The sequence below is a fragment of the Alcanivorax sp. REN37 genome, from assembly GCF_041102775.1.
In the GTDB taxonomy this organism is placed as follows: domain Bacteria; phylum Pseudomonadota; class Gammaproteobacteria; order Pseudomonadales; family Alcanivoracaceae; genus Isoalcanivorax; species Isoalcanivorax beigongshangi.
Genome location: NZ_JBGCUO010000003.1, coordinates 1 through 57026, shown reverse-complemented (window position 1 = coordinate 57026; position 57026 = coordinate 1). Strand labels below are relative to the sequence as shown.

The window sequence follows — 57026 nt, the reverse complement described above, 5'->3', positions numbered from 1 at the left end:
GCCCAGGCGGTCTGCTCGGCATCTTGGGCAGCCAGCACGGCGCCGGTTTGGGCGGCCGACTCGAACATTTTTGCGGTCTTGTGATGGATCACCCGCATGTAGCGCTCTTCGGTGGTATCCGGATCGCGGCAGTTGATCAGTTGCAGCACTTCGCCTTCGGAAATCACGTTGGTGCTCAGCGACAGAATGTCCAGCAGGATCGGGTGGCCGACCTGCACCAGCAGCTGGAACGCACGGGAGATCAGGAAATCGCCCACCAGCACACTGGCCGCATTGCCCCATACCGCGTTCACGGTGGGCCGCCCGCGCCGCATGTTGGATTCGTCCACCACATCGTCGTGCAACAGGGTGGCGGTGTGCAGGAATTCGATCACCGCGGCGATGTCGATGTGACGCTCGGCCTGGTATCCGTTGGCACGGGCGCTTAGCAGGCACATCAACGGTCGCAGCCGCTTGCCGCCGCCTTCCACGATGTAGTGACCGATCTCACGGATCAGAGGGACATCGGAGTCCAAGTGATGGGTGATGAACCGGTTGACGGCGGTGAAGTCGTCCGCCACGGGAGCGGCGATGGCTTTGAAATCCATGGATACTTCTCTGTGGGGTCAATCCAGCGCGAGCGACCACGACCGCAGAGGCAGCGCAAGTAGCGGGCAATGCTAGCAGTGGCGCACGGTGAGTCAAGAAAACCGGCGGCGGCTGGTAGATGGGGGCGGGCGGTTGCCGAAACCCTGTTGTTCAGCGTAGAATTCGCGCCCCTTGCCCCCGGTGCGTCCGGCGGCCAGATACAATGTTTTTCGAAATCAGTTGCCGTGGCCGCCAAGTGACCTGAATCGTCCGCCACCGGGAACCCATTCTGGAGTACATCCATGTACGCAGTGATCAAAACCGGTGGCAAGCAGTACCGGGTAGAGGAAGGCGACGTTCTGCGCATCGAGAAAATCGAAGCCGGCGAAGGCGACACCCTGACCTTCGAAGACGTGCTGCTGATTGCCAGCGGTGAAAGTGTCACCATTGGTCAGCCGCTGGTTGCAGGCGCCAAGGTAACCGCTGAAGTGGTTTCCCAGGGTCGCCACGACAAGGTGAAGATCATCAAATTCCGTCGCCGCAAGCACTCCCGCAAGCAGCAGGGCCACCGTCAGTGGTTTACGGAAGTGAAAATCACCGGGATCGCAGGCTGATCCGGGTACAGCGAGAGGTATTGGAACATGGCACACAAAAAAGCAGGCGGTAGTACCCGTAACGGTCGCGACTCGCAAAGTAAGCGCCTTGGCGTGAAGCGTTTTGGCGGCCAACTGGTGCAAGCCGGTGAGATCATCGTGCGTCAGCGCGGCACCCACTTCCATTCCGGCGTTAACACCGGTCTGGGTCGTGACCACACCATCTTCGCCACCGTCACCGGTCGTGTGAAGTTTGAGGTTAAGGGTCCGGCTAACCGCAAGTTCGTCACCATCGAGCCGGTTGCCTGATTTCAGACAGCCGTGACTCGCCGCCGGCGGGCCCCGCGCTCGGCGGGCGGCAAGGGCCCCGCAGGGAAACCAGCGGGGCCTTTTTGCTTTTCAGGGCAGGGCTTACACTGCTCTGCGGGCTAGGGCCCGGCAACGACGTTCAGGAACCCCGTTCGGGGGAATCACCATGAAATTTGTAGATGAAGCCGTCATTGACGTGCATGCCGGTAAGGGTGGCAATGGCTGCCTGAGTTTCCGGCGCGAGAAATACATCGAGTTCGGTGGCCCCGACGGCGGCGACGGCGGTTCCGGTGGCAGTGTGTGGGTGGAATCTGACAGCAACCTCAATACGCTGATCGATTACCGCTACGAGCGGCTATTCCGAGCTCAGAGTGGTGAGCCCGGCCGGGGTCGCCAGTGCACCGGCAAGTCGGCTGAGGATATCGTGCTGCGGGTGCCGGTGGGCACCACGGTGCTGGACACCGACACCGACGAGGTGCTGGCTGATTTAGTCAAAGATGGCGAGCGCGTGAAAGTGGCCCAGGGCGGTCGCGGCGGGCTCGGCAATATCCACTTCAAGAGCAGCATTAACCGCGCGCCGCGTCGTACTACGCCGGGCACTCCCGGCGAGTCGCGCAAGCTGCGTCTGGAATTGAAAGTGCTCGCCGATGTGGGGCTGCTCGGGCTGCCCAATGCGGGCAAGAGTACGCTGATCCGCGCGGTCTCGGCGGCCAAGCCGAAAGTGGCGGATTATCCGTTCACCACCTTGGTGCCCAACCTTGGCGTGGTGAAAGTGGACCGTTACCGCAGCTTTGTAATGGCAGATATTCCTGGCTTGATCGAGGGGGCGGCAGAGGGTGCTGGCCTTGGCATCCGCTTCCTCAAGCATTTGGCGCGTACCCGCTTGCTGCTGCATGTGCTGGATGTGGAGCCGGTGGACGGCAGCGACCCGGTGCAGAGCGCTGAAGCCATCACCGCCGAGCTGGAGAAGTTCTCGCCGGCGTTGTTTGAGCAGGAGCGCTGGCTGGTGCTCAACAAGATGGATCTGGTGCCGTCGGAGATGCGCGACGAGTTCTGCGACGACATCGTCAAACGGCTGGGCTGGCAAGGTCCGGTGTATCGTATTTCGGCGGCCAGCTGCGAGGGCACTCAGGAGCTGGTGTATGCGCTGATGAACGCCATTGAAGAGCGGCGTTTGCGCGAGAAAGAAGACGACGATTTTGCTGCCGCCGAAGAGGCGCGCCGCAACCGTCTGGAAGCCGAGGCGCGTGAGAAAGTGCAGGAGCTCAAGGCGCAGGCGCGCTTGGCACGTCTGGCCGCGGCAGAGCTGAGCGACGATGACGACGATTTTGACGACGACGATTACGACGTCGAAATCATCTATAAACCCTGACAACAAGACGGATCATGGCGAGCGATCAGCACAAGCCCACCCGCTGGGTGATCAAGATCGGCAGTGCGTTGTTGACCAACAACGGAGCAGGACTCGACTTGGCGCTGATGCAGGCCTGGGTCGATCAGATGGTGCTGCTGCAGCAGCGCGGCATCGAGGTGGTAGTGGTGTCCTCCGGCGCCGTGGCGGAGGGTATCCAGCGACTGGGCTGGACCCAGCGGCCGTCCTCGGTGCATGCGCTGCAAGCCGCCGCTGCGGTCGGCCAGATGGGGCTAGTGCAGGCGTGGGAGAGCTGCTTCAAGCGTCACGGTCGCATTACGGCTCAGGTGCTGCTGACCCACGATGATCTGTCCGACCGGCTGCGTTACCTCAATGCGCGCTCTACGCTCACCACCTTGCTGGAGCTGGACGTGGTGCCGGTAATCAATGAGAACGACACCGTGGTCACTGACGAAATCCGCTTCGGTGACAACGACACCCTGGCTGCGTTGGTGGCGAATCTGGTGGTGGCGGATCACCTGGTGATCCTCACCGATCAGGACGGTCTCTACGAACGTGACCCGCGCCAAGATCCCGGTGCGCCGATGATCCGTGAGGCGTGTGCCTCGGATCCGCACATTGCTGAAGTGGCGGGTGACTCCGGTTCCGGTCTTGGTCGTGGCGGCATGATCACCAAGGTGCGGGCAGCGCGCTTGGCGGCACGCAGTGGAGCCATCACCCATATCTGTACTGGCCGCACGCCGACGGTACTAGCGCAATTGGCTGACGGCGAAAGCCCCGGCACCACCTTGCTGCCGGATACCACCGTCTACAACGCCCGCAAGCAATGGTTGGCCGGGCACCTGCAAATGCGTGGCCGTTTGGTACTGGATGATGGCGCTGTGGAGCGCTTGCGTTCATCGGGCTCGAGTCTGCTGCCGGTGGGCGTGGTGGCGGTGCATGGCCGCTTCAGTCGCGGCGAGATGGTGGCCTGCGAAGATCAACAAGGCCAGCGCGTGGCCTGCGGGCTGGTGAACTACAGCCATGACGAAGTGGAGCGCATCAAGCGCCACCGCAGCGCCGACATCGATGCGGTGCTGGGCTACCACTATGAAGAAGAGCTGATCCACCGCGATAACTTGGTGGTATTCGGCTGATTTACGGTGCGTCGCCGTGCCCCGGTATCTGCGGGTGCGGGCGGCGCCGTCCTGTCCTTGATTGTTCCCCGTAGCGGCGCAGTGTGCGCCGCTGTGCGTTATTTTCTGCTCATAAAATGATCGGTTTCTTTGAGTCGTCGGCGTGTCCTGTGGCAGTATCCGGAGCTGTTGTTTCGATATCTATAAAAACAGGAGAACAACGATGTCATCTGGAAACCGTGCGGCTCGGGCCGCTGGCTGGGCGTTTGCGGGGCTGCTCGCATGGGGGCTTGCGGGGTGCGGCAGCTCCTCGTCATCCTCGCCGCGTCCGTTGTACCAAGCTACCTTGGAGCGAACCGAGCAGGGTATTCCCCATATCACAGCCAAAGATTATCGCGGGCTAGGTTTTGGCCATGGCTACGCGATTGCCGAGGACAACCTGTGTGTGCTGGCGGACGGTTACGTCACTTTCCGCGGTGAGCGCTCGCAGTACTTTCCAGCCACCGACCGGGTGCCGCATCAGGCCACCTTTGGTCAGCCGCCGAATCTAGAGGCGGATTTCTTCTTCCGTTTCGTGCTCAACGACGCGGAAATTGCGTCCTTCATGGCGGCCCAAGACACCGATTTGCGTCATTTGTCACAAGGGTTTGCGGTCGGCTATAACCGCTACTTGGGCGAATTCCAACGTGGCGAGCACGCTGGGCGACATCAGGATTGCGTCGGTGCGCCGTGGTTGGGCGAGATCTCCGAGCAAGACGTGTTCCGTCGTTTGCTGGCTCTGAACCTGGCAGGCAGCGCGGCCAACTGGGTGGAGGCGGTGTCCTCGGCGCTGCCACCGTCGGCGCCATCAGGCGCAGTGGCGGCCGTTACCGCGCTGCCGGAGATTGATCCGGGCCGCTTCAAGGTTGGCCAAGAGGAGGGGATCGGTAGCAATACGCTGTCGTTCGGGGCCGATGCCACGGCGGATGGCAGTGCCATCAACTTTGCCAATCCGCACTGGTATCTGCAGGGCATCGACAAGTTCTACCAGTTGCACCTGCGGGTGCCTGGCAAGCTCGATATCGCTGGCGCTTCCATTCTCGGCGCGCCGATGGTGTTGATGGGTTTCAACAACGATGTGGCATGGGGGCATACGGTTTCCACGGCAACCCGGTTCACCCTGTATCGCTTGCCGCTGAAGCCGGGGGAACCCACGGTCTACTTGCAGGATGGCAAGGAAAAGTCGTTGGTGCCGGAACAGGTGTCAGTGCTGGTGCGGCGGCCGGATGGGTCGGTGGAGACCGCTACCCGGACACTTTATCGCTCCGAATACGGGCCGATGTTGAACCTGTCTAGCTTCGGTCTGGGATGGAATGACCAGCAAGCGTTCACCTTGCGTGATGTGAATCTGGAAAATACCCGCTCATTCCGCAACTTCTTCGAGTTTGGCCAAGCTGATTCGCTGGATCGTTTCATCGGCACCATCAAGTCGCTGGTGGGCATCCCGTGGGTGAATACGTCGGCCGCATCGCGGGAAAGTGGGGAGGTGTTGTATTCCGATGTGACCGCAGTTCCGAACGTATCCGATGCACATAAAGACAACTGCTTGGTGCCAGTAATTGGGCCGCTAGTGATGCAGCGAGTGCCTGGGGTGCTGGTGCTGGATGGCTCTCGTAGTGAGTGTGATTGGGCAACCGATCAGGACTCTGCTGTTCCGGGTACCTTTGGTCCCAGCAATCTGCCGCTGCTAAAAACCCGTGATTACGTTGGCAACATGAACGACAGCTATTGGCTCAGCAATCCTGATCAGCCGCTGGAGGGCTACGCCTACATCATTGGCCAAGAGGGTACTGCACAGAGCCTGCGCACTCGGCTTGGGCACCTGATGGCAGCGCAGCGCAAGCGCGGTGAGGATAGCCATGGGCCGTCCTTAGCATCCAGTGAGACGCTGCGCAGCATGGTGCTCGACAGCCGCAATTACAGCGCCGAACTAATGAAGGATGAAATCCTAGCGGCGGTCTGCGGTGATGCGGCGCTAGCAGATGCCTGTGCGGCGTTGGCTGCCTGGGACAATACCGGTGAGCTGGATGCGCGCGGTGCGCGCCTTTGGAGTGCCTTCTGGGTGCGTATGGTGAAAGATGCAGAGCTGTATCGGGTGCCGTTCGATGCTGCCGATCCGCTCAATACTCCGCGTGGCTTCAACCCAGATCGCGCCGCAGCTGCGGCGACGCATCTGCAAGCAGCGGTCGCAGAGCTAACAGACCGAGGAGAGCCCTTGGACAGTGCGCTGGGTGAGCACCAGTTTATGGACATGCCGGGTATGCAGGTGCCGCAGTACGGTGGTGAAGGTGTTGAGGGCTACTTCACGGTGCTGCGTAACACCTATCTGCACGTAGTGGAGTTTCCCGCTGGGGCGCCGGTGCAGGCGTATACCATGCTCACCAATGGCGTCAGCTCGGATCCTGCCAGTCCCTATTATGGGGAGGCGACGCAGGCCTATTCCGACAAGCAGTGGTTGAGCTTCCCCTATACCGAAGACGAGATCCGTAACCGACGGGTGTCGATCCAGGAGCTGTCGCAGTGATGCTCGTGCCCGGGACCGGTGGTCCCGGGCAACACTGCCGGGAAGCGCTACCGATCAGCCGCAGTTGATGCGCTCGATCTTGTTCTGCTCATCAATCACCACGTTCATGCGGTTGCTGCGGTAATCCAGTGTGGCAGGCATGTTCGGGCGCAGGATGCGCACTCCGGTGGGAAGTGTGACGTTGTTGAGTGCGTCCGCGGACTTGCCCACTAATTGCTGGAACTGCTCGGCTTGGCAGTTCGGCGTCAGGTCCGCGTTAGTGGCTGGTTCCGGCGTGTTTTGGCAGGCGGCTAAGGCCGCGATGGGGGCGAGCATCAGCAAGCGACGCATGGTTACTCCTCGATTAAATGTCAGGTGCAGACTGCTCTAGACCGCAATGGGTCGTGACAGTTGCGTCAAATTCCTTTCAATAGCTTCTCTGCTGCTTTGCGTGCAGCGCGCGCGGCGTTGCGGTCACCCAGTACATGGGCGGCCACGGTGGCGCCATCCTTCAGCTGGGCCAATTGCCTGGCCAGCCGCTCCTGCTTGCCTGGCAGCACACTGGCCTGGCCGAGCTGGCTGCGGAACAGGCGCTGTAAGTTGGCTTTGTGGTCCTGGCAGCGAAGGTGCACCGGATGCTGGCCGTCGCCGTATTCGGCGCAGGCATTAGTGAAGTAGCAGCCACGGAATGGCAGCCAGTCATCAATGCGATCGTTGAACCAGTCATCCAGAGCAGTGAATACGCCCACTAGCGCTTCACGCCCGGACGGTTGCAGGGCCATGCGTGCTTGCAGCCAATGGCTGAACTGCTGGTCGTGGTGCAGCACTGTCGCCTCGATCAGCGCGTCCTTGGAGGGAAAATGGTTGTAGAGGGTTTTCTTGGCGATGCCGGTATCGGCAAGAATGGTATTGATGCCCACCGCGTGGATTCCGTGCTGGTAAAACAATCGGAACGCAGCTTCTACCAAGTGTTGGCGCTTATCCATGGGACGGTCCTGTGTCCGGTCTGGGCGGAATACTGCCCAGCCGCCGTCCGTGTTGTCTACCGCAGTTCTGTGACAGGAGACCGGATGGTGGATGCTGGCCGGAAGATGGTGAAGTCAGGAATGCCCGAAGGCCAGGCACAAAAAAGCCGGCAGGTTGCCGGCTTTTTTGATTGAGGCGAGTGCCTCAGGCGGCCATTGCCTTCACGCGCGCGTTCAGACGGCTCTTCAGGCGAGCTGCCTTGTTGGCGTGGAATTTGCCCTTGCGGGTGGCTTTGTCCAGTACCGAAACCGCTTTCTGGTAGGCCGCTTGAGCGGACGGCTGATCACCGGAAGCAACGGCAGCGATAACCTTTTTCAGATAGGTCCGCACCATGGAGCGCATCGCTGCATTGTGCTGACGACTCGTTTCCGCCTGACGAGCACGCTTACGCGCTTGCGGTGAGTTAGCCAAGGTCCTGCTCCTGTTGAATAAGTTGTAATTTCAGCTGACCGGCATCGGCTAGTGAGCCGGCTAGCGGGCGAGCGTACAGCAGACGCAGCGCCACGAAAGACGCGCAACTATGCCCATCCCGCCGGGCGATGTCAATCCTGCAACCCGCATCGCCGCCGCTGGTCAGCGTCAGGGCGAGCCGTTACGCTTGCGCGGTTTGCCGGAGAAACCATGAGCGACACCCCCACAGCCGCCCCGCGCCGCCGCAGCGGACTCTTTGCTTCCACCATGGTGGTCAGCGTGATGACGCTGCTGTCACGGGTGCTGGGGTTGGTGCGTGACGTGGTGGTGGCGCGCATGTTGGGGGTGTCCGCCGGTACCGATGCCTTTTTTGTGGCATTCCGCATCCCTAACTTCCTGCGCCGACTGTTTGCCGAAGGGGCGTTCAATCAGGCCTTTGTGCCGGTGCTCAGTGAATACAAGGAGCGCGGCAGCCAGGCCGCGGTGCGGCATCTAATTGACCGAGTTGCCGGCACGCTCGGCAGTGCGTTGCTGCTGGTGACGGTGCTGGGTGTGGTCGGGGCGCCGCTGCTGATTGGCCTGTTTGCTCCGGGTTTTGGTGACGATCCTCTCCAGCGCGCGCTGGCGGTGGAGATGCTGCGGCTGACGTTCCCGTATCTGTTCTTCATCTCGTTAACCGCCTTTGCCGGCGCCATCCTGAATGCGTGGGGGCGTTTCGCGGTGCCGGCATTCACGCCGGTGCTGCTTAACCTGTGCATGATCGGCGCCGCGCTACTGCTGGCGCCGTTGTTCGCGCCAGAGCGGATGGCGGTGGCACTGGCGTGGGGCGTGTTGGCGGCGGGGGTGGCGCAATTGCTGTTCCAGCTGCCGTTCTTGGCGCGGCTGTCACTGGTGCCACGGCCGAAGATCGATACCCGTGATGAAGGCGTGGTGAAGATCATGAAGCTGATGGCACCGGCGCTGTTCGGGGTGTCGGTCAGCCAGATCAACTTGCTGCTCGATACGGTGCTGGCAACGTTGCTGGAAACCGGTAGCCCGACCTGGCTCTACTATTCTGACCGGCTGGTGGAGCTGCCGCTGGGTATTTTCGGCATCGCCATCGCCACCGTGATTTTGCCCAATTTGTCGCGCCTGCATGCCGGTGATACGCCGGAGGCGTTCGCCCGCACCCTCGACTGGGGCATTCGGCTGGTGGTGCTGGTCGGTTTGCCGGCAGCGGCGGCGCTGGCGGTGATCAGCACACCGCTGCTGGCAACACTGTTCCATTACGGTGAGTTCAGCGTCAGTGATGTGGCGCACTCGGCGGCATCGCTGCAGGCCTACGCGTTCGGATTGTTGGCGTTCATGCTGATCAAAGTGCTGGCGCCGGGGTTCTTTGCCCGCCAAGACACCCGCACGCCGGTGCGTATCGGCGTGATCGCGCTGGTGGCCAATATGGTCTTTAACCTGATTTTGGTCTGGCATTTGCGCCATGTGGGATTGGCGCTGGCTACGGCGTTGTCGGCCTGGCTGAATGCGGGGCTGCTGTGGCGCGGGCTGCAGCGCGACGGCGTTTACCAGGCCGCCGCCGGTTGGTGGGCGTTCTTGGTGCGGGTGCTCGTGGCCACACTGGCGATGGGGCTCGGCATTCATTACCTGGCATCGTTGACCGGGGTTTGGTTCGACGGCAGTGCGTTGGTGCGGGCCGGTTGGCTGGCGCTGGTGGTGATCGCCGGCATGGCAATCTATCTGCTGGTATTGCTGGTGATGGGCTTCAAGCCTCGTCACTTGCGCCGCAGCCCCCTATAATCTCGCGTCTTTATTCATCAGGGTAACAAGGGCCGTCATGGAGCTTCTCCGCGGTGTGCATAACCTGCGATCAGCGGCGGGTGCCGGATGCGTGGCCACTATCGGTAACTTCGATGGGGTCCATCGCGGCCATCAGCAGATCTTGCAGCGGGTCCAGCAGCAGGCGACGACGTTGGGTCTGCGCAGCCTGGTGATGCTGTTCGAGCCGCAGCCGGCCGAGTTTTTTCGGCCGGACCAGGCGCCGCCTCGGCTGATGTCGCTGCGCGATAAAGCACGCACCCTGGCCGCGCAGGGGGTGGATCAGCTTTATTGTGCCGGCTTCGATGAAGCGTTCCGTTCCCAGAGCGCGGCGGCGTTCGTCGCTGATTTGCTGGTGGACGGCCTCGGCTGCCGCTATTTGGTGGTGGGCGATGACTTCCGATTCGGTGCTGGCCGCGAAGGTGATTTTGCCTATTTGCAGCGCGCCGGTGAGCAGTGGGGCTTCGGCGTCGAAGACACCCCGACCTGCGAGTTGGATGGCCGCCGCGTTTCCAGCACCTGGGTGCGTGAGGCGCTGGCCGCCGGTGACTTGGCACTGGCAGAGCGGCTGTTAGGTCGCCGTTATGCGATCAGCGGCCGGGTGCGCCACGGCGACAAGATCGGCCGCACGCTGGGCGTGCCCACGGCCAACCTGCTGTTGCGGCGACCGCCGGCACTGACCGGGGTTTACGCGGTCACTGTCAATGGGCCGGGCTTGAAACAGCACCCTGGCGTCGCCAGTGTCGGTACTCGGCCCACCGTGGATGGCCGGGACTGGCGCTTGGAAGTGCACCTGCTGGATTACCAAGGCGACCTTTATGGCCGCCATCTTGACGTGACGTTTTGCCATTATTTGCGGCCAGAGTTGAAATTCGACACGCTGCCCGCCCTGACCGCTGCCATGCAGCAGGACTTTGTCCACGCCCGGGCATGGTTCGCTGCAGCAGGGTTGAGTTCATAGCGCTTTTCCTGTCCCGAGAGAAACCATGACCGATTACAAAGCAACGCTGAATCTTCCGGAAACCGCTTTCCCCATGAAGGCGGGCCTGGCGCAGCGGGAACCCGAGCAACTGGCCGCATGGACCCGCGATGGGCTGTACGAGGCCATTCGCGCACGCTTTGCCGATCGGCCCAAGTACATTCTCCACGACGGCCCTCCGTACGCGAACGGGGCCATCCATATCGGCCATGCGCTGAACAAGATCATCAAGGACATCATTCTCAAGTCGCGCACCCTGAGCGGCTTCGACACGCCTTATACGCCGGGTTGGGACTGCCACGGCCTGCCGATTGAGCACAAGGTCGAGCAGTTGGTCGGCAAGCCTGGCCAGAAGGTGGATGCCGCTGCGTTCCGCGCCAAGTGCCGTGAATACGCCGCCGGCCAGATTGATGCCCAGCGCGACGGCTTCATCCGTCTCGGTGTGTTTGGTGACTGGCAGCGCCCGTACCTGACCATGAACTTCGATACCGAAGCCAACATCATTCGGGCGTTCGGCAAGATCGTTGAAAACGGCTACCTGCAGAAAGGCTTCAAGCCGGTGCAATGGTGCCTGGACTGCGGTTCGGCATTGGCGGAAGCCGAGGTGGAGTACCAAGACAAACGCTCCCACTCCATTGACGTCGCGTTCGCGGTGGCCGATGTGGCGGACTTCAATGCCCGCACCGGCCTCGCAGCTACCGCCCCCCAAGTAGTGATCTGGACCACTACGCCGTGGACGCTGCCGGCCAACCGCGCGGTGGCGCTGCACCCAGAGCTGGAATATGTGCTGCTGAGCGGTCGCAACGCCGGCGGCTTGCAGCAACTGGTGGTGGCGGAAGCCTTGGCCGAGTCGGTGGCGGTGCGCTTGGGTCTGGAACAGGTGGAACGCTCCGACGTGTTCCTTGGCCAGGCGCTGGAAAATCTGGTACTGCGCCATCCGTTCATGGGCACTGAGGTGCCGGTGATTCTCGGCGACCACGTTACGACTGATGCTGGTACCGGCTGTGTACACACCGCCCCGGGGCATGGTCTGGAAGACTTCATCGCCGGCCAACAGTACGGCCTCGAAACTGATTCCCCGCTGCTGGATTCCGGGCTGTTCGCTGAGGGCACGCCGGTGGTCGGTGGCATGCACGTCACCAAGGCCAACGAGCCGGTAATCGAAGCGCTGCGTGCCAGTGGTCAACTGATGGCGGCCGGTCACATCGACCACAGCTACCCGCACTGCTGGCGCCATAAGACGCCGCTGATTTACCGCGCCACCGCGCAGTGGTTCATCAGCATGGAGCGCCACAATCTGCAGCAGCGTGCCAGCGAGGCGGTGGAGCAGGTGCAGTGGCTGCCGGAGTGGGGCAAAGCGCGCATCGGCAGCATGGTCAAGGACCGTCCGGATTGGTGCATCTCGCGCCAGCGTACTTGGGGCGTGCCGATTGCGCTGTTCGTGGATCGTGAAACCAGCGAACCGCATCCGCACACCCCGGCGCTGATCGAAGCGGTGGCCGCCATCGTCGAGCGCGAAGGGGTGGAAGGCTGGTTCTCGCTGGATGGCGCCCAATTCCTCGCCGAACAGGGTTTTGCCGCCGATGCCGAGCGCTATCAGAAAGTAGTGGATACGCTGGACGTGTGGTTTGACTCCGGTGTCACCCACTTTGCCGTGCTGCAGAAGCAGCTGGGTTTGGCGCTGCCGGCCGATATGTATCTGGAAGGTTCGGACCAGCATCGCGGTTGGTTCCAGTCCTCGTTGCTGACCAGCCTGTGCATCAATGATGCGCCGCCGTACCGTTCGGTGCTGACTCACGGCTTCACCGTCGATGAGTCCGGCCGCAAGATGTCGAAATCGCTCGGCAACACCATCGAGCCGCACGAAGTGGTTAATACCCTTGGCGCCGACATCCTGCGGCTGTGGGTGTCGTCCACCGATTACCGCGGTGAGATGAGCGTCTCGCACAACATCCTCAAACAGATGGGCGATGCCTACCGCCGTATCCGCAACACCGCGCGCTTCTTGCTCGCCAACCTGAGCGGTTTTGACCCCGCCACCAATGCCCTGGCACCGGAGCAAATGCTGGCGCTGGACCGCTGGGCGGTGGACCGTGCGGCGGCGGTGCAGGAGGAAATCCTCACAGCGTTCGATGACTTCCAGTTCCATCAGGTGTACCAACGCATCCACCACTTCTGCTCGGTGGATCTGGGCAGCTTCTATCTGGACATCATCAAGGATCGCCAATACACCACCCAGGCGGACTCCATTGCCCGCCGCAGCTGCCAGACCGCGCTGTACCACATCAGTGAGGCACTGGTGCGCTGGATGGCGCCGATTCTGAGTTTCACCGCTGAGGAAATCTGGCGCTATCTGCCCGGCGAGCGTGGCTCGTCGGTGTTCTTGGAAACCTGGTATGCCGGCCTGTTCCGGCTGCCGCAGGACGCCGAGCTGGATGCCGACTTCTGGTCCGAGGTGCAGGACATCAAGCAGGCAGTGAACAAAGCCATCGAAGATGCGCGCAACGCCAAGGTGGTACGCGCTAACTTGGCCGCTGACGTCACGCTCTATGTGAGCCCGGAACGTGAAGCCACGCTGGCCCGCCTCGGTGATGAGCTGCGCTTTGTCACCATCACCTCCACTGCGGTGCTGGCGCCGTTGGCGCAGGCCCCGGCCGAGGTGGCGCCCTGCGCGCTGACCGGCCTGACGGTGGCGGTGGCGGCGTCGCCGCACGCCAAATGCGCGCGCTGCTGGCATCACCGTGAAGACGTTGGTCAGCACAGTGAGTACCCGGAGCTGTGCGGCCGCTGCATCGATAACATCGAAGGCTCAGGCGAGGAGCGCCGCTATGCGTGACGGCTCCCGTTGGCATTGGCGACAGCTGCATTGGTTATGGCTGACGTTGCTGGTGGTCGGTTTCGATCAGTGGACCAAGGCGTTGATTCAAGCCGCGTTCCAGTTCCACGAAACGCGGCCGGTGCTGCCATTCTTCAACCTGGTGCTGACCTACAACGAGGGCGCGGCGTTCAGCTTCCTCGCCGGTGCTGGTGGTTGGCAGCGTTGGTTCTTCGCGGGCATTGCGGCGCTGGCCTCGGTGGTGATTCTCGGCTGGCTACTGCGCGGGCGTGAAACCCGCATCACCAGTTGCGGCCTCGCGCTGATCCTCGGTGGCGCGCTGGGCAACCTGTGGGACCGGCTGGTACTGGGCCACGTGGTGGATTTCCTCGACTTCTATTGGCAGGCGCGGCACTTCCCGGCGTTTAACCTCGCTGATGCGGCGATCACCGTCGGTGCGGCGCTGCTGATTCTGGATATGCTGCGTGGAGGACGACGCGAGCATGAATAACGCATTGCGGATCGGGCCGCAGCGGCGCATTACGCTGCACTTTGCTGTGCGCTTAATGGATGGCACCGAGATCGACAGTACTTTTGGCGGCGAACCCGCCAGTTTCAGCTGGGGCGACGAATCGTTGCTGCCGGGGTTCGAGCGTGCGTTGCTGGGACTGAAAACCGGCGACCGCCGCAGTGTGGTGCTGGACCCAGAAAACGCATTCGGGCCCTATAACGACGACAACATCCAGCACTTCCGCCGCGACACTTTCGCCGCAGACGACGAGTTGGAGATCGGCACCGTGATGCAGTTTGCCGATGCGGCTCGGGCAGAGTTGCCTGGGGTCATCACGGCGCTGGACGACGACTGGGTCACGGTGGATTTCAACCACCCGCTGGCCGGTCGCGAGCTGACGTTCGAGGTCAAGATCATCGAGGTGGCGCTGGACGCCCCGGCACAGCCGGTGTCCCTGCGTTGAGCCCGCCGGCGACGCCGGCCTGAGCAGGAGTCAGTCATGGAAATCCGTCTTGCCAATCCGCGCGGCTTCTGTGCCGGCGTGGACCGTGCCATCGCCATCGTCAACCGGGCGCTGGAAGTGTTCGGCCCGCCGGTCTATGTACGTCACGAAGTGGTGCATAACCGCTTCGTGGTGGAAGACCTGCGTGCCCGCGGTGCCGTGTTTGTCGAAGAGCTGGACGAAGTGCCGGACGACTGCATCGTTATCTTCTCTGCCCACGGGGTGGCGAAAGTGGTGCAGGACGAAGCCTCTCGGCGCCAGCTAAAAGTATTTGATGCTACCTGCCCGCTGGTGACCAAAGTGCACATGGAAGTCATCCGCTACAGCCGCGAGGGGCGCGAAAGCGTGCTGATCGGCCATGCTGGCCACCCGGAGGTGGAGGGCACTATGGGCCAGTACGACCTGCGCCATGGTGGCGACATCTATTTGGTGGAAGACGAGCAGGACGTGGCCACCTTGGCCGTGCGTGATCCGTCCAAGCTGGCGTTTGTCACCCAGACCACCTTGTCGGTGGATGACACTGCTCGGGTCATCGAGGCGCTCCGCGCGCGCTTCCCCGAGATCGTCGGCCCCAAGCGTGAAGATATTTGCTACGCCACCACCAATCGGCAGGACGCGGTGCGCCAGTTGGCGTTGGAATGCCAATTGGTGGTGGTGGTGGGCAGTCCCAACAGCTCCAACTCCAACCGTCTGCGCGAGCTGGCCGAACGCTGCGGCACGCCAGCCTATCTGGTGGACGATCCTGCGGAAATTGAAGCCGACTGGCTTCAGGGCAAACAGGTAGTCGGTGTCACTGCTGGTGCCAGTGCGCCGGAAGAGCTGGTGCGGCAAGTGGTCGAGCGCTTGCAGGCGCTTGGCGAAAGCGGTGCTTTGGTGGAAGTGGCTGGGCGTGAAGAAACCATCCAATTCACCATGCCTAAAGAGCTGCGCTAATCATGTCTGGAGTGGGGGTTTTGGCTTATACGCCAATGTGACCCGCGTCAAATACCACCTTTCTTTACATGCCAACACCTGTCACTGCGGCGCCCTCCGGCGCCGCTGATGCCTTTGCTTCTCCCGCCTGTCTCCCGTCGCTGCCGGGGCCATTCTTCGGCTGATAGCCTAGTTTTCAACGTCCGTTTTACGGGGGCCGCTGATGGCATCGCCGGGTGCGCGCAACGAGCGCGGTTTCACATTGATTGAGCTGATGGTGACCATTGTGGTGCTGGCCATTGTGCTGGCGCTGGCGGTGCCTAGCTTCCAGTCGGTGGTGGATGGTAGCCGAGTGCGCGGTACCACCAGCGAGCTGATCACGGCACTGAACACCGCCCGTGCTCACGCCATTAACTTCCGCTCCAGCGTCACGCTGGCGCCGCAGAGCGGCAGCGATTGGAACTCCGGTTGGCGGCTCAGCTTCCCGACCGGTTCAAGCCGCGAGAATGAAGACTTTCACGCCCCTGAATACACCACTGTGACCTTGACCCAGGGCGCCAGCAATCTGGTATTCACCGCCCGTGGCGTGATTCCAGGTGGCCGCCAGTTCCGCGTCTGCAGTGCCAAGGGTGGTGATGGACGCATCGTTTCAATCAGCCCATTCGGACAGGTGACCAATGAAAAAACGACCTGCTCCTGAGTGCTTCCCGCGCTTGCAACAGGGCGCCGGACTGATCGAAGTGTTGGTGGCCTTGATGGTGTTGGCAATCGGCATCCTCGGTTATGCCGGTATGCAGCTGGCGGCCATGAAGAGCGCGGAAGTGGCTCACGAGCGCTCGCTCGCCACCGGCCTTGCGCAAGATGTGTTGGAACGCATGCAGGCCAACCCGCGCGCTAACCATCTTGCCAATGGCTTGTGGCCAGATGAGGGGGTCGATCCCGGTTCGTTTTCCGAATGGAACCGCTGCACAGCGCAGAGCTGCAACCCAGACCAAATGGCGCGCTGGGAAGCTGACTCCGCCCGTTGGTTAGCCGGGCAGCTGTTACCGGAAGGGCGGGTGGTGGTGAGGGAGTGCCTCTACGCTACCGGACTCACTTGCGTAGTGGTGTCGTGGAAAGGCCAGGCGGCAGACGACTGCCTGACCAACAGCGGCATCAAGGCAACCTTGGATGCAGCGTGCTTGGTACTGGAGGTGGCGCGATGACAGTCAGCCATGCCAAGGGGTTCAGTTTGATCGAGCTGATGGTGGCGCTGTTGCTGGGCGTGGTCATCACGCTGGCCGCCACGCAGATGTTCGCGGGCAATAGCCGCGCTTTCAACTTGCAGCAGGCGCAGTCGCAGGTGCAGGAAGAAGGCACTTTATTGATGCGCTTCCTTGCCGATGACATCCGTATGGCAGGCCTGTTCGGCGATGACATTGCGGCCCAGCCCGGTGTGGTGTTCGCGCCGATCACCGTGGGCGGTAAAACACTGCTCGGCTCCGGCGAAGGGGGCAGCGCCGGCGACAGCCTCACATTCACCTTCGTCGGCGACCAGGACTGTCTCGGCAATGGCGCCTCCAGCACCCTGATTGCACAGCGTTATTTCCTCAATAACGGTGGTCTGTACTGCGATAGCAGTTTGGCAGCGGCGGCGATCGAGTTGCTGCCTAACGTTGAGGCATTCGAGGTGCTGTATGGCATCCGCGAAGGCGATGAAACGCCGCCAGTAATTTCCCGTTATGTCACCGCTAACCAAGTTGGCGACCGGCCGGTGATGGCGGTGAAGCTCGCTGTGCTGCTGAGCAAAGAGGCGGGGCTGCCGGCATCGGTGGGCGAAACGGTGACCTACCGCTTGCTGGATCAGAGCGTAACGCGGGCAGTGGATAGCCGCTTGCGGCGTGCGTTCCAGCGCACTGTTGCACTGCGCAATTTCCCTTGGGAGGCATGATGACAATGGCAGTGGATGGCCAGCGTGGAGCAGCTTTGCTGGTGGCACTGATGATTCTGGTGCTGACCGCTATTTTGGGCGTGGTGGCGATGAAAAGCAGTGTGTTCAGCTCGCGTTTGGCGGTGGGCACACAGCTTGATGCGCTGGCGTTCGAAGGCGCGGAGTCGGCGTTGGCGGAGTCTTTTCAGGAGCTCGGTCGAGACACCGGAATCGGTGAGTTGGCACGGGTGCTGGACGGCAATCAATACCAGCGCTGTGTCACCAAGGACGATCGCCGCGCCGAGCGCCTTTGTGCCAGTGGCGACCACCTTGATTCGCGTGGGCTGGTGCGCAGCCAGGTTCGTGCCGGCCTCAGCGGCCGGCGTCCAGTTGCGGGCGGACAGGTGAGTGTCACCGGTTCCGGCGCCATCTTGGTGGATTACGAGGTAAGCATGTTGGGGGAAGCTGACATCGACGCGTACGACGTCTCCAACCACCACGTGCAGGAGACCCTCAAGCGGGGGCTGATGGCGGCAGGGGAGGTGGAGTAATGGTCAGCATCAATGCGTGGCGAAAGTGGATCGGGCTCGGGTGCTTGCTGGCGAGCAGTGTCAGCGCTGCTCATACCACTGAAATCTTCTTTGCCCAAGCTTCTACCGAAAGTGAGCACAACAAGCCGGAAGCCAACGTGCTGTTTCTGCTGGATACCTCCGGCAGTATGGGCACCCAGATGGGCAATATCACCCGGCTGGAAACGCTGAAACGGGCGTTTGCGACAGTGGTGGACAATGTCGGTCCCGGCGTCCGCATCGGTCTCGCCAAATTCAATGGTGACCCGAAGAACGGCAGTGGCTACGGCGGCTACGTGTTCTCCGCAGTGCGTGACCTGACTGACGCGGATAAGGCCGTGATGAAGTCGGTGGTGAACGGGCTTACGGCCACCTCCAACACGCCCACCATGGAGTCCTACTCAGAAGTGGCCCGCTATATGCTGGGCATGTCGCCGACTAACTATGCCAAGACTGGTGAGGCAATCCAGAATAAACCCAGCCCCGCGATCAACTGGCGTAATGGGCGCAGTGACGACTTCTACACCTCGCCCATCAATCCGCTCAACCAATGTGACTCTAACCACATCATCGTCATGACCGATGGTGAGCCCACCGCGGACGCTGACTATTTCTCAGTGAGAAATATTACTGGCAGATCCTGTAATTCGTCGTGGCCGTGCCAGCGGGATTTGGCGTTTTGGCTCTACAACAACGGCCAAAATGCAAAGGACCGCAAGTCCATCATGACGTGGCAGGTGGCGCTGGGTACGCAGAACGCAGTGGGAGAGATGGATAAGGTGGCTCAAGCCGGCGGCACTGGCGTGGCGCGCCGCGCCAACAACGTGCAAGAGTTGGCGAATGAGTTTCTCGATATTCTCGATCTTATTTCCAAAGACATGCGCTCGGTGACTTCCGCCGGGGTGTCGATGAACCAGGCAAACCGGTTGCAGCATCTTGAGCAACTGTACTTCGCGGTGTTTCAGCCAGATGTTGCGGGGCTGTGGCACGGCAACTTGAAGCGCTATCAGGCGTCTGCTGACGCAGTGCTCGATGCGTCCGGAACGGCGGCGGTAGATAACGATGGGTTGTTCAAAGAAAGCGCCCGCAGCTTCTGGTCCGGCAGCGCGGATGGGTCTGACGTGGACAAGGGCGGCGCCCGCGGCCAACTCGAAGAGCGGCGACTGTACGTCAGCAATGCCCAAGGGACTACCGTCACGCGGCTGCAGAGTTCGAATCTGAACAGCGTCAATTTTGCCATCCCGCCCGGCGTCACGGTTACCCCGCGGCAGGTGTTTGACCGGTTGCAGACCACCTGGGGTGACCCACTGCATAGCTCGCCGCTGATGGTGAATTATGCTGCGCCCAGCGCCGATCCTGATGAACAAACCAACGTGGTATTTATCTCCACTAATGCCGGTATGTTGCACGCCATCGACAGTAAGAACGGGCGGGAGCTGTATACCTTTATGCCCCATGAAATGGTGCGGCAGGCTTATTCGCTGGTGTACCCGGCGGCGCTGCGCCCCGACAACACCCGCGGTCTGTACGGCCTCGACAGCTCTTGGACCGGTTGGCGCCGTGGTCGCGCCGGTGCCGCCACCCCGGAAGCGGTGTATCTGTTCGGCGGCATGCGCCGGGGCGGATATTCCTACTACGGCCTTGATGTCACCGACCTGACCCAGGCGCCGAAAATGCAGTGGGTGATCCATGGGCGCGGGGATGCTGATTATCCGGTCACCGCCACGCGGGGCTTCGAACTGATGGGCCAGACTTGGTCGGTGCCCACGCTGACCCAGGTGCGTATCAACGGCACCAAAACCCCGGTGCTGGTGTTCGGCGGGGGCTATGATCCGCGCTATGGCGCACATGATAAGAGCATTAACCAGGAAGGTTTCCGCAATGAGGCGCCGAGCCGCAGTACGGGGGATGAAGTCGGTCGCGCGGTGTACATGGTGAATGCGGAGACCGGCAAGCTACTGTGGTCCGCCAGCAGCAACGCCACCTCCGGCGTCGCGGGTGCTGGCCACACGCGTGTCAACGACATGAAGTGGTCGGTTCCGGGCGGTATCGCGGTGGTGGATATCGACTTTGATGGTGTGGCCGACTTCCTTTACTACGCTGACCTTGGCGGCCAAGTGTTCCGGGTGGATCTCAACGATGACGCCACGGGCACCAGCAGCGTGGTCAAACGCGTGGTGCGTCTTGCCAATCTGGGCGGCAACTCGGCCGCAGAGAACCGTCGCTTTTACGATCCGCCCGCAGTGTCTTACGCCGAGGAAGCGGGGCGTCGGCATCTGATGGTGTCGATCGGTTCCGGCTACGCATCTCACCCGTTGGATGCTGCCACCCGTGAGCGAGTGTTCTCGTTCCGCGATGACTCGGCGTTGTCTGCCGACGCAAGCACGGCGGTCACCACGATCACCGCTGCCCAGCTGCTCAACGTGACCGACAACCTGACCCCGGCCTTGGAAGACTTCGATGGCAAGCTGGGTTGGTACGTGGATCTGCGCCGGCGTGGCGAGAAGTCGCTGGCCGCCCCGGCAGTGATCAACGGGCGCTTGTTGATCACCACTTACGCCCCCTTCGACGGCGGTGGACAGCTGGACGTATGCAAGGTCAGCTTAGGGCGCTCCTATCTTTATGTGATGGACGTGGCCACCGGCCGACCGGCATCACTGAACCACGACACGGTGCCGACGCAGCGCGAGCAAGCGCTACAGGCACAAACACCCGTGTCCACGCCGCAGATCCTGGCGCGGGAAGGTGGCAACTCACTGTCGCTGCTGATCGGCAACGAGATCGTTGGTGATGCGGACGGCGGTAACCTGGAGCTGCGCAAGCGGCGCTGGTTCACGCTGCCGCGTGACAAAGCCAACCAGTTCTTCAACCAACTGCCCGGGGCCCAGAATGATCCGTGAGCCGAACGCCGCCCAGGGCGGCTTCACCTTGCTGGAACTGCTGATGGTGGTGGTGATCATCGGCATCCTGGCAGCGGTGGCCTATCCGTCTTATCAAGGGCATATCCAACGCACCCACCAAGCGGAAGTGAAGAGCCAGATGCTCGGTCTGCAAAGTACTCTGGAGCGCTACCGGGCTCAGCGGCTGACCTATCAAAACGCCACCGTGGCGGCGCTGGCCACCGATTTGGCGCGCAACCGGATGTACAATGTCAGCTTGGAAATCAGTGCCAATTTCCAAGGCTACACCCTGACCGCCAGGCCGCAGGGAATCATGGTGGGTACGGGGGCCTATGCGGTAAACCATCTTGGCCAGCGCTGCCACAACCGCAGCAACGATTCCGCTTGTACCAACTTCGCCGCCAACTGGGATTGATCAGTCGACCAAGCAATCGCCGGTGCGGGCCGCCTCCACCCGGGGGCGGCCGACCCAGTTGAGCACCACCCGGTGACCGTCGGCAGGCAACTTCCGGTGACAGAGCAGCAAACTGCCGTTCTGAAAACGCAGCCGCCCTCGGTCTTCGAACACCAACGCAGTGCCACGAAAGCCGCGCCAAACAATCAGCACATCTTTGGGGAGATGTGCTTGTCCCAGCTGTTGTCCACGGTGATTCCAGCTCACTAATCCTTGTGACCACGGAAAACGGTCGCAGCCTTGATCGCTGCATACCGTCACCCGTTGGTGCAGCAGTGCCTCGGCGCGGGTGCTGTTCAGCAGTGACAAGGTTTCCTCCAGGCCTGATTTCAATGCCAGCCGCCTTTCCAACTGCTGCCAGGCCGGCCAAACGGCAGTGCTGGTGATGACCAGCACTAACAACACCATAAGCAATTCCAGCAGCGTCCAGCCTTTCATGGCGGCAGTCCTTTTTTGGCAAGGTGAGGCGGATAGGGTGGGGCAATCAGCGTGCTGTTCCTGTGCGCCTCTGCGTTCAAACGCTGTCCGAGGCGCGGTGAAAAAACCGTGCGCGGCAGGTGGTGTGGTTTTAAGCTTTTCGCTTTACCCGCTACGGAGGCGTTGTGGCAGAAATCGGTATTGTCGGCGCGGGCATACTGGGATTGCTGAGCGCTCGGCGGCTTGCTGCGCAAGGCCATCAGGTCACGTTGTGGTCGGCGCCGCAGCGCCATCCGCCCGCCTCGTGGGCTGGCGGCGGCATCCTGTCAGCCCTATTCCCTTGGCGTTATCCAGACGCGCTGACGCGCCTCACCCGCCATGCGCTGGCGGACTACCAGCAGCTCAGCGCCGCACTGGCACAGGAAGGTTGGCCCGGATTGGAGCTGGTCGAGAGCGGGTTGCTGATGCCCGGCGTTGCCGACACGGCGACGGCGTTGTCATGGGCAGCGCGCTGGGATTTGGCGGCACGCGTTGTTTCGGCGGCAGAGCACTGCGGGCGCTTCCATGATGAGCACGCGCTATGGATTCCCAGCGTGGGCCAATTGCGTAATCCGCGGGCGTTGAAAGCCTTGGCCGCGTCAAGTCGGCGGGCGGGGGTGCACACCGTCGACGAGCCGGTGCAACGTTTTGTCGCAGCGGGAGCCGGATGGGCGGTGCAAGGGGCGCAACAGAGTAGGCGGGTGGATCAATTGCTACTTTGCTCCGGTGCGGGCACCGCCGGCTTGGTCCAGCGCAGCACTGGGCGCCAGCTGCCGTTGTTTCCAGCGCGAGGCGAAATGCTCTGTTACGCTCCCGGCATTGAGCCACCGCCCTGCATCATTTTGCGGGAGCAGGGCTACGTGATACCGCGTGCCGATGGCACCTTGTTGGTGGGCAGTACCTTAACAGAGAGTGCGGACGGGCGGCCTACAGCCGGCGGCGGCCGTGTCTTGCAGGAGCTGGCGGAAACGCTGTGGCCGCCGCTGGCGGGGCGGTTGCCGTTTGCGCAGTGGGCCGGAATTCGCCCTGGTTGCCGGGCGTCGGTGCCGATTCTGTCGGAGTTGCCGGAAGCGCCGGGGGTATTCATAGCCAGCGGCCATTTCCGCAACGGGCTGGTGGCAGCACCGGCCAGCGCGGCGTTGATCACAGCCTTGATGACCGGCACCGCGGCGCCGTTTGATCCGGCGCCTTACGCGTTATCGTCTTCGTCGTCGCCGCCTTGATCGAGGCCGAGCTTCTTCAGCCGGTAACGCAGTGAGCGGAACGTCATGCCGAGTTTGCGGGCAGCGGCGGTGCGGTTCCAGAGTGTGGCGTCCAGCGCCTTGAGAATTTCCCGCTTTTCGATGTCTTGCAGGTAATCCTCCAGCGGTTGGCTGTTGGAGCGTGGTGGCTCTGCCATCAATGGTTCGTTGATCGGTTGCCGCTCAGCAGCGGCGCGCAGCTGCAGGTGGTGCGGTTCGATCTGTGGGCCATCGGCCAGTGTCAGAGCACGCTCGAGCACGTTCTCCAGTTCCCGCACGTTGCCGGGGAACTCGTAATCTTCCAGTGCTTGGCGGGCGGCACGGGAAAACTGTGGCGCTGGCAATCCCCACTGCTGGCTCAAGCGCTGGCTAAAGAAATCCACCAGCAGTGGAATGTCTTCGCGGCGCTCACGCAGTGGTGGTACCCGCGCTTCGATTACATTCAAGCGGTAATACAAGTCTTGGCGGAAATAGCCGTCATTAACCTGTTCAGCTAGATTCTTGTGAGTGGCGCACATGATGCGCACATTGACGTCGAACTCCCGTGCTTCACCCACCGGGCGCACGCTTTTTTCCTGAATCGCGCGCAGCAGCTTCACCTGCATGTGCAACGGCAGGTCGGCCACTTCGTCAAGGAACAGCGTGCCGCCGTCGGCTTCGCGGAACAGCCCTTTGCGGTCTTCAAAGGCACCGGTGAAGCTGCCTTTTCGGTGGCCGAAGAACTCGCTTTCCATCAGCTCTGAGGGAATCGCCCCGCAGTTCACCGCAATAAACGGCTTGTCGTGGCGGGGGCCGCTGCTGTGGATCAGCTGTGCCACCTTCTCCTTGCCAGAGCCGGATTCGCCGCTGATATAAATCGGCGCCTGGCTGCGTGCCAGCTTGGCAATCTGCTGCTTGAGGTCGCGCATCGCCGGCGCTTCGCCGACCAGTTCGGCGCCGGGCGCTGGGCCGTTGGCTTGAGCGCTGCGGATGTGGAGACCGTCATCCACCAGCCGCCGCAGTTGGTCCATCGACACGGGCTTGGTGATGTAGTCGTAGGCGCCGTGCTTCATCGCCTGGATGGCGGTGTCCATGCTGCCGAAGGCGGTGATCATCGCTACCGGCAATTCTGGCCACTGCTGCGAAATCAGGCGCACGAGCTCCAGCCCGTCGCCATCGGGCAGCTGCATGTCGGTCAGACAGAGATCGAATTCCCGTTGCTGCAGTGCTTGGCGGGCTTCCGCCACCGTCCCCACGGCATGGGCCTGCATTTTCATTCGCCCCAGAGAAATCACCAGCAGTTCCCGCAGATCCTCTTCGTCGTCCACGACAAGGATGCGTTGTTGTTCAGCGCTCATCGAAATACCCGATCCGGATGCGCGAAGGTAATGATGAACCGGGTACCTGGCTCGGCCGCCTCAAAGTGCAGGCGCGCTTGGTGGCTTTCGCATATCCCCCGACAAACGAACAGCCCCAGGCCGGTTCCTTCACGCGATGTTGTAAAGAATGGCTCGAACACATTATCACGATTCGCATCGCTGATCCCGGCGCCATGATCGCGCACGCTGACCCACGGCAGGCCGGAATGCGGATGGCGCCCAGCCGCCAATTGCACCGGTGCGCCGCCGTGGCTGACGGCGTTGTGGAGCAGGTTGTCGAGCACTTGTTCTAAGTGGTGGGCATCGAAGCGCACCAGCGGCAGCGACGGACAAGGCAGCAGTTGCAGTGATGCCGCAGCATGGCCATGCTCGGCAAAGCGGCGGGCGGCGGCTGCCAGCGCTTGTTGCAGATCGAGCTGCGCCGCTTCGCCGACGGTGGTGCGCGACAGCCCCAGCACGTCGTTGACGATGCCGTCCAGCCGTAGCACATGACGCTGCACGATACGCAGCAAGTGCTGGTCCTCGGCGTTGCGATCTGGGGTGTCGGACAGCAGCTCTGCCGCTTGAGCGATAGCGCTGAGCGGGTTGCGGATCTCGTGGGCAATGGTGGCGGTCAGTCGGCCTAGCGATGCCAGTTTCAGCTGCTGCGCCTCCTGCATGACCCGGGCGCGGTTTTCGAGGAAGGCTATGAACACGCCAGCTTGTTCCGGTAGGCGCGCAAAACCCACGTCCAGCGCGGGCAGTTCCACGGTGTCGGGCAGCGGCGGCAGTGGTTGGCCATTGGCTTGCTGCCACAGCTGGAAATGTTCGCGAAGCGCGCCGGGCAACACCCGCTGCTGGTCTAGTTCAGGAAACAGTTGGTGGGCGGAATCATTGTGCAGCAGCACGTGGCCGTCGGCTTCGAACACCAATACCCCGGTGCGCATACGGTTCACGACCTGCTGATTCAGTATTTCCAGCTGGTGGATGGCCGAGAGTTGCCGCTCCGCCAACTGCTCGCTGAGCGTCAGCCGCTGCACCACCTGCTGGGTGATCAGGGCGACCGCAAAAAAAGCCAGTCCGAGGGTGGCAGACTCGGTCAGATGCAGCGGGTTGTCGAGCTGGTGGCCGAGGGAAAACAGGAACTGCTCCAGCATCATGGTCAGCGAAGCCGCGGCCGCGGCCATCAGTCCAAGCCGGCCGGGCAGGATGATGCAGGCTGCCGCCACCGTGACGATCAGCAGCACCGTCAGGCTGCTGCCGGTACCGCCGCTGGCATGTACCAGCAGGGTCAGCACCACAATGTCGGTGAGCACCGCCACCATCGAGAATTGCGCGGCAAAACGGCGCGACAGCGCCGGCAACGCCAAATAGGTCAGCGCCAATGCCAGGTAGAGCAGGGCGGTGCCGGCAAACAGCGTCGGATTGTAGCTGCCCAGCACCGGCTTGCTGTCGCGGCTGAGCAAGAACACCAGCACCAGCAACGCCGCCAGCAACAACCGGTACAGAGCATAGACCTGCGCCGGCGACCAGCGCTGCAGACGGCGGCCGCGCAGTTCAGTCATCGATGCGTTCCAGCCAGCGTTGCTGGTGCAGCGGGCTGCAGAAGTGGTGGCCTTGGTGGCGTAGCGCGTCACGGCTCGGCACATGCACATCACAAAGTGCGCAGCGCACCATGGTGTCGGTATGGCCGGGGGCGGCCGCTGGTGGGGTCGCCTTACGTTGTTGGTAGTGGCGGAACAAACGCCAAATGACCCACGCCAGCAGCGCGAGCAGTAGCAGGCGGAACAGGCCCATGCGAAGTGCTCCATATCCTAGAAGGGGAACCGGCGTACTGCCGGCGCGGCCAAGATTCCATGGAAGCGGTGACCGCTGCAAGCGTTTGGCGTGCTGTGCAGTGTCAGCGGCATTTGCGCCGGGCGGGCGCTACAATGGCGCTTTCCATCGGACACGAGGCACAGCGGTCATGCGCGTGGTCATCGCACAGAGCAACATGTTGGTGGGTGATATCGAGGGCAATGCGGAGCAGGTGATCGCCACCGCTGCCGCCGCCCAAGCCCAGGGCGCCGAACTGGTGCTGTTCCCGGAATTGGCGCTGACGGGGTATCCGCCGGAAGACTTGCTGCTGCGGCCCAGCCTCAATACCCGCGTGCGCGATGCGCTGGCGGCGATCGGCGCTGCGATCGAAGTGCCGGTCGTGCTTGGCTACCCGGCGGTGCGCAACGGCCAGCGCTATAACGTGGCTGGCCTGCTGCAGCCCGGTGAGACCCGGCCGCAAGAGGAGTACTTCAAGCACTGCCTGCCCAACTTCCGGGTGTTCGACGAAAAGCGCTATTTCCAGCCCGGTCAGCACGCCACCGTGTTCACTCTCAATGGCGTACGCATCGGCTTGTTGGTGTGCGAGGACCTGTGGCATCCAGCGCCGATGGTGGCGGCCTGCGCCGAAGGCGCGGAGCTGATCCTGGCGCTCAATGCCTCGCCGTTCAGTGACGACAAGCACGAAAGCCGTACTGCCCACGTGGCCGCCCGCAGCGCCGAGAACGGTGTGCCGATCATCTATGCCAACTTGGTCGGAGGACAGGATGAGCTGGTGTTTGATGGCGGCTCCTTTGCGGTGGATGCGCAGGGCGAGTGCTGTCTGCAGGGGCCGTTCTTCGAGTCTGCGCTGATTAATGTGGAGGTGCGGCGGAGCGAAGCAGGCGCGCTGAGCCTGCAGGGCGAGCAGTGCCCGGTGCCAGACTTGGACGAGCGTCTGTATCGCGCGCTGGTGCTGTCGGTGCGTGATTACGTCAACAAGAACGGCTTCAAGGGTGCGCTACTGGGTTTGTCTGGCGGCATCGATTCGGCACTGACACTGGCGGTGGCGGTGGACGCGCTGGGCCCGGAGCGGGTGGAGGCGGTGATGATGCCGTTCCGCTACACCGCCGATATCAGCAAGCATGATGCGGCCGAACAAGCGCACACCATGGGCGTGCGCTATCGCGAACTGCCGATCGAGCCGATGTTTGATGCCTTCATGGGCGTGCTGGCGGACAGTTTTCAAGGTACTCAGGTGGATACCACCGAGGAAAACTTGCAGGCTCGTTGCCGCGGTGTGTTGCTGATGGCGTTGTCGAACAAGCTCGGCTATGTGGTGCTCACCACCAGCAATAAAAGCGAGATGGCGGTGGGCTATTCCACCCTCTACGGCGACATGGCTGGCGGCTTTGCAGTGCTCAAGGATGTGGTGAAAACTCGCGTCTACCAGCTCAGTGAATACCGTAACCAGGTGGCGGGGCAGGATGTGATTCCGCGCCGGGTGATTACCCGTCCGCCGTCTGCCGAGTTGGCGCCGGGTCAGACGGACCAAGACAGCTTGCCGGATTACGACATTCTCGATGCCATCCTGCACCACTATGTGGAGCAGGATTTTAGCGCCGAGGCCACGGTGCGGGCTGGGTTTGAGTCCGAGCAGGTGTACCGCATCGTGCGGTTGGTGGATCGCAATGAATACAAGCGGCGCCAGGCGGCGGTGGGTCCGCGGCTGACGCAGCGGGCGTTCGGCAAGGACCGGCGTTATCCGATCACCAATGGCTGGCGGCCGGGCGACTGACGCCGGTTACCACAGCGCCGGTAGCGACCGGCGCTGCGGGGCCTATCAAAGCAGGTCGAACGTGAGCAGGCTCAGCAGGCCGCGTTCGCGATCCGGCCACCACGGCAGCACCACGCGGTCGTTGCTGGCCAGATATTGGCTTTCCGGCCAGTTGTACTTCAGCACTGACAGCGTAGTGTCCGCCAGCTGCTTCTCTCCCAGTGCGCGGTAGGCGCGGTATTGCACCGCCAGCGCCTCTTCCACTGCCGGCGTTTCTTGATAGTGGATGATCACTTCTTTGGCGCGAGCGGCCGCTGCCACATAAGCACCGCGACGGGCGTAGTAGCGCGCTGCGTGCAGTTCGCCATCGGCCATGGTGTTGCGGATATGCACCAAGCGGGCGCGGGCGTCCGGGGTGTAAGGGCTGTCCGGGTAGCGACGCACTAGCTCGTTGAGGTCACGGAACGCATCGCGCCAGGCATCCAAATCGCGGGATGACTTCTCGGTGCGCAGCAGCCGCTCAAACAGCCCCCGCTCTAGGTTGTAGTTGCCCAGGCCGCGCATGTAGAGCACGTAATCCAGATGCGGGTTGGCCGGGTAGTTGCGCAGGAAGCGGGTGGCGGCAGCGATGCTGGCCGGGTAGTCGTAGGCGCGGTAATAGACATACACCAGATCCAGCAGACCCTGCTCGGCGTAGTCGCCATAGGGGAAGCGGGCTTCCAGTTCGCGTAGCTCATCGACCGCAGTAAGGAAGTTTTTCTTCTCGATCTGACGCTGTGCGGCCTGGTATTGGCCGGCCTCGGTGCGCTCCGGCGACACCTTCGGCTTGCTGGCACAACCGGTGATGCCCAGCAGGGCAGAGAGCAAAAGCACTGTGGTAAGACGCATGATCACCTGACTTTGGCGTGTTGAGCGTTACAATGCCGGCGCGGGTCCACGTGGGAGGACCGGGTCCGGCTTGGATGGCGGCTATTTAAGCACATCCGGGTACGGGTCACAGTGTTGCCTCCCGCACCGACCCCTTCTGCCAGACAACGCGCCGCGGGAATCGCTCTATGGGACACGTCTCCACCGATAAAATTCAGTTATCAGCACAAGTGCCGACCGAGCAGGCCGGTCAACGGCTGGACCAGGTGGCAGCAGTGCTGTTCGACGGCTTCTCCCGCTCGCGCCTGCAAAGTTGGATCAAAAGCGGCGCCTTGACCGTGAACGGTCGTACCGGCAAACCCCGCGACAAGGTGATTGGGCTGGAATGGCTCACCATCGATGCCGAGCAGGAGCCGGAGGTGTCCGATACGCCGCAGCCGCTGGAGCTGGATGTGGTCTATGAAGACGACGCCCTGATGGTGATCAACAAGCCTACTGGCTTGGTGGTACACCCGGCCGCCGGCCATCAGGACGGCACCTTGCTCAATGGGCTGCTGCACTTGAACGCGCGCCAAGCGGGTCTGCCACGTGCGGGGATTGTGCACCGGCTCGACCGTGATACCACCGGCCTGATGGTGGTGGCCAAAACGCTCGAAGCGCACACCGATTTGGTGGCGCAGCTGCAAGACAAGTCGGTATTTCGGGAATACGAAGCGGTGGCGGTGGGTACCCTCACCGGAGGCGGTACCGTGGATGCGCCGATCGGGCGCCATCCGCAGGACCGCAAACGCCAAGCGGTGGTGGCTGATGGCAAGCCGGCGGTGACCCATTATCGGCTGATCCGCCGTTTCCGTGGCCACACTCACCTGCGGGTACAGCTGGAAACCGGCCGCACTCACCAAATCCGTGTGCACATGGCGCACCTGCGCTACCCGCTGCTGGGCGATCCGGTCTACGGCGGCCGGCTGCGGTTCCCGGCCGGCGCCACGGCGGAGTTGCGCGATGCGCTGCCGCGCTTCCGCCGCCAGGCTTTGCATGCCCGCAAACTGGGACTGATGCACCCGGAAACCGGTGAATACATGGAGTTTGAGGCGCCGCGCCCGGATGACCTAGAGCAGCTGCTGAAGCTGCTGCAGCAGGACGCCGACGCATGAGTGGCGCGCCGTTGCAGTGGTTGGTGCCGGACTGGACGCCGCATCCGCGCGTGCGGGCTTGCATCACCACCCGCCACGGCGACCGCTCGCCGGCGCCGTGGCACGGCTTCAATCTTGGTCTCAACTCCGGCGATGACCCGCAACGGGTCGCTGCTAATCGCGCTGCGCTGGCACAGGCGCTAGCACTGCCGCATCCACCCCACTGGCTGGAACAGGTGCATGGCGTCGCGCTGGCCGAAGCCGGCAGCGCGCTGCAACGCGCCGATGGGGTATGGAGCGGCGAGGCTGGGCGGGCTTGTGTGGTGTTGACCGCCGATTGCTTGCCGGTGCTACTGGCGCGTTGCGATGGCCGCGCGGTGGCGGCAGTGCATGCCGGCTGGAAAGGACTCAACGCTGGCATCTTGGAACGCGCGGTGCAGCAACTGGCACCGGGTGGCGAGCCGGTATCAGCCTGGTTGGGGCCGGCGATTTCCCAGCCCTGCTACCAGGTCGGTGATGATCTGCGTGAGGCCTTCCTGAACGTTGATCGAGCAGCGGCCGACGCGTTCGCCGCTGATGCTGAGCCTGGCCGCTGGCGGCTCGACTTGTTTGCGTTGGCGCGCCGTCGACTGCTGGCCGCCGGTGTGGCCGAGGTCAGCGGCGGCAACTGGTGCACCGCCACGCGGCGTGATTTGTTTTATTCCTACCGCTTCGAAGGCCAGACTGGGCGCTTTGCCTCGTTGGTCTGGCTGCAGCCCTGAGCGCGTCGCAATGAGTGAAGTGGGCTGGCAGGGTGACATCTGGCTGGCCCGCGATCATGCCGTGTTCTATGGCTGCGTTGGCGATGCCCGTTCCCACGCGCACTATGCCCACCAGTTGATGGTGGGGCTTGGGCAGCCAGTCACGGTGGCGCTCGACACCGGTCGCCAACAGGCCTCGCGATTACTGATCCCGTCTTGGCAGCGCCACGCGTTGCAGCCGTCCCAAATGCCGCAACTGGTGTTGTTTGCTGAGCCGCTGGCGTTCGATCAAGACACGCTGGTGGCATGGTTGCCGCACTGTCCTGATGACCCGGCCGGCGCGCAGCGCGCATTGCAACAGCTGCCACGCCGGCCGCTGGACCCGCGCCTGCAACAGGCGCTGGTGGAGTTGGATCAGGGGCTGGACGGCAAAGTGCCCTCCGCGCGGCTGGCGACTGCGGCGAGTCTGTCGCTGAGCCAGCTGGCGCGGCTGTTCAGTGATCAGCTTGGGGTGTCGGTGCGGCGGCTAGTGCTGTGGCGCCGGCTGCATCTGGCCACCGCGCTGGTGCTGCAGGGCTACTCACTGACCGATGCAGCCCATCACGCCGGCTTTGCCGACAGCGCCCACTTGTCCCGCACTGTGCGCAGCCTACTGGGCATCCGCGCCGACCTGTCGCTGACGCAACTGCGGGTGATGGCGCTGCAGTGAGGTGGCCAGCTCTACTGAAGGCTGCGCCAACCCCGGTTGTTCCGGCAGCGCCCGCCAAGGGGCACTGAGCTGGGCCCGATAATCGCGCGGGTAATCCGGCTGAGCGCCAATGCCGACATCATCGGCACGCAGCCGGTAATCCGGCAGCCACATGGCGGTGCTGAGCAAGCGGTCCCAGAGCGGGAAGAACAGCGCGAAATTCACATCCCCAGCGCGGCCATAGCGCAGGTGGTGCAAGCGGTGCACCGGCGCCCAAGCAAACAGATGCCGCAGTGGCCCCATTTTCATGTCCACATTGCTGTGTTGCAGCAACAGTTGCAGGGCGATGCTGAATGCCAGCAGGGCGCCGACCTGCGCTGGCAGGCCGATCAGCAGCAGTGGCAGCAAACCGCCCAGCGCTTCCACGCCTTGGTGCAGCGGATGTTTCATTAAACCGTTGAAGCCGTACAGCCGCGGCGCGCTGTGGTGCACCGCATGCAGCCGCCACAGAAGTGGCCGCCGATGACTCAGCCAGTGCATCAGCGTGATGCCGGCATCCGCCACCACTAGCGCCAGCAGCCATTGCGTCCACAGTAGCCAATGCGTCGGCCACACCGGCCACAGCGTCAGCGCGCCGGCCAGCAGTGGCAGCAGCACAATGCCAGCACTGTTCAGCGCTTCGTTGATGAGTGCGTGCCAGCGGTCGCTGCCGCGATCATGGTGATCGCGGTTCCAGTCGGTATGAAACGGCAAGCGCGCCTCGGCGAGGAACGACAGCAAGATGACAGCGAGGCCGAGTGGTAGCAGCCATAGGGCGCTGTGGCCTTGGCTGCCGATCAGCCACAGCGCGAGGCCGTTACCGCCAAACCAAAGCAGGGGGCCGTAGCCGTATTGGAAGGTAGTGCGCATGGTGACTCTCTCTTGGCATCAGGGTGGTCACCATGGTGTGCGCCGGGAACCGGCGCGGCTTGAATAAACGGCGCAGCCTCAGGGAGCACGTACCAGACTGAGCGCCAGCCGTCGCGCCATCGGTAGCACCACCAATACGGTGGGGAAGGCGATCGCCCAGGACAGCAGCCAAGTAGACAGCCAAGCCGATAACATGCCGGGGCTCAGCCCAACGCTGTTGACCAAGCTGATGAAGGACACCACCGCGCTCATGATGCAGGACAGGAACAGCGGCAACAGGATCGCCAAGGCGCTATGGGGCAACTTGGGCAAGCCAAACAAAGTATCGCGGGAGGGGGACATAACAGGTCTCCATAAGGTTCTGTTCCATCAACGCAGATGCACTCCTCACGCAATGGAACGTGATGAATGCGTTGATTGACGTAAACGCTTACGGACGGATGCGGCGCATCGATCAAGATGCGCACGATAGCAACGCTGCCAGAAGCTGACAACCGTCGCTGCAATACAAACAAGCGTGAAATCTGATCCCGGTGCTTGGGGTGGTGCGACGGTGGCGGCAGACTCTTGAAATCGGCCTATGCACCCGCATCTCTGGGCCATCGTATTCAATCGTTTTTGGAGGCAAAGGGTTATGCGTCCTGACCGTTTTACCAGTCGTTTGCAGGAAGCGCTGGGCGAGGCCCAGTCACTGGCCGTGGGGCAAAGCCATGCGGTCATCGAACCGGCCCACTTGATGCTGGCTCTGCTGCGCGGGCAGGGCAGCAGCGCGCGGCCGCTGCTGCAAAAGTTGGGCGTCAATGTTGCTGATTTTGAAACCGCACTGGAGCTGGCGCTGGACAAGGTCGCGCGCGCCGGCCAATTCACCGGTGATGTGCAGCTGTCCCGTGGCATGGTGGCGCTGCTGAACCTCGCTGACCGCGAAGCACAACAACGCGGAGACCAGTACATTTCCACCGAGGCGGTGTTGCTGGCGGCCTGCGATGACGGCGGCGAGCTCGGCAAGATTATGAACAACGCCGGCGTGCGCAAAGGCGCGTTGGCGGCACGTATTGATGAGGTGCGTGGTGGCGAAGCCGTGAAGGATCCCAATGCAGAGGAGCACCGTGAGGCGCTCGATAAATACACGCTTGATCTCACCGAGCGTGCTGAGCAGGGCAAGCTGGATCCGGTGATCGGCCGCGATGATGAAATCCGCCGCACAGTGCAGGTGTTGCAGCGCCGCACCAAGAACAACCCGGTGCTGATCGGCGCGCCCGGGGTCGGTAAAACCGCCATCGTGGAAGGCCTGGCGCAGCGCATCGTCAACGGCGAAGTGCCCGAGGGTCTGAAGGGCAAGCGGGTGCTGTCGCTGGACATGGCAGCGTTGATTGCCGGGGCTAAGTACCGCGGCGAGTTCGAGGAGCGCCTGAAAGCGGTGCTCAACGAATTGTCGAAGCAGGAAGGCCAAGTAATCCTGTTTATCGACGAGCTGCACACCATGGTTGGCGCCGGCAAGGGCGATGGCGCCATGGATGCCGGCAACATGCTCAAGCCAGCCTTGGCCCGTGGCGAGCTGCACTGTGTCGGTGCGACCACGCTGGACGAGTACCGCCAGTACATCGAGAAAGACGCCGCGCTGGAGCGGCGTTTCCAGAAAGTGCTGGTAGATGAGCCGTCGGTGGAAGACACCATCGCCATCCTGCGCGGGCTGAAAGAGCGCTACGAAGTGCACCACGGTGTCGACATTACCGACAGCGCCATCATCGCCGCGGCGAAACTGTCGCAGCGTTACATCACTGATCGCCAGCTGCCGGACAAGGCCATCGACCTGATCGATGAGGCGGCCAGCCGCATCCGCATGGAAATCGATTCCATGCCGGAGGAAATGGACCGTCTTGACCGCAAGTTGATTCAGTTGAAGATGGAGCGCGAAGCGCTGGGCAAGGAAGAAGATGAGGCCAGCCGCAAGCGGTTGGAAAAGCTCAACGAAGATATCGACCGTCAGGAGAAGGAATACGCCGACCTGCGCGAGATTTGGGACGCCGAGAAAGCCAGCGTGATGGGCGCCCAGGAGATCAAAGCAGAGTTGGAGCGGGCTCGGTTGGAGATCGAACAGGCGCGCCGTGCCGGTGACTTGTCGCGCATGTCCGAGTTGCAGTACGGCACCATCCCCGGTCTGGAGCAGAAGCTGGCCGAGGCGTCGCAACAGGAGCGCCCGGCATTCAAGCTGCTGCGTAACCACGTGTCGGAGGAAGAGATCGCCGAGGTGGTGTCCAAGTGGACCGGTATCCCGGTGGCAAAAATGATGGAGGGCGAGCGCGACAAATTGTTGCGCATGGAAGATGCCTTGCATGCCCGTGTGGTGGGCCAGGACGAAGCGGTGGAGGCGGTGGCCAACGCGGTGCGGCGTTCCCGCGCGGGGCTGTCTGATCCTAACCGCCCGAACGGCTCATTCTTGTTCCTCGGACCGACCGGGGTCGGCAAGACCGAGCTGTGCAAAGCGTTAGCCGAGTTCCTGTTCGATACCACCGACGCCATGGTGCGGGTGGACATGTCCGAGTTCATGGAAAAGCACTCGGTGGCGCGGCTGATTGGAGCGCCGCCGGGCTACGTCGGATACGAGGAGGGCGGCTACTTGACCGAAGCGGTGCGCCGTAAGCCGTACTCGGTACTGCTGCTCGACGAGGTCGAAAAAGCCCACCCGGATGTGTTCAACATCCTGCTGCAGGTGCTGGATGACGGGCGCCTGACCGATGGCCAAGGCCGCACCGTGGACTTCCGCAATACGGTGGTGGTGATGACGTCGAACCTAGGTTCTGACCTGATCCAGCGCATGGCCGACGACGGCGATTACAACGCCATGAAAGACGCGGTGATGGGTGTGGTGGGCAACCACTTCCGTCCGGAGTTCATCAACCGGGTCGATGAAGTGGTGGTGTTCCATCCGTTGGCCAAAGACCAAATCCGCGGCATCGCCGACATTCAGTTGGCGGGGCTGCGCAAGCGGTTAGCGGAACGCGAGCTGGGGCTGGCGCTCACTGATGAGGCGCTGTCGAATCTGGTGGAAGCGGGCTACGACCCGGTCTACGGCGCGCGGCCGCTGAAGCGGGCGATTCAGCAGAAGATCGAGAACCCGTTGGCAACGGCCATCTTGCGCGGCGATTTTGCTCCCGGCGATACCATTCGCGTGGAGGCCGATGACAGCGGACTGCGGTTCAGTAAGGAATGATCCTCGGCGGATAACAAAAAAGGGGCGCTTGGCGCCCCTTTTTTGTATGCCGTCTGTCAGGGGCAGCGTTGGAGCTGCTCGCTGATCTGTTGGGTCATGGCGGCGCGGCGCTCAGCATCCAGTGTGATGTGTTCGCCGGTGTCGGGATCAACCTCACGCACGATCGGCTTGTTGCGCAGCGTCTCCAGGTGCCCGCGCAGTTGGGCGCAGGTGCTGGCATCCAGCGGCTGCGGCGGCGGTGGTGTTGCCGCCGCGCCGGGCGTGTCCTCGGTCGTGGCCGCTGCAGAAGCCGCAGCGGCTGGCGTGGTCACCGGCGGCGCCGGGCGAGTGGTGACGGTGGTGCTCGGCTGGTTGGCCGGCGGTCGGGTGCCGAAGTGCACGGTGCCGTTGTCGTCCACCCAGCGGTGGTAGTCAGCGGCCAGCGCTGGGCCGGCCAAGGCAGCACCCAGCGCTGCCAGCAAGATGGTTTTGTGCATGGTTTTCCCCCTTTCAAACCGCATTCAGCATGCCCCGGCAGGCGGCGCAAACGCAACGCCGACGGTTTGACAGACTGCTCAAATCTGCGACAATCGGGGGTCTCCGGAAATCGGGACTCCTGAACTTTACCCAAGTGACAGAGGGGCCGGGGCCGGGGGCGTCATTACCGTGACGTCCACTGCAGTATCACTGCCGCATCGTCCCAGCATTCGCCTGTCCGCGTTCTTGTCGGCCACCTCCGCAAGAGCCTCGGGAAGCCAAAGTAAGGTTTTCCATCCGCGGGCACTCAAGAGACAAATCCAGTTCCCTGCTGCGCAGGCCGTCCTCCAATGGTGGAAGGGCGTCGCTGTCGTCATTGCATTGCGTGGCAGCCAAACGAGGTGAGAGTTGTGGAAAAGTTATCTGGTGCGGAGATGATCATCCGTGCCTTGCAGGAAGAGGGCGTTGAGTACCTTTTTGGCTACCCCGGTGGCGCGGTACTCCATATTTACGACGCATTGTTCCAGCAAGAGCAGGTCAAGCACATCCTGGTCCGTCATGAGCAAGCGGCCACCCACGCGGCGGACGGTTACGCCCGCGCCACCGGTAAGCCTGGTGTAGTGCTGGTGACCTCCGGCCCGGGTGCCACCAACGCGGTGACCGGCATCGCCACGGCCTACATGGATTCCATCCCGATGGTGGTGCTGTCGGGTCAGGTGCGTTCCGACTGGATCGGCGATGACGCCTTCCAAGAATGCGACATGATGGGCATCTGCCGGCCGATCGTGAAACACAGCTTCATGGTGCGCAACACCGAAGACCTGCCGGAAATCATGCGTAAGGCCTTCTACATTGCGACCACTGGCCGCCCTGGCCCGGTGCTGGTCGATATTCCCAAGGACCGCACTGCGCCGCATATCAAGCTGCCGTTCGAGTACCCGAAAAAGGTCAAGATGCGCTCCTACACGCCGGTGCAGCGCGGCCACTCCGGCCAGATCCGCAAGGCGGTGGAAGAAATGCTCAAGGCCCGGCGTCCGGTGTTGTACGCCGGCGGTGGTGTGGTGCAGGGCGATGCCTCTGACCTGCTGACCAAGTTGGCGCACAAGGTGAAGTTCCCGGTGACCAACACGCTGATGGGGCTCGGCTGCTTCCCGGCCAGCGACCCGCAGTACATTGGCATGCTCGGCATGCACGGTACCTACGAAGCCAACATGGTGATGCACAATGCTGACCTGATCGTGGCGGTGGGTGCGCGCTTTGATGACCGTGCCACCAACGACATCAGCAAGTTCTGCCCCGGCGCGACCATTGTTCACATCGACGTGGATCCGGCCACCATCTCCAAAAACGTGCGTGCTGATGTGCCGATCGTGGGCCCGGTACAGCAGGTGCTGGAAGACATGCTGGCAATCCTCGACGAGCAGCCGGTACTGCCGGACGGCAGCCAGATCGCGCGTTGGTGGGATGAGATCAACGGCTGGCGCAAAGTGCACGGGCTGCGTTTCGCGCCGCACGCGGAAGGTTTGCTGAAGCCGCAGGAAGTGATTCAGGCGCTGCATCGTGTCACCAAAGGCGACGCCTACGTGACCAGTGACGTTGGCCAGCACCAGATGTTCGCGGCGCAGTACTACGGCTTTGACAAGCCGCGCCGTTGGATCAACTCCGGTGGTCTCGGCACCATGGGCTTTGGTTTGCCGGCGGCCATGGGCGTGCAGCTTGCGTTCCCAGATGCGACCGTGGCCTGCGTCACCGGTGAAGGTTCGATCCAGATGAACATTCAGGAGCTGTCCACCTGTCTGCAGTACGGGTTGCCGGTGAAGATCATCAACCTGAACAACCAGTCGCTGGGCATGGTGCGCCAGTGGCAGGACATGCAGTACGGCGGTCGTCACAGCCAGTCCTACATGGAGTCGCTGCCCGACTTCGTTGGCCTAGCGCAGTCCTACCACCACCTCGGCATCCGTGTTGATCGTGCGGACCAGCTGGAAGCGGCGATGGAAGAGGCCTTTGCGGCCAAGGACCGGCTGGTGTTCATGGACATCTATGTGGACCCCACCGAGCACGTGTACCCGATGCATATCGCTGACGGGTCCATGCGCGACATGTGGCTGAGCAAGACGGAGCGCACCTGATGAGACGCATCATTTCGATCCTGATGGAAAACGAACCGGGCGCGCTGTCCCGGGTGGTGGGCCTGTTCTCCCAGCGGGGCTACAACATCGAAACGCTGACCGTGGCACCCACCGAAGACAACACGCTGTCGCGGCTGACGCTGACCACCTACGGTGATGACCGCACCATAGAGCGCATCACTAAACACCTCAACAAGCTGATTGAGGTGGTCAAGTTGGTGGACCTGACTGAGGGCGCGCACATCGAGCGCGAACTGATGTTGATCAAGGTGAAAGCCACCGGTGCCCAGCGCGCTGAGGTTAAGCGGACGGTGGACATCTTCCGCGGTCAGATCGTGGACGTGACCGCTTCGGTCTACACCGTGCAACTGGCCGGTGCCAGCGACAAACTGGACGCCTTCATCAATGCCATCGGGGAAACCCAGGTATTGGAAGTGGTGCGTTCCGGTGTCAGTGGCATTTCCCGTGGTGAAAAGGTGCTGAGCATCTGATCGCGGTGAGAAGACCCTGAGCCCACGAAAACGCCCCGCATTTGCGGGGCGTTTTCGTTGGTCGCTAGGGGCGGTGCCTGCACGTTAGGCAGGCGCTTTGCCACAGGGCGATGTCGCGGACAGCCTGAGCCAGGCGTGACGGGAGACGTAACGCCGAGAACGTGCTGGGCGCAGGTCGGACCGGCTGGTGGAGTTTCAGGCGGTGCGATAGGCGCGCAGGAACGCGTCCACAGCGTTGGCCACCTGCTTGCGGCGCTCGCCGTCGCTGTGTGGGAGCGCGCAGCGAATCAGGACCTGCATTTGCCGGCAGCCTTGCAGCAAACCGTACAGTTGGTCGGTGGCGCTGGCCGGGTCATCGATGCGCACCAGGCCGAGACGGTCAGCTTCGCGCAGCAGTGTCTCCATGGCCTCGAGCATCGGTCGCGGTCCGGCGTTGAAAAACAGTTCAGCCATGGCCGGGTCGGCAGCGGGGGAAATGAGCAGCCGATGCATGGCAATGGCTTCCGGTGTATTCACCAACGTGAGGAATTGCACCCCGATCTGGTTCAGTAGCCCCCGTAGGTCGGTGTCGGCGTCCACCCGGAAGCTCGGCAGCGGCAGGATTTCGTGGGTCTTCTCGTGGACGGCGGTAGCAAACAGGCACGCCTTATCCTTGAAGTGGCTGTAGACGGTGAGCTTGGACACGCCGGCGTCCAGCGCCACCGCCTCAATGCTGGTGGCGCGGTAACCATCACGCAGGAACAGTGCCTTGGCGGCCTCGAGAATGGCCGCCCGCTTGGCAGGGTCCTTGGGGCGGCCCCGACGCGGGGCAGGGGTGTCACGCAAGTCAATCAGTCCGTCGTAAATATCGTGGACAAGCATCTTAAGCGGTATTTAGTATACCGGCCAGTTCAATAAATAAGACGGCCGGTCCGGGCATGGCGCCCGACCCGGTTCATTCCGATGGACCCTGCCAAGGTAGGTCTCGATGAAGCCTGTCATCGCCCTCTGTGCACTCTCCCTGCTGGCGGCCTGCGCGCCGGCCCCCGAACCCACCGACACCGCCCCACGGCCGGTGCTGGTCACGCAGCCGGCCTCTAGCCAAGCGCTGCGTGAGGTGTACTCCGGTGAAGTGCGGGCGCGCTATGAGCCGGCACTTGGTTTCCGTGTGCCGGGCAAGATCACCCGCCTGCGGGTGGATGTCGGTGACAGTGTGCGGGCCGGCCAACCGCTGGCGGAGCTCAGCGATGACGATTTCCTGTTGCAGCGTAAAGCCGCCGAGGCGCGTTTGGCGGCAGCACGGGCGGACCGTGATTTGGCGCAGTCCGAATTGGAGCGGTTCCAGCCGCTGCTTGGCCGCCAGGTGATCAGCCAGTCTCAATATGACGCAGTGGAAAGCCGCTCGCGGGCTGCCGAAGCGGTGCTGGAGCAGGCGCAAGCAGACGTGCGCGTGGCCCGCAACCAAGCCGGTTATGCGACTCTTCGCGCCGACCAGGATGGTGTGATTGCTGCCCGCCAGGCCGAGGAAGGCCAGGTGGTTTCCGCCGGTCAGGTGGTATTCGTGCTCGCCACTGAGGGCGAGCGCGAGGTGCGTATCCATGTGCCGGAAAATGATGTGGCACGGGTGAAGGTGCAGCAGCCGGTGGAGGTGTCACTGTGGACCCGCCCCGAGGCCCGTTACCCCGCCCATGTGCGGCAAGTAGCGCCGGTGGCAGATCGGGCATCGCGCACCTATGAGCTGCGCATTGCACTGGACCAAGCGGTGCCGGGCATTGAGGTTGGCCAGAGCGCGCGGGTGTTCCTGTCCAGCCAGCGTGAGGGCGGCACCATGACGGTGCCGCTGTCAGCACTCAGCGCCGAGCGCGACCAGCCGTTCGTGTGGCGGGTGACGCCGGAGCAGGTCTTGGAGCAGGTGTTCGTGGCGGTGGGGCCTTACTTGGATGATCGAGTGCCGGTGCTGTCTGGGTTGGCCGCCGATGACTGGATTGTGGCTGCCGGCGGCCATCTGCTGGTGGCCGGCCAAGCGGTGCGTGCCGTGGACCGCAACAATCGCACGGTGACACCGGGCCACGGGGAGTAACCGCTGATGCGATTCAATCTTTCCGAATGGGCCCTCAACAACCGCCCGCTGGTGCTGTACGCGATGATGGTGCTGGCGTTGGTCGGCATCTTGTCCTACGGCAGTCTTGGCCAGAGCGAAGATCCGCCGTTCACCTTCAAGGTGATGGTGGTGACCACCGTGTGGCCGGGCGCCAGCGCTGAAGAAGTGTCGCGCCAAGTGACCGAGCGGGTGGAAAAGAAATTGATGGAGACCGGCGAGTTCGACCGTGTCATGTCATTTTCCCGCCCCGGTACTTCGCAGGTGATGTTTGTTGCTCGCGACAGCCTGCGCTCTTCACACATCCCCGAGCTGTGGTACCAGGTACGTAAGAAGATCGGCGATATCCGCCACACCCTGCCGGAAGGGGTGCAGGGACCGTTCTTCAACGATGAGTTCGGCACCACCTACGGCAATATCTACGCGCTCAGCGGCGCGGGTTTCGACTACGCCATCATGAAGGACTACGCCGAGCGCTTGCGGCTGCAACTGCAGCGGTTGCCGGACGTGGGTAAAGTCGAGCTGATCGGCCTGCAGGACGAAAAAATCTGGGTCGAGATCGACAACACCAAGGTGGCGTCACTGGGCGTGCCGCTGGTGCAGGTGATGCAGGGGCTGCAGAACCAGAACACCTTGGCCGAGGCAGGCTTTTTCGAGACCGGCAGTGACCGCGTGCGGCTGCGCACCAGCGGCGCTTTCCACAGCGTGGAGGACATTCGTTCGCTGCCGATTCAGGCCGGCGAGCGTACTTTCCGTCTTGGCGACATTGCCACCGTGCGCCGTGGCTACAGCGATCCGCCGGAGCCGCGCATGCGCTTCCTCGGCGATGACGCCATTGGCATTGCGGTGGCGATGAAAGACGGCGGCGATATCCTGCAACTCGGCAAAACGTTGGATCAAGCGTTCGGGACACTGCAGAACACGCTGCCGGCCGGCATGGAGCTGCGCAAGGTGTCCGACCAGCCGGCGGCAGTGCGGCAGGGCGTCGGCGAGTTCGTGCGGGTGCTGATTGAGGCGGTGACCATCGTGTTGCTGGTGAGCTTCTTCTCGCTGGGCCTGCGTACCGGCCTGGTGGTGGCACTGTCGATTCCGTTGGTGTTGGCGATGACCTTCGCCGCCATGCAGTTCTTCAATATTGGCCTGCATAAGATTTCTCTCGGCGCGCTGGTGTTGGCGCTGGGGTTGATGGTCGATGACGCCATCATCGCGGTGGAAATGATGGCGATCAAAATGGAGCAGGGACTGAGCCGCATCAAAGCAGCGAGCTTCGCCTGGACCAGCACCGCATTCCCGATGTTGACCGGTACCTTGATTACCGCTGCCGGTTTCCTGCCAATCGCCACCGCCAAGTCCGGCACTGGCGAGTACACCCGCTCGATTTTCGAAGTGGTGACGCTGTCGCTGCTGTTGAGCTGGATCGCGGCAGTGGTGTTCGTGCCCTACCTCGGCGCCAAACTATTGCCAGCGCTGGCCAAGCGCGACGCCAGCGGCCAAGTGCACGACCCTTACCAAAAACCCTTCTACCGCCGCTTCCGGCGGGTGGTGGAGTGGGTGGTGGATCATCGTGTGTTGGTGATCGTGCTGACAGTGATTGTGTTCATTTCTTCTCTGGCCATGTTCCGGTTGGTGCCGCAGCAGTTCTTCCCGCCGTCGGCGCGCTTGGAGTTGCTGGTGGACCTGAAACTGCCGGAAGGCGCCTCGTTGCGTGATACCGAGGCGGAAGCGCTGCGGTTGGAAAAAATGCTTGCTGAGCACGATGAGGTGGGGCACTACGTGGCCTATATCGGTGTGGGGTCGCCACGTTTCTACTTGCCGTTGGATCAGCAGTTGCCGGCCACCAGTTTTGCCCAGTTCGTGGTGCTGGCGGACGACATCAAGCAGCGCGAGCGCATCCGCGATTGGTTGATTCCGACGCTGGCGGAGCAGTTCCCGCATCTGCGTACCCGCGTAGCGCGGTTGGAAAACGGGCCGCCGGTGGGCTATCCGATCCAGTTGCGAGTGTCCGGTGAGCATGTGGACACCGTGCGTGACCATGCCCGTCAGTTGGCGGCACGAGTGACGCAGAATCCCCATGTCACCAACGTGCATTTGGACTGGCAGGAGCCGAGCAAGGTGGTGCGACTGCAGATCGATCAGGACCGTGCCCGGGCACTGGGCGTGACTTCGCTCGATCTGTCGCGCTCGCTGCAAAGCGCTATTTCCGGCATCCCGGTGAGCCAGTACCGGGAAGACAATGAGCTGATCGCCATCGAAGTGCGCGGTGCTGAATACGAACGCCACAGCTTGGCCCAGCTTGGCAACCTGGTGGTGCAGACCGGCAATGGTCGCAGCGTGCCGTTGTCGCAGGTGGCGACGCTGGAATACGGCTTCGAGGAAGGCATCATCTGGCACCGCAACCGGCTGCCGACGGTGACGGTGCGTGCCGACATTTACGGCCACGAGCAGCCGGCCACCATCGTCCAGCAGTTGCAGCCGGAACTGGCGGCGCTGCGCGATCAATTGCCGGACGGTTACTTGCTGGAAGTGGGCGGCACGGTGGAAGAGTCCCAGCGCGGGCAGGCGTCGGTGAATGCTGGTATGCCGCTGTTCCTGTTTGTGGTGTTCACGCTGCTGATGATCCAGCTGCGGCGTATTTCGCTCAGCGTGATGGTGTTCCTCACTGGCCCGCTGGGGTTGATCGGTGTCACCTGGTTCCTGCTGCTGTTCAATCAGCCGTTCGGGTTCGTCGCCATGCTTGGCACCATCGCGCTGTCCGGCATGATCATGCGTAACTCGGTGATTCTGGTAGACCAAATCCAGCAGGACTTGGCGCTTGGCCATGATCCCTGGCACGCGGTGGTGGATGCCACGGTGCGACGTTTCCGCCCGATCGTGCTCACCGCGCTGACCGCAGTGCTGGCCATGATCCCGCTGTCTCGCAGTGATTTCTTCGGTCCGATGGCGGTGGCGATCATGGGTGGTCTGTTGGTAGCCACGGTGCTCACGCTGATCTTCCTGCCGGCACTTTACGCCGCGTGGTTCCGCATCAAACGGCCTGCGGCCGACGCTTGATGGGGCCCGGTGGGGCGGGCACACTGTGCCCGCCCCGTTGTCTGGTACCCGCCCATGTCTGAACGTCCCGACCTGCTGGAGCAGGCCTTGATCGCTGCCGTCGATGATGCCGACGCGCGTCCCCGTTTCTATCAATGCTTGCTGGATGCTGATGTCTATGTGCTGATGCGTGGCCAAGGCGACACCGCCAGCCTAGTGCATTGGGGACGCGAGCAAGGCGGCGCCGTGGTACCACTGTTTTCGTCATTGTCGTTGCTGCAACAGGCGGTCACCGGCGCCGCCGATTACCTGCGGTTGCCGGCGCTGGAATTGTTTGCCCGCACCGAAGGGCTCGATCTGGTGCTTAACCCCGGCGCATCCCACAGTAAAGAATTGCTGGCGGATGAGGTGCGTGCCCTGCAGGCGGGCCGGCTCGGTGGTGTACAGCGCCGTGACCAGCATGCTGCGGACTTACGTCTTGGCCAGCCGGAGCACATGCCGGAGTTGTTCCTCAACGCGGTGCGGCGGTTGCTGATTGATGAAAAGTCAGTACAGCGCGCGTGGTTTGCGTTGCTGCGTGAGCAGGATGAAGCGGAACCCGCCTATTTGATCGGCCTCGAAACACGCGCTGATTTTGACGCGCTGGCGCAGCGTGTTGGGCCGGAGGCGGCGGAGCATCTGCCCGATGGGCGTGATCTAGATCTGGTGCCGGTCGTACCGGGCGAGCCGGGGCCGGCGGCTTATTTCCTGACCGAACCCGGCGCGTTGTTTTTCGATCGCGCACAGGTACGTGCGCAGCTGCAGGGGCTGTTCCCCGACGCCGACTAAGACGGTGCAGAGCGGTGCAGGGGCTCAGCGCCCCTGCGCCAACTGCTGCCAAAACGCATTGATTAACGGCTCATCCAGCCGCTTTTCCAGCGTAAATACACCCACCTCATAAGGCGCCAGCTTCGGGCGCACATCCAACACGCGGATGCGACTCGCCAGCGGGCTGTTATCCAGCACGATCTGCGGCACCACCCCGACACCGAAGCCCAAGCTGACCATACTGACGATCGCTTCGTTGCCGCTGACCTGCGCATAGATATGTGGGCGGATCTGGTGTTCGCGGAACCAGCGGTCAGTGCGCTCGCGCGCCAGTCCGGCTTCCGAAAGGATCATCGGCACCTCCTGCCAGGCGCTGCGGTCGCTGCCGTTTTGCAGCCGATCCCCCATTTGCGGCGGACTGGCGGGGGCGATGAACAGCAGCGCCGAGCGAGTGATCGGGTGGAACGCCACGTTGGCCGGGAGGTGGTCCGGGTGGGCGCCGATGGCGATGTCCTCGGCGCCGCTGAGCACATGCTCCACCGCCCGTGCCGGGTCGCCGGTATGCAGTTTCAATTCAATGCGCGGGTACTGGTGGCGGAAGGTGGACAACATATCGTGCAGAAAGCTGTAGCTGGCGGTCACCGAGCAGTACAGGCTCAACTCGCCTTGTAGCACCGTCTGTTCATCCTGCAGGGCTTGCCGCACCGCGTGCCAGTCAGCCAGTGCTTGCCGAGCGTAGTCGCGGAAACGCTCACCCTCGCGGGTGAGATGGACGCTACGGTTGTCGCGGTAGAACAGCGTAACGCCGAGCTCGGTTTCCAGCTGACGGATGCTGCGGCTAAGCGCCGACGGGCTGACATGGCATAAGCGACTGGTGCGACCGAAGTGCAGGGTGTCGGACAGGGTCAGGAACAACTGGAGCGGTCGAGTATCCATCTGGTGTTCCAATAATCGGCACGTGGTGTTGCATATATATCATTTTACGCAACAAGGCCAATGCCCTATGGTATCCGCCACGGTACCCGAGACCGCCCCATCCACTGCTTTCAGGGTTTGATGCCATGCAAGTGTATTACGACAAAGACTGTGATCTCTCCATCATCCAGGGCAAGAAAGTTGCCATCATCGGTTACGGCTCCCAGGGCCACGCCCACGCCTGCAACCTGAAAGATTCCGGCGTGGATGTCACCGTTGGCCTGCGCGCCGGTTCCTCTTCAGTCGCCAAGGCAGAAGCCCACGGCCTGAAAGTATCCGACGTGAAAAGCGCAGTATCTGCGGCGGACCTGGTAATGATCCTGACCCCGGACGAATTCCAGGGCCAGCTGTACCGCGACGAAATCGAGCCGAACCTGAAGCAGGGCGCGACCCTGGCATTCGCCCACGGTTTCTCCGTGCACTACAACCAAGTGGTGCCGCGCAAAGACCTGGACGTGATCATGGTGGCGCCGAAAGCCCCGGGTCACACGGTGCGCTCGGAGTTCGTTAAAGGTGGCGGTATTCCTGACCTGGTGGCGATCTACCAAGACGCGTCCGGCAATGCCAAGAACGTGGCGCTGTCCTACGCCTCCGGCGTGGGCGGCGGCCGCACCGGCATCATCGAAACCACCTTCAAAGACGAGACCGAAACCGACCTGTTCGGCGAGCAAGCGGTACTGTGCGGTGGCGCAGTAGAGCTGGTTAAAGCTGGTTTCGAAATCCTGGTTGAAGCGGGCTACGCGCCGGAAATGGCCTACTTCGAGTGCCTGCACGAACTGAAGCTGATCGTCGACCTGATGTACGAAGGCGGCGTGGCCAACATGAACTACTCGATCTCCAACAACGCTGAGTACGGCGAGTACGTGACCGGTCCGGAAGTCATCAACGACGAATCCCGTGCTGCCATGCGCAACGCCCTGAAGCGCATCCAAAACGGTGAATATGCCAAGATGTTCATCGCCGAAGGTCAGCTGGGCTACCCGTCCATGACCGCTGCACGCCGCAACAACGCGGCACACCCGCTGGAGCAAGTGGGCGAGCAGCTGCGTGCCATGATGCCCTGGATCCAAGCCAACAAGATCGTGGACAAGAGCAAAAACTGATACGCTTGCGCTCACGATTGCGGTACAAAAGCGCGGCCTTCGGGCCGCGTTTTTTGTATCAGCCTGATGCCAGGCGATTGGGATGACCACGGAGTGACCCATGACGGACCCACAACAGACCCCGCCCGCGGATGAGCAGATTGAATTCGAGGTAATCGAGCAGGCGCCGGACCGCGCCGGCCACCGCCATCGCGGCGTTTACCTGCTGCCGAACCTGTTCACCACTGCGGCGTTGTTCTCCGGTTTCTACGCCATCTTGGCGTCCATGAACGGGCAGTTCATCCATGCGGCAGTGGCCATCTTGGTGGCCGGCATCCTCGACGGCATGGACGGCGGCGTGGCGCGCCTGACCAATACTCAGAGCCAGTTCGGCGCTGAGTACGACTCGCTGTCCGATTGTGTAGCGTTCGGCGTGGCGCCGGGGGTAATGGCCTACGCGTGGGCGATGAGCGACCTGGGTAATTTTGGTCGGGCGGCGGCGTTTATCTATGTGGCCTGTGCGGCATTGCGGCTGGCGCGCTTCAACGTGCAAGCGGCCAGCTCCGACAAGCGCTACTTCACTGGCTTGCCGTCTCCGAGCGGTGCTGGGGTGGTGGCGATGACGGTCTGGGTCGGTGCCAGCCGTGGTTTTGATGGCACTGACATCAGCTACTTGGTGGCGTTCATGACCGCAGCGGCGGGCATCCTGATGGTGTCGCCGATTCGTTACCACAGTTTCAAAGAATTCCGCATCGGCCGGGTGCCGTTCAAAATGTTGCTCGCAGCGATCGTGGCGTTTGCCATCGTGTTTGTGGACCCGCCGTTAGTGCTGGCCACCGTGGCGGCGGCTTATGTGCTGTCCGGCCCGGTGCTGGCAGTCCTGCCGAACCTGCGCCGCCAACGCGGCTGATCGCCGCCGGGCGGCTCACTCGGGCCGCCCGTTCTCCAGCGGGAAGCGCAGTGTGAAGACGGCGCCGCCGCTGGCACTGTTCTGGCAATGCACACCGCCGCCATGCTTGGCCATCACGGTGTGGACAAACGCCAATCCCAGTCCTGCTCCTTCCGTGCCCAAGGCACCGATGCCGCGCTGATACAGTTCGAACAGCTTGGCTTGATCGCTGCTCGCCACGCCTGGCCCTTGGTCTTCCACTTCGCACTCGGCCCAGCGGCCGCGCCGCACCAAACGCACCTGCACCGCAGTGTGTGCCGGGCTGTACTTGATGGCGTTGTCGAGCAAGTTCACCAGTGCGCGCGCCACCAACGCGCGGTCGGCCTGTACCGCCAGATTGTCGTCCAGCTCATCGCAATGCAGCGCGATGTGCTTTTGCCGCGCTTGGGGCCAAACCCGGTCTACCGCATCCAGCACCAGATTGGCGAGCAGCACCGGGGAGAGCGCCGGTGGGGTGTATTCCGCTTTGGCGTATTGGGTGAAGCCGTCCACCAGTTGCAACGTGTGGTGCAGTTGCTGGCGCAACCGCTGATAGAGCGTCGGTGCTGGCAGTGGATTGCTGCTGCCTTGCAAGTCGAGCAATGCCAACATGCTGGCCTGCGGTGCTTTCAAGTCGTGGGACAGAAATCGCAGCATGTGCGCGCGCTGTTGCGCTGCCTGGCGTTCGGCGCTGAGGTCCACCACGCATACCAGCCACAGCGTGCTGGCGGATGGCGGCATGTGCGAGTGCAGCGGCGACACTTCTAACCGCACGGTACGGCCGCGGCGGTCGATGAACTCCTCCCCATCCCAACTGGCGATCTGCGCTGGCCCGTGGCTGAGGTCGAGGAAGTCCGGCACCCGCGTTTCCGGCATCTGCGTCAGCAGCCGTTCACGCAGTGTCCAGTGGTCGCTGGTGTGCGGGCAGTGGCTCCACTGGTGGGCGCGCCGGCTCACTGCCAGTACTCGCCCACTGGGATCGACTAAGAAGGTTTCCAGCGGCAGGGAGTCGAGCATATTGCCGATGAAACGCCGTGACGCCCGCAGTTCGTGGATGCCGTGCTCCAGATGCATGATGCGGTCCACCAACGAGCGGGGATAGGTCTCCTGCGCTGGCGAGGACGGCGGCAGCACCGACGGTTCTTTCTTCAGTGTCAGCAGTTCTTGGTCGAACCAGTTCAACACCGCCGTCTGACTGCGCCACCACCACAGCAAGTAGGCCGCCACTAGGCCCAGCAACGCCGCCGCCGGCGGCCACCATAGGCCGGCCCGCAGCAGCGCGGCGCTGGTGGCCAGCGTCAGCAATGCAGTGAGCAGTGCCCACAGATGCACTGCGCGCCAGCCACTCAGCCACAGCGCCGTCATGAACAGCAGCGCCGGCAGTGCGCTGAGCCAGCGCGTCAGCGGTGGCGGCACCTCGGTCACCAGCTGGCCGGCCAGCAGCGCGTTCAACAAATGGGCCTGGATTTCCACGCCGGGCATGCTGCCGTATTGCCCAGACGTGGGCACCGGGTAGCGGTCGCCGAGGCCGGCGGCGGTGGCGCCGACCAGTACCACGCGGTCTTTCAACAGGCTGTCCGGTACCCGACCGGCAAGGACGTGATGGTAGGAAATGGTCGGGAAGGCGCCCGGCGAGCCTTGAAACGGCACCATCACCGGCCCGGCTTCAGCCTGCTGACGCAACTCGGTGGACACCGGGTACAGCGCTTGAAACAGGGTCCAGGTGATTTGCGGCCAGGCCGGCGGGCCACGATCCAGCAGCGCCAGGCGGCGGATGACACCATCGGTGTCGGCGGTGAACTCGATGTGGCCGACTCCCGCCGCGGCCTGCGCCAAGGGCGGCACGGGTGGCAGCAATGCGTAAGGCGGGGACGGCGAGCGCACCCCCGGTATGAACACCGGCGTGCCGGCGCGCAGGGCGGTGGCAAGATCAGTGTCACTGTCGCTCGGTTCGGCAAATACCAGATCCATCAACACCGCGCGCACGCCGGCGTTGTGCAGCTGCATCAGCAACTCGATGTGGCGGCTACGCGGCCACGGCCAACGGCCCAGCTGTTCGAGACTGGCGTTGTCGATGGCGACGATCAGCAGGCCCGGATCGCGTTGCTGCGGCTGCGTCTTCAGCAACTGATCATGGACAAGGTGGTTGAAACGCCAGCTGCCGGAGTTTTCCACTAATACCGCCACCAGCATTGCCAGCAGCGTGACCAGAACAGCTTGTTGCAAGAATTGGCGGGCCAGGGCGCGTCGCCGCTTCGGCGGCAACGCCGACCAAGGCAGGTCACTCATGGGGCTCGTTGCTGCCAGAGCACATGCAGGGCGATCTGACCTTCGATGCCGTGCTCATCCAGTGCCGATACGCGCAAGTACAGCGCCGGCTCGGTGACCTGCTGCAGCACCACTTTCGGTTCGCTCACAGTATGTTCCTCCACCAGAGTGGTGAAACGTTGATCGCGGGCGCGCCCGATGCGATAGAACCGCGCGCCGGCCACCGGCTCCAGCTCGAGCTGCAGGCTGGTGCCGCGCCGCTGCCAGTTCTGCCGCAGTGCCGGGGCCGGTAGCAGCGGGCCTTGGAAATGCTGGTCGCCGCGTTGCCAATAGCCTTGGTTGTCTTGCAGCGGCTGAGCGTCGGCAGCCAGCGCTGGGAGGTCGAGCGCCACGGCACCGCTGAACACGCTCACGGCCAGACTTTGATCGGGCTGGTACTGGACTCGGAAGCGAGTGCCGCGTACGCCGATAATGCCGGCCGGGGTGTGCACCTGAAAACCGCCGAGTCGTTTCTGCGGCGCAATATGAGACTCCACCGCGCCGGCTTCTAGGGTCAGTTGAATGCTGTCATCGGCATGCACTAGACGCACTCGGGTCTGGGACGGAATCACCGCTTCGCTGCCGTCTGCAAACGACAGCACGAGGAACGCATCGACACCGGTCTGGAGGCGCACGTTGGCTTGCAGTAAGGCGTCATTTTCCAGGGCACGGAGATCCGCGTCGGTGAGCAGCCAGGCGTCGCCCTGCACGTGGGTCACCTGGGCCACCGGCGGGGGTGTCAATGACAGTAGGGTGCCGGGCGGCAGTTGGTGGACGTCGGTGATGCGGTTGTAACGCGCGAGATCGCTCCAGCGGTCGGCATCGCCCCAATAGTGTTCGGCCAGCGTCCACAGCGTATCCCCGGGTAAAACCCGGTGTTGGTCGGTAGCCAGAGCCGTCAGCGGCCCCAGCAACATCAGCAATCCGATCAGGACACAGCGCTGCAGCGTATCAGTTGTATTCAATGGTGAAGGTTGCACGGGCCTGTGTGTCTCCAGCCTGTACTGCGGGTGCAGTTTGGTAGTAGCGGGCTTGCAGCGGCACGGTAACGGTGCGTAGGTCTGGCGTATCCAGCGTGGCCACGGTGAGTGGCTGCTGCTGCCGAATGGGTTCGCCATTGGCGGTCAGCAACTGTATACCGACGCCGGAGGCGCTGCCGGCACCACCGTCCAAGCGGATTACGCCGGGCACGTTGGCTGGGTCCGGGGTGTAGTCGAATGACAGCTTGACCACATCGCGCCCCGCGGAGGGGCCGCTGCAAGTGAGCTGAACATCGAATTCCCGTGTTTGGTGGGTGCTGCCGACGCCGGTAAAGCGGCCGCGATACATGCTGTCGAAGTTGACCGCGATATTTTTCGATCCAGCATCGACGAAGCAGGCGGACGACACAATGGTGATGGCGTTGGCAGTGAGGCTCGTGGTCAGCAGCGGCCGCGAGGGGCCGGTGCCTTCGGTGTAGTAGTTGGTATAGCGGCCGCTGGCGAGACTGCCGGAGCCAGTGTTCTCGGCAATTTTGATCACTTCGACAGTGAAATAGCCTTGCGCCAGATGGCGGCGGTCATTGCTGCGCAGCGCAATGTTGTGTGGGTAGTACACATCTTGGGCCGGTGTGGTTCCAGATGCATTCAAGCGCCGCGCTAGGCGGATGCCAATGCCCGGCACGTCGGTGGTGTAGGTGTTCGAGACGGTACCCGCCGGCTGCCCTTGCAGCATGTCGCCGAGCGCACTGCCGCCGCGCCGGTCACAGGTCACGATCACTTGATTGTTGCTTCCGTTAATTGGGAATTCCTTACGTGCCAGCACCTGACCGATGACGGCGTCTGGCCGCACAATCACCTGGCCGACACGCATGTCGATGTCCTGATAGCGGTAGCCGTTTGTTACGTCGCAGCGGGCCCAGGCGCCTTCGGCAATCAGCAGCGCTGGCAGCGCCGCGCAGGCAAGTAGAGATTTATTCACAGATTGTCTCCTGGCGCTGGTAGGCGGTAGCACCGGCATCGACCTGGGGTATGCGGAACTGCAGTCGGCACTGACTGCTGGCGTCGGCGCCCCAGCGGATTTGCAGTTGGCCCGCGCTGGCATCAGTGCGCAGGAACACCACTCCACCCTGACCGACTAGGCCCACCGGCTGCGACTCCGCATCCGTGACCTGGGCTCCGAATGGCGCCGGTTTGCCGTCCGTCATACGCACTTTCAACAGCAGCGGTTGCCCGGTGCGCGTATCGAAGCGAAGTCGCGCGACGGCGCCGGCGTAAGGTGCCACGACTTGCTGGTTGGTACGCAGCTCTACCTGGTGGGACATCGAGCCCGGCTCCAACGTTACCGTGTTCAGACGGTAGGGCGATACATAGGGCACCAGCGCATAACCCCTGCGATCCACTTTTACGCCTTGGGCATTAAGCACTTCAGCGCCGCGCGCGTCCGGTGCTTCGATCAGCACCATGGTGTCGCCGCGTTGCGGCGCCAGCGTGATGCCGCCGGCGTGGCCCACCAAGCTGCCGCTGACGCCGGCGCTGGTTTGGCGGTATTCGGTGCTCTGGCTGTGCGAAGCGCGCAGTGACGCATAGGGGGCGCGGTACTCGGCGCTCAGCTCACCGGTGGTGGCGCTGCCACGGCTGTCGGCCACGGTGACGTTGTAGTTCAGGTTTTGGTTATGCAGCGCCGAGCCGGACAAGCCCAAACGGCCGCTGTCATAGTCGCTGTCACGCTGGGTCAGGCTGGTGCTCAGGGTCGGACGGCTGCGCACGTAGTCGAGTGGCACTGACATGGTGAAGCTGTAAAGGGTGTCGCGCTCGCCCAGTTGATACTCGGTTTGTTGCACCGACACGCTATAGGAAATGTTCTCGTAGCGGTTGTTGTAGCCGAACTGATATTGAGTGGCGCGGCCGCGCTCGCGCCAGTAATCGCGCACTGAACCGGTGACGTACAGCGCGCCCCAGCGACCGCCGAGATTTTGGTTCAGGGTCAGCTGGAATTCACTGCGTTGCCGGCGCAGCGCGTCCAGCGACAGTTGGTTGCGTTCCAGCTCCATGGCACTCAGTGCGTCGCGGAACGACAGGTAGCCGGCGGTGGAATAGCGGTAGGCCGCAACGGTGATGTTGGTGCCCATTTCCGGCAACAGTTTGCTGTAACCGAGCTTGTAACTTTGGCCGGAGCGGTTGGCATGGCGCTCGAAACGGCTGGTGGCGTGGGTGATGTCGAACGAGAAGGCACCGATCGGGGTGCCGAGGGCGGCGCCGCCGAGCCAGGAGAAGTAATCATCGCTGGCGGTGCCGCCGCTGTAGGCGGTCAGGCGGTTGGACAGACCGTATTGATAAGTACCCTGAGCCATCCATGGCGACCGCGATAATTGCGATTCGCGCACGGTGCCGGTGGTGAATTGATAACGCGATTGGCCGTCGCGCAGCATCTGCGGCACTGAAGCATAGGGCACCATGAAGCGCTGCACCCGGCCATCCGCCTCGCGCACCATCACTTCCAGGTCACCGCCGTAGCCGGTGGCGTACAAATCGTCCACCACGAACGGCCCGGGCGGCACTGTGCTCTGGTAAATCACCTGGCCGTTTTGGCGGATTTCCACCAACGCATTGGTATCGGCGAGGCCGCGCACCACCGGGGCGTAGCCGCGCTGGGAGTCCGGCAGCATGCGGTCATCGGAGACCAAACTGACGCCGCGGTAGCCGACGCTGTCAAACAGCTGGCCGTCGGTGTAACTCTCGCCCAGCGTCAACACACCCTGGATGCTCGGCAGTGGCCGGCGCAGATAAGTAGCGGTGCGCTGCCAGTGGCTGCTTTCACCACTGATTGCTTGCACGCTGGAGTCGTGACGCAGCTGCCACGGACCGAGGTTTACGCCAGCATTGAACATGCCGTAAACGCTGTCGCGGCGTGAGCGCATATCGGTGCCAATGCGCTCGGAGTGGAACGCATTGATGTTGTAGCTGAGAAATCCGGCATTGATGCCCGGGTCCCATTGGTCTGGCGCCACATAGCCGCGCGGATTGCGTGACATCTGCGCTTGCGGCACATGCAGATCGAGCCGCAAACGGCTGGAGTCGAATTCGGTGCGTGCGTCCGGCAGCCAGCTGGTCAGCGGCTGACAAACATCGGTTTCAGCGCTGGCGAGTGCGGCCGGATCGACGCCGTAATTGAGCAGCGTGTCGCGTTCGAAACAGGTTTGGGCCTGGACCTGCGCTGCCGGCACTCGGAATGCCAACAAATTGCGTCCCTGCCACCGGCCGTTCACATACACATCAAGGTAGTAGTCACCGGCCAGCACCGGGTTGCCGCGCTGGTAGTGAGTAAGGTCCACGTGCTGCGCGTTACCACGCAGAAACTGGCTGTTGAAATTGGCGGCAATCCTTTCCTGCTGTGCTTGTGCCAGCGCAGGTAACAGCGTCAGCAGCAGGGCGGCCGTGGTGGCCGTCTCGGCGCGGCGAACCAAAAGCGAAAGCATGTGGTTAGGCCTCGGCAGCAGTAACGAATCAGGGCTGGGTAAGTTGCGCATCCCGCGTCACCCGTCCGCCGTAATCATTGATGTAAGTGAAGCGCAGTTGTCGCGGGTAGACGCCGGTCGGCAGCGGCAGCGCCAAGCGGCTGCCTGGGGCCAGCATGCCGTCATCAAAGGCCAGCGGGTTGGCGCCGTCGGCAGTCATCGCATCCACTTGAGTCAGGGTGACGTAAAACGGCGTTGGGTTATGGGCTTCGATGCCGCGGCCGCCATCGGCCACAGTCCAGCGCAATTTCATGCCTGATTCATTCGGGTGCTGTGACGCCAAAGCTGCCGGACGGTAGAACAGCTTCACGCGCGAGCGGATCGCCAACTGCAGAATGTTCTGCGGCTGGTTCGCATCGGCAGAACGCTCCGGGGCCGGCGGTACATCAAGAATATTTAGCCAAAACACCGATTCACGATCGGTTGGCAAACTGTCATCGCCGAGAAATGTCAGGCGCAGAATTTGACCACCGCCGGGCTCGACACGGGAAAGCGGCGGCAAGATTAGGAACGGCACATCACTGTCGTCGGGCTGGGCATTGCTGTCGCCGCGGTCGATCCACGCCTGCATCAATGACGGGCTATCACCCTGGTTGCTGATCTGCACACTGACTTCGCGGGCGTCGCTGGGGTAGATCACCCGCGTGCCGCCAATAATGAGTGCTGCGTGGGAAGCCAATGGCGAACAGGCGCCAAGCAATGCGATGACGCACAGCCAACGAGCCAACATAGTGTGGTCCTGCGGTTGAGCGGAAGGGTGGGCCGGCCGCAGTTGCGGCCGACCCGGCGCCATCACTGGTAGATGATGGTGTATTGCACGCTGGTGGTGACGTCGCCGGCGCCAGCAGCGTCGGTGGCGTAGTACTCGGCGTAGTAGTTCAAGTCGGCAGCTTCGCCATCGTTGGCTACGTCAACCCATTGGGAGTTGGTTTGAGCGCCATTGCTGGTGGCCGCCAGAACCGGCAGCGGGTTGTTGTTGGAACCGAGCAGTTGGATCTGAACATTGGTGGCGCCAGCAGAAGCTTGGTTCAGCAGACGGCCGGTTTCGAAATCAACCGTGGGGCCCGGCTCGAAGTAGGTGGCCACTTTGCCTTTTGAGCAATTTTCCAGGTTGATCGCGAACGGAGTGCGGCCGGCGACAGCGCCTGCAGCAGACAGGGTGCCGGTGGAAACGGTCGGCAGGGTAACGGTGAAGTCTTTGCCGCCCGGGGTGACGATGTCACAGGTCTGGTCGGTGATTTTGCCGTTGAAAGTAATGGTGCCGTCGGCAGCCATGGCAACGCCGGAACCAAGGAGACCGGCAGCCAGTGCAGCCAGAGACAAGCTGGTGAACTTTTTCATGGAATCCATCCAATCGTGAGTAAGGGGGGTGGGCGTTTTCAGCGCCGGGACACAACACCTCCCGCCCATCGCAGTGACTCGGCACAGGCCAAGCTTGGGACCGGCTGAAGGCGCGGCGAAGCATGGCAAGAGCGGTTACTGTTTCTCAACGTGGTGTAACAATTGTTCACGGGCCGTAGATGTTTTTTAAACTTTGCGATGCTGGTTTAATGAAGATTGACGCCGCTTTTGCATTTTTTACGGTTTGTCCAGATGACAAAGCGCGCGCCGAAGCGACAAGGATTCGCGTATTTCTCGCCACGCATGGCGTGTCTTTGCAGGGATGGAACTGCTGTCATGTTCATAGCTGTACTTGATGACGACCCGGAGATTGTTCGCCAACTCCAGTTGGTGTTGTGTGAGCTGCCGGTACGCGGTGTGGATATCCGTGTTGATGCCCACGGCACTTGTCATGCTTTCCGCCAAGCGCTGCGGCGCAGCACCTATGATCTTGTGATCCTCGATTGGGAGTTGCCGGACGGGACCGGCATCGAGCTGCTGAGTTGGATGCGGCTCTATCTCGCCGCCTTGCCGCCCACCATGTTGCTGACGGTGCGTAACAGCGAAGAGGATGTAGTAGAGGCGCTGAGCCAGGGTGCCGATGACTACATTAGTAAGCCGCTCCGTCCCCAGGAGCTGAAAGCCCGCGCCATGACCGTGCTGCGTCACCATGGTCGGTTGCCGATGCCAGCGCGGGCGCCGCAAGACTGTTACGGCGATATCTGCTTCGACCCGCGCGGCCAGACGGTGATGCGGGCAGGCGAGCAGGTAGCCATGACCCACCAAGAGTGGCGACTTGCCCACCTGTTGTTCAGCAATATCGACCGGCCGCTGTCTCGCGGCTATATCTATGAACGGATCTGGGGTGGTGAAGAGCACCATTCCACCCGCACCCTTGATGTCCATATCTACCGGGTGCGCCGCAAGCTAGATTTGGTGGCCGAGCGCGGCTGGCAGTTGGCGGCGGTATATGGATACGGGTACCGACTGCGGCATTTTGGCATCGAAGAGCTGCCAGAAACCGAAAGTGGGTGGGAAGAACGCTGGATGGATCGCTCCGCTGAGTAAAAAACAGCCTGCAACATCTTGATTTATGGTCAATAAATGGCCGAAAGCGGGGTTNACTGCGGCATTTTGGCATCGAAGAGCTGCCAGAAACCGAAAGTGGGTGGGAAGAACGCTGGATGGATCGCTCCGCTGAGTAAAAAACAGCCTGCAACATCTTGATTTATGGTCAATAAATGGCCGAAAGCGGGGTTTTCGGTCAAAAGGTGAACACTTGATGGAAAAGGCAAAAAAAAGTGTTGACCCCCTCGGGAAACTCCCTAGAATGCGCATCCACAACGACGGCACACACCGCCACGGGGAAACAGCCCAAACGGTGAATTGAACGTCGCGCTCTTTAACAATCAGGCAGACAA

51 protein-coding genes (1 of these 51 running past the window's edge) are annotated in these 57026 nt (G+C 62.5%); 31 read left to right on the top strand and 20 right to left on the bottom strand.

Features of this window, described 5'->3' with window-relative positions; genetic code table 11:
* A protein-coding gene (gene ispB, locus AB5I84_RS13240; RefSeq protein WP_369456394.1) for an octaprenyl diphosphate synthase crosses the window boundary here: on the bottom strand, positions 1-587 show its 5' portion. 394 nt of this gene lie to the left of the window's left edge; the window shows 587 of its 981 coding nt (coding positions 1-587); the start codon lies at positions 585-587; the stop codon falls past the left edge of the window.
* Between the two features lie 282 nt (positions 588-869).
* Here ispB and rplU point away from each other — a divergent pair, with 282 nt between their 5' ends.
* The 5 genes from rplU (at position 870) to AB5I84_RS13215 (ending at position 6519) form a co-directional block, all read left to right on the top strand.
* The gene (gene rplU, locus AB5I84_RS13235) at positions 870-1181 is read left to right on the top strand and encodes a 50S ribosomal protein L21 (protein ID WP_369456393.1); all 312 of its coding nucleotides are present in this window, start codon (positions 870-872) and stop codon (positions 1179-1181) included.
* 27 nt (positions 1182-1208) lie between these two features.
* Entirely contained in the window at positions 1209-1469 is a 261-nt protein-coding gene (gene rpmA, locus AB5I84_RS13230; RefSeq protein ID WP_369456392.1) for a 50S ribosomal protein L27, read from the top strand.
* Between the two features lie 166 nt (positions 1470-1635).
* Positions 1636-2841, top strand: a complete 1206-nt coding sequence (gene cgtA, locus AB5I84_RS13225) for an Obg family GTPase CgtA (protein ID WP_369456391.1) — start codon at positions 1636-1638, stop codon at positions 2839-2841.
* A 14-nt stretch (positions 2842-2855) separates the two neighbouring features.
* Positions 2856-3977, top strand: a complete 1122-nt coding sequence (proB, locus tag AB5I84_RS13220; protein WP_369456390.1) for a glutamate 5-kinase — start codon at positions 2856-2858, stop codon at positions 3975-3977.
* Positions 3978-4179: 202 nt separating this feature from the next.
* On the top strand, positions 4180-6519 hold the full coding sequence (locus tag AB5I84_RS13215) for a penicillin acylase family protein (RefSeq protein ID WP_369456389.1): 2340 nt from the start codon (positions 4180-4182) through the stop codon (positions 6517-6519).
* Positions 6520-6573: 54 nt separating this feature from the next.
* Here the strand turns inward: AB5I84_RS13215 and AB5I84_RS13210 are convergent, their stop codons facing one another.
* The 3 genes from AB5I84_RS13210 to rpsT all read right to left on the bottom strand — a co-directional run bounded on the left by AB5I84_RS13210 (position 6574) and on the right by rpsT (position 7935).
* Positions 6574-6849, bottom strand: a complete 276-nt coding sequence (locus tag AB5I84_RS13210; RefSeq protein WP_369456388.1) for an I78 family peptidase inhibitor — start codon at positions 6847-6849, stop codon at positions 6574-6576.
* Positions 6850-6914: 65 nt separating this feature from the next.
* On the bottom strand, positions 6915-7484 hold the full coding sequence (locus AB5I84_RS13205) for a TetR/AcrR family transcriptional regulator (protein WP_369456387.1): 570 nt from the start codon (positions 7482-7484) through the stop codon (positions 6915-6917).
* 184 nt (positions 7485-7668) lie between these two features.
* Complete coding sequence (gene rpsT, locus AB5I84_RS13200; protein WP_369456386.1) at positions 7669-7935, bottom strand: 30S ribosomal protein S20; 267 nt, start codon at positions 7933-7935, stop codon at positions 7669-7671.
* 210 nt (positions 7936-8145) lie between these two features.
* Between rpsT and murJ the strand changes: the two genes are divergently transcribed.
* The 12 genes from murJ to AB5I84_RS13140 all read left to right on the top strand — a co-directional run bounded on the left by murJ (position 8146) and on the right by AB5I84_RS13140 (position 21253).
* The gene (gene murJ / locus AB5I84_RS13195; protein WP_369456385.1) at positions 8146-9723 is read left to right on the top strand and encodes a murein biosynthesis integral membrane protein MurJ; all 1578 of its coding nucleotides are present in this window, start codon (positions 8146-8148) and stop codon (positions 9721-9723) included.
* Between the two features lie 37 nt (positions 9724-9760).
* On the top strand, positions 9761-10702 hold the full coding sequence (ribF, locus tag AB5I84_RS13190) for a bifunctional riboflavin kinase/FAD synthetase (protein WP_369456384.1): 942 nt from the start codon (positions 9761-9763) through the stop codon (positions 10700-10702).
* Between the two features lie 25 nt (positions 10703-10727).
* A complete protein-coding gene (ileS, locus tag AB5I84_RS13185; protein ID WP_369456383.1) occupies positions 10728-13556 on the top strand; it encodes an isoleucine--tRNA ligase in 2829 nt (942 codons plus the stop codon).
* Positions 13549-14046 carry a signal peptidase II gene (lspA, locus tag AB5I84_RS13180; RefSeq protein ID WP_369456382.1) on the top strand — a complete coding sequence of 166 codons (498 nt, stop codon included), beginning with the start codon at positions 13549-13551 and terminating at the stop codon, positions 14044-14046. Before ileS ends, lspA begins: the two co-directional genes overlap by 8 nt.
* Positions 14039-14509, top strand: a complete 471-nt coding sequence (gene fkpB / locus AB5I84_RS13175; protein WP_369456381.1) for an FKBP-type peptidyl-prolyl cis-trans isomerase — start codon at positions 14039-14041, stop codon at positions 14507-14509. The genes lspA and fkpB overlap by 8 nt, the downstream gene beginning before the upstream one ends.
* A 36-nt stretch (positions 14510-14545) precedes the next feature.
* Positions 14546-15481 (top strand): 4-hydroxy-3-methylbut-2-enyl diphosphate reductase, encoded by a 936-nt coding sequence (gene ispH, locus AB5I84_RS13170; RefSeq protein ID WP_369456380.1) that lies wholly within the window; start codon positions 14546-14548, stop codon positions 15479-15481.
* 202 nt (positions 15482-15683) lie between these two features.
* Entirely contained in the window at positions 15684-16160 is a 477-nt protein-coding gene (locus AB5I84_RS13165; RefSeq protein WP_369456379.1) for a GspH/FimT family pseudopilin, read from the top strand.
* On the top strand, positions 16138-16665 hold the full coding sequence (gene pilV / locus AB5I84_RS13160; protein ID WP_369456378.1) for a type IV pilus modification protein PilV: 528 nt from the start codon (positions 16138-16140) through the stop codon (positions 16663-16665). The genes AB5I84_RS13165 and pilV overlap by 23 nt, the downstream gene beginning before the upstream one ends.
* A complete protein-coding gene (locus AB5I84_RS13155; protein ID WP_369456377.1) occupies positions 16662-17390 on the top strand; it encodes a PilW family protein in 729 nt (242 codons plus the stop codon). The genes pilV and AB5I84_RS13155 overlap by 4 nt, the downstream gene beginning before the upstream one ends.
* Entirely contained in the window at positions 17390-17920 is a 531-nt protein-coding gene (locus AB5I84_RS13150; RefSeq protein ID WP_369456376.1) for a pilus assembly PilX family protein, read from the top strand. The genes AB5I84_RS13155 and AB5I84_RS13150 overlap by 1 nt, the downstream gene beginning before the upstream one ends.
* Entirely contained in the window at positions 17920-20838 is a 2919-nt protein-coding gene (locus tag AB5I84_RS13145) for a VWA domain-containing protein (protein WP_369456375.1), read from the top strand. Before AB5I84_RS13150 ends, AB5I84_RS13145 begins: the two co-directional genes overlap by 1 nt.
* Complete coding sequence (locus tag AB5I84_RS13140; protein ID WP_369456374.1) at positions 20828-21253, top strand: type IV pilin protein; 426 nt, start codon at positions 20828-20830, stop codon at positions 21251-21253. The genes AB5I84_RS13145 and AB5I84_RS13140 overlap by 11 nt, the downstream gene beginning before the upstream one ends.
* On the opposite strand, the gene AB5I84_RS13135 is transcribed toward AB5I84_RS13140, so the two are convergent.
* Positions 21254-21730, bottom strand: coding sequence for a GspH/FimT family pseudopilin (locus tag AB5I84_RS13135; RefSeq protein ID WP_369456373.1), 477 nt, complete (start codon positions 21728-21730; stop codon positions 21254-21256).
* Positions 21731-21894: 164 nt separating this feature from the next.
* Here AB5I84_RS13135 and AB5I84_RS13130 point away from each other — a divergent pair, with 164 nt between their 5' ends.
* A complete protein-coding gene (locus AB5I84_RS13130) occupies positions 21895-22971 on the top strand; it encodes an NAD(P)/FAD-dependent oxidoreductase (RefSeq protein WP_369456372.1) in 1077 nt (358 codons plus the stop codon).
* Here AB5I84_RS13130 and AB5I84_RS13125 read toward each other — a convergent pair.
* The 3 genes from AB5I84_RS13125 to AB5I84_RS13115 are packed head-to-tail and all read right to left on the bottom strand — an operon-like array spanning position 22938 to position 26123.
* On the bottom strand, positions 22938-24326 hold the full coding sequence (locus AB5I84_RS13125; protein WP_369456371.1) for a sigma-54-dependent transcriptional regulator: 1389 nt from the start codon (positions 24324-24326) through the stop codon (positions 22938-22940). The genes AB5I84_RS13130 and AB5I84_RS13125 overlap by 34 nt on opposite strands.
* A complete protein-coding gene (locus tag AB5I84_RS13120; protein WP_369456370.1) occupies positions 24323-25891 on the bottom strand; it encodes a sensor histidine kinase in 1569 nt (522 codons plus the stop codon). The genes AB5I84_RS13125 and AB5I84_RS13120 overlap by 4 nt, the downstream gene beginning before the upstream one ends.
* Positions 25884-26123: a PP0621 family protein gene (locus AB5I84_RS13115; protein ID WP_369456369.1), complete on the bottom strand. Its 240-nt coding sequence runs from the start codon at positions 26121-26123 to the stop codon at positions 25884-25886. Before AB5I84_RS13115 ends, AB5I84_RS13120 begins: the two co-directional genes overlap by 8 nt.
* Positions 26124-26292: 169 nt before the next feature.
* Here AB5I84_RS13115 and AB5I84_RS13110 point away from each other — a divergent pair, with 169 nt between their 5' ends.
* Positions 26293-27918 (top strand): NAD+ synthase, encoded by a 1626-nt coding sequence (locus AB5I84_RS13110; RefSeq protein WP_369456368.1) that lies wholly within the window; start codon positions 26293-26295, stop codon positions 27916-27918.
* A 45-nt stretch (positions 27919-27963) separates the two neighbouring features.
* Here AB5I84_RS13110 and AB5I84_RS13105 read toward each other — a convergent pair whose 3' ends face one another.
* Entirely contained in the window at positions 27964-28785 is an 822-nt protein-coding gene (locus AB5I84_RS13105) for an outer membrane protein assembly factor BamD (RefSeq protein ID WP_369456367.1), read from the bottom strand.
* A gap of 167 nt (positions 28786-28952) precedes the next feature.
* On the opposite strand from AB5I84_RS13105, the gene rluD reads away from it, so the two are divergent.
* The 3 genes from rluD to AB5I84_RS13090 are packed head-to-tail and all read left to right on the top strand — an operon-like array spanning position 28953 to position 31346.
* Positions 28953-29918 carry a 23S rRNA pseudouridine(1911/1915/1917) synthase RluD gene (gene rluD / locus AB5I84_RS13100; protein WP_369456366.1) on the top strand — a complete coding sequence of 322 codons (966 nt, stop codon included), beginning with the start codon at positions 28953-28955 and terminating at the stop codon, positions 29916-29918.
* Entirely contained in the window at positions 29915-30658 is a 744-nt protein-coding gene (pgeF, locus tag AB5I84_RS13095; protein WP_369456365.1) for a peptidoglycan editing factor PgeF, read from the top strand. Before rluD ends, pgeF begins: the two co-directional genes overlap by 4 nt.
* 10 nt (positions 30659-30668) lie before the next feature.
* Positions 30669-31346, top strand: a complete 678-nt coding sequence (locus AB5I84_RS13090) for an AraC family transcriptional regulator (protein ID WP_369456364.1) — start codon at positions 30669-30671, stop codon at positions 31344-31346.
* On the opposite strand, the gene AB5I84_RS13085 is transcribed toward AB5I84_RS13090, so the two are convergent.
* Positions 31287-32234, bottom strand: a complete 948-nt coding sequence (locus AB5I84_RS13085; protein ID WP_369456363.1) for a sterol desaturase family protein — start codon at positions 32232-32234, stop codon at positions 31287-31289. The genes AB5I84_RS13090 and AB5I84_RS13085 overlap by 60 nt on opposite strands.
* 78 nt (positions 32235-32312) lie before the next feature.
* On the bottom strand, positions 32313-32576 hold the full coding sequence (locus AB5I84_RS13080; RefSeq protein ID WP_369456362.1) for a DUF2798 domain-containing protein: 264 nt from the start codon (positions 32574-32576) through the stop codon (positions 32313-32315).
* 292 nt (positions 32577-32868) lie between these two features.
* On the opposite strand from AB5I84_RS13080, the gene clpB reads away from it, so the two are divergent.
* Positions 32869-35445 (top strand): ATP-dependent chaperone ClpB, encoded by a 2577-nt coding sequence (gene clpB, locus AB5I84_RS13075; protein WP_369456361.1) that lies wholly within the window; start codon positions 32869-32871, stop codon positions 35443-35445.
* 56 nt (positions 35446-35501) lie between these two features.
* On the opposite strand, the gene AB5I84_RS13070 is transcribed toward clpB, so the two are convergent.
* Complete coding sequence (locus tag AB5I84_RS13070; protein ID WP_369456360.1) at positions 35502-35921, bottom strand: DUF4124 domain-containing protein; 420 nt, start codon at positions 35919-35921, stop codon at positions 35502-35504.
* A 390-nt stretch (positions 35922-36311) separates the two neighbouring features.
* Here AB5I84_RS13070 and AB5I84_RS13065 point away from each other — a divergent pair, with 390 nt between their 5' ends.
* Together AB5I84_RS13065 and ilvN are read left to right on the top strand one after the other, a co-directional pair.
* Positions 36312-38033, top strand: coding sequence for an acetolactate synthase 3 large subunit (locus AB5I84_RS13065; protein ID WP_369456359.1), 1722 nt, complete (start codon positions 36312-36314; stop codon positions 38031-38033).
* Positions 38033-38524 (top strand): acetolactate synthase small subunit, encoded by a 492-nt coding sequence (gene ilvN, locus AB5I84_RS13060; protein WP_369456358.1) that lies wholly within the window; start codon positions 38033-38035, stop codon positions 38522-38524. The genes AB5I84_RS13065 and ilvN overlap by 1 nt, the downstream gene beginning before the upstream one ends.
* Before the next feature lie 195 nt (positions 38525-38719).
* Here the strand turns inward: ilvN and AB5I84_RS13055 are convergent, their stop codons facing one another.
* Positions 38720-39349, bottom strand: a complete 630-nt coding sequence (locus tag AB5I84_RS13055) for a TetR/AcrR family transcriptional regulator (RefSeq protein WP_369456357.1) — start codon at positions 39347-39349, stop codon at positions 38720-38722.
* Positions 39350-39491: 142 nt separating this feature from the next.
* On the opposite strand from AB5I84_RS13055, the gene AB5I84_RS13050 reads away from it, so the two are divergent.
* Genes AB5I84_RS13050 through AB5I84_RS13040 form a run of 3 tightly spaced genes read left to right on the top strand, consistent with a single transcriptional unit; the run spans position 39492 to position 44459 of the window.
* A complete protein-coding gene (locus tag AB5I84_RS13050) occupies positions 39492-40583 on the top strand; it encodes an efflux RND transporter periplasmic adaptor subunit (RefSeq protein WP_369456356.1) in 1092 nt (363 codons plus the stop codon).
* 6 nt (positions 40584-40589) lie between these two features.
* Positions 40590-43652 (top strand): efflux RND transporter permease subunit, encoded by a 3063-nt coding sequence (locus AB5I84_RS13045; protein WP_369456355.1) that lies wholly within the window; start codon positions 40590-40592, stop codon positions 43650-43652.
* A gap of 54 nt (positions 43653-43706) precedes the next feature.
* Positions 43707-44459, top strand: coding sequence for an enhanced serine sensitivity protein SseB C-terminal domain-containing protein (locus tag AB5I84_RS13040; RefSeq protein WP_369456354.1), 753 nt, complete (start codon positions 43707-43709; stop codon positions 44457-44459).
* Positions 44460-44483: 24 nt separating this feature from the next.
* Here AB5I84_RS13040 and ilvY read toward each other — a convergent pair whose 3' ends face one another.
* On the bottom strand, positions 44484-45374 hold the full coding sequence (gene ilvY / locus AB5I84_RS13035; protein ID WP_369456353.1) for an HTH-type transcriptional activator IlvY: 891 nt from the start codon (positions 45372-45374) through the stop codon (positions 44484-44486).
* A gap of 125 nt (positions 45375-45499) precedes the next feature.
* Here ilvY and ilvC point away from each other — a divergent pair, with 125 nt between their 5' ends.
* Positions 45500-46516 carry a ketol-acid reductoisomerase gene (ilvC, locus tag AB5I84_RS13030; protein WP_369456352.1) on the top strand — a complete coding sequence of 339 codons (1017 nt, stop codon included), beginning with the start codon at positions 45500-45502 and terminating at the stop codon, positions 46514-46516.
* A gap of 100 nt (positions 46517-46616) precedes the next feature.
* The gene (gene pssA, locus AB5I84_RS13025) at positions 46617-47405 is read left to right on the top strand and encodes a CDP-diacylglycerol--serine O-phosphatidyltransferase (protein ID WP_369456351.1); all 789 of its coding nucleotides are present in this window, start codon (positions 46617-46619) and stop codon (positions 47403-47405) included.
* Positions 47406-47420: 15 nt separating this feature from the next.
* On the opposite strand, the gene AB5I84_RS13020 is transcribed toward pssA, so the two are convergent.
* The 6 genes from AB5I84_RS13020 to AB5I84_RS12995 form a co-directional block, all read right to left on the bottom strand.
* Positions 47421-49712: a CHASE2 domain-containing protein gene (locus AB5I84_RS13020; protein ID WP_369456350.1), complete on the bottom strand. Its 2292-nt coding sequence runs from the start codon at positions 49710-49712 to the stop codon at positions 47421-47423.
* Positions 49709-50695: a FecR family protein gene (locus AB5I84_RS13015; protein WP_369456349.1), complete on the bottom strand. Its 987-nt coding sequence runs from the start codon at positions 50693-50695 to the stop codon at positions 49709-49711. Before AB5I84_RS13015 ends, AB5I84_RS13020 begins: the two co-directional genes overlap by 4 nt.
* Complete coding sequence (locus tag AB5I84_RS13010; protein WP_369456348.1) at positions 50682-51689, bottom strand: fimbrial protein; 1008 nt, start codon at positions 51687-51689, stop codon at positions 50682-50684. Before AB5I84_RS13010 ends, AB5I84_RS13015 begins: the two co-directional genes overlap by 14 nt.
* Entirely contained in the window at positions 51682-54186 is a 2505-nt protein-coding gene (locus tag AB5I84_RS13005; RefSeq protein WP_369456347.1) for a fimbria/pilus outer membrane usher protein, read from the bottom strand. Before AB5I84_RS13005 ends, AB5I84_RS13010 begins: the two co-directional genes overlap by 8 nt.
* A 28-nt stretch (positions 54187-54214) precedes the next feature.
* Positions 54215-54955, bottom strand: a complete 741-nt coding sequence (locus tag AB5I84_RS13000) for a fimbrial biogenesis chaperone (RefSeq protein ID WP_369456346.1) — start codon at positions 54953-54955, stop codon at positions 54215-54217.
* A 62-nt stretch (positions 54956-55017) separates the two neighbouring features.
* Complete coding sequence (locus AB5I84_RS12995; RefSeq protein WP_369456345.1) at positions 55018-55566, bottom strand: fimbrial protein; 549 nt, start codon at positions 55564-55566, stop codon at positions 55018-55020.
* A 336-nt stretch (positions 55567-55902) separates the two neighbouring features.
* On the opposite strand from AB5I84_RS12995, the gene AB5I84_RS12990 reads away from it, so the two are divergent.
* Positions 55903-56673 carry a response regulator transcription factor gene (locus AB5I84_RS12990; RefSeq protein ID WP_369456344.1) on the top strand — a complete coding sequence of 257 codons (771 nt, stop codon included), beginning with the start codon at positions 55903-55905 and terminating at the stop codon, positions 56671-56673.
* Positions 56674-57026: the final 353 nt, after the last annotated feature.

Coding starts and splice junctions, on each gene's coding strand:
- AB5I84_RS13005 (WP_369456347.1), bottom strand. CDS start 54,186: ATGCTTTCGCTTTTGGTTCGCCGCGCCGAGACGGCCACCACGGCCGCC.
- AB5I84_RS13155 (WP_369456377.1), top strand. CDS start 16,662: ATGACAGTCAGCCATGCCAAGGGGTTCAGTTTGATCGAGCTGATGGTG.
- rpmA (WP_369456392.1), top strand. CDS start 1,209: ATGGCACACAAAAAAGCAGGCGGTAGTACCCGTAACGGTCGCGACTCG.
- AB5I84_RS13045 (WP_369456355.1), top strand. CDS start 40,590: ATGCGATTCAATCTTTCCGAATGGGCCCTCAACAACCGCCCGCTGGTG.
- AB5I84_RS13140 (WP_369456374.1), top strand. CDS start 20,828: ATGATCCGTGAGCCGAACGCCGCCCAGGGCGGCTTCACCTTGCTGGAA.
- fkpB (WP_369456381.1), top strand. CDS start 14,039: ATGAATAACGCATTGCGGATCGGGCCGCAGCGGCGCATTACGCTGCAC.
- AB5I84_RS13020 (WP_369456350.1), bottom strand. CDS start 49,712: ATGAGTGACCTGCCTTGGTCGGCGTTGCCGCCGAAGCGGCGACGCGCC.
- ilvN (WP_369456358.1), top strand. CDS start 38,033: ATGAGACGCATCATTTCGATCCTGATGGAAAACGAACCGGGCGCGCTG.
- AB5I84_RS13050 (WP_369456356.1), top strand. CDS start 39,492: ATGAAGCCTGTCATCGCCCTCTGTGCACTCTCCCTGCTGGCGGCCTGC.
- AB5I84_RS12995 (WP_369456345.1), bottom strand. CDS start 55,566: ATGAAAAAGTTCACCAGCTTGTCTCTGGCTGCACTGGCTGCCGGTCTC.
- pilV (WP_369456378.1), top strand. CDS start 16,138: ATGAAAAAACGACCTGCTCCTGAGTGCTTCCCGCGCTTGCAACAGGGC.
- murJ (WP_369456385.1), top strand. CDS start 8,146: ATGAGCGACACCCCCACAGCCGCCCCGCGCCGCCGCAGCGGACTCTTT.
- AB5I84_RS13210 (WP_369456388.1), bottom strand. CDS start 6,849: ATGCGTCGCTTGCTGATGCTCGCCCCCATCGCGGCCTTAGCCGCCTGC.
- AB5I84_RS13115 (WP_369456369.1), bottom strand. CDS start 26,123: ATGGGCCTGTTCCGCCTGCTACTGCTCGCGCTGCTGGCGTGGGTCATT.
- rluD (WP_369456366.1), top strand. CDS start 28,953: ATGGGACACGTCTCCACCGATAAAATTCAGTTATCAGCACAAGTGCCG.
- AB5I84_RS13120 (WP_369456370.1), bottom strand. CDS start 25,891: ATGACTGAACTGCGCGGCCGCCGTCTGCAGCGCTGGTCGCCGGCGCAG.
- AB5I84_RS13165 (WP_369456379.1), top strand. CDS start 15,684: ATGGCATCGCCGGGTGCGCGCAACGAGCGCGGTTTCACATTGATTGAG.
- AB5I84_RS13080 (WP_369456362.1), bottom strand. CDS start 32,576: ATGTCCCCCTCCCGCGATACTTTGTTTGGCTTGCCCAAGTTGCCCCAT.
- ilvY (WP_369456353.1), bottom strand. CDS start 45,374: ATGGATACTCGACCGCTCCAGTTGTTCCTGACCCTGTCCGACACCCTG.
- ispH (WP_369456380.1), top strand. CDS start 14,546: ATGGAAATCCGTCTTGCCAATCCGCGCGGCTTCTGTGCCGGCGTGGAC.
- rplU (WP_369456393.1), top strand. CDS start 870: ATGTACGCAGTGATCAAAACCGGTGGCAAGCAGTACCGGGTAGAGGAA.
- AB5I84_RS13205 (WP_369456387.1), bottom strand. CDS start 7,484: ATGGATAAGCGCCAACACTTGGTAGAAGCTGCGTTCCGATTGTTTTAC.
- AB5I84_RS13215 (WP_369456389.1), top strand. CDS start 4,180: ATGTCATCTGGAAACCGTGCGGCTCGGGCCGCTGGCTGGGCGTTTGCG.
- AB5I84_RS13105 (WP_369456367.1), bottom strand. CDS start 28,785: ATGCGTCTTACCACAGTGCTTTTGCTCTCTGCCCTGCTGGGCATCACC.
- AB5I84_RS13110 (WP_369456368.1), top strand. CDS start 26,293: ATGCGCGTGGTCATCGCACAGAGCAACATGTTGGTGGGTGATATCGAG.
- AB5I84_RS13090 (WP_369456364.1), top strand. CDS start 30,669: ATGAGTGAAGTGGGCTGGCAGGGTGACATCTGGCTGGCCCGCGATCAT.
- AB5I84_RS13000 (WP_369456346.1), bottom strand. CDS start 54,955: ATGTTGGCTCGTTGGCTGTGCGTCATCGCATTGCTTGGCGCCTGTTCG.
- lspA (WP_369456382.1), top strand. CDS start 13,549: ATGCGTGACGGCTCCCGTTGGCATTGGCGACAGCTGCATTGGTTATGG.
- AB5I84_RS13125 (WP_369456371.1), bottom strand. CDS start 24,326: ATGAGCGCTGAACAACAACGCATCCTTGTCGTGGACGACGAAGAGGAT.
- AB5I84_RS13145 (WP_369456375.1), top strand. CDS start 17,920: ATGGTCAGCATCAATGCGTGGCGAAAGTGGATCGGGCTCGGGTGCTTG.
- pgeF (WP_369456365.1), top strand. CDS start 29,915: ATGAGTGGCGCGCCGTTGCAGTGGTTGGTGCCGGACTGGACGCCGCAT.
- cgtA (WP_369456391.1), top strand. CDS start 1,636: ATGAAATTTGTAGATGAAGCCGTCATTGACGTGCATGCCGGTAAGGGT.
- ileS (WP_369456383.1), top strand. CDS start 10,728: ATGACCGATTACAAAGCAACGCTGAATCTTCCGGAAACCGCTTTCCCC.
- ilvC (WP_369456352.1), top strand. CDS start 45,500: ATGCAAGTGTATTACGACAAAGACTGTGATCTCTCCATCATCCAGGGC.
- ribF (WP_369456384.1), top strand. CDS start 9,761: ATGGAGCTTCTCCGCGGTGTGCATAACCTGCGATCAGCGGCGGGTGCC.
- AB5I84_RS13070 (WP_369456360.1), bottom strand. CDS start 35,921: ATGCACAAAACCATCTTGCTGGCAGCGCTGGGTGCTGCCTTGGCCGGC.
- AB5I84_RS13150 (WP_369456376.1), top strand. CDS start 17,390: ATGACAATGGCAGTGGATGGCCAGCGTGGAGCAGCTTTGCTGGTGGCA.
- clpB (WP_369456361.1), top strand. CDS start 32,869: ATGCGTCCTGACCGTTTTACCAGTCGTTTGCAGGAAGCGCTGGGCGAG.
- proB (WP_369456390.1), top strand. CDS start 2,856: ATGGCGAGCGATCAGCACAAGCCCACCCGCTGGGTGATCAAGATCGGC.
- pssA (WP_369456351.1), top strand. CDS start 46,617: ATGACGGACCCACAACAGACCCCGCCCGCGGATGAGCAGATTGAATTC.
- AB5I84_RS13040 (WP_369456354.1), top strand. CDS start 43,707: ATGTCTGAACGTCCCGACCTGCTGGAGCAGGCCTTGATCGCTGCCGTC.
- AB5I84_RS13135 (WP_369456373.1), bottom strand. CDS start 21,730: ATGAAAGGCTGGACGCTGCTGGAATTGCTTATGGTGTTGTTAGTGCTG.
- AB5I84_RS12990 (WP_369456344.1), top strand. CDS start 55,903: ATGTTCATAGCTGTACTTGATGACGACCCGGAGATTGTTCGCCAACTC.
- AB5I84_RS13085 (WP_369456363.1), bottom strand. CDS start 32,234: ATGCGCACTACCTTCCAATACGGCTACGGCCCCCTGCTTTGGTTTGGC.